Source organism: Serratia sp. LTN-2, assembly GCF_059740205.1.
Genome location: NZ_JCAXDO010000001.1, coordinates 284,941 through 342,611 on the forward strand (window position 1 = coordinate 284,941; position 57,671 = coordinate 342,611).

51 protein-coding genes are annotated in these 57,671 nt (G+C 59.3%); 34 read left to right on the forward strand and 17 right to left on the reverse strand.

The genetic code is table 11. The features are described from left to right. The first annotated feature begins 74 nt into the window (after positions 1-74). The gene (locus AC6BYQ_RS01300) at positions 75-599 is read left to right on the forward strand and encodes an NUDIX hydrolase (protein ID WP_063919533.1); all 525 of its coding nucleotides are present in this window, start codon (positions 75-77) and stop codon (positions 597-599) included. 100 nt (positions 600-699) lie between these two features. Here AC6BYQ_RS01300 and AC6BYQ_RS01305 read toward each other — a convergent pair whose 3' ends face one another. Continuing rightward, positions 700-972, reverse strand: a complete 273-nt coding sequence (locus tag AC6BYQ_RS01305) for a hypothetical protein (RefSeq protein ID WP_498056166.1) — start codon at positions 970-972, stop codon at positions 700-702. Positions 973-1,068: 96 nt separating this feature from the next. On the opposite strand from AC6BYQ_RS01305, the gene AC6BYQ_RS01310 reads away from it, so the two are divergent. The 8 genes from AC6BYQ_RS01310 (at position 1,069) to AC6BYQ_RS01345 (ending at position 14,528) form a co-directional block, all read left to right on the forward strand. Then, on the forward strand, positions 1,069-2,286 hold the full coding sequence (locus AC6BYQ_RS01310; protein ID WP_498056167.1) for a Hint domain-containing protein: 1,218 nt from the start codon (positions 1,069-1,071) through the stop codon (positions 2,284-2,286). Positions 2,287-2,323: 37 nt separating this feature from the next. Beyond that, positions 2,324-4,045, forward strand: coding sequence for a hypothetical protein (locus AC6BYQ_RS01315; protein ID WP_498056168.1), 1,722 nt, complete (start codon positions 2,324-2,326; stop codon positions 4,043-4,045). Beyond that, positions 4,042-5,472 (forward strand): hypothetical protein, encoded by a 1,431-nt coding sequence (locus tag AC6BYQ_RS01320; protein ID WP_498056169.1) that lies wholly within the window; start codon positions 4,042-4,044, stop codon positions 5,470-5,472. The genes AC6BYQ_RS01315 and AC6BYQ_RS01320 overlap by 4 nt, the downstream gene beginning before the upstream one ends. Before the next feature lie 21 nt (positions 5,473-5,493). Beyond that, positions 5,494-7,644, forward strand: a complete 2,151-nt coding sequence (locus AC6BYQ_RS01325; RefSeq protein WP_498056170.1) for a hypothetical protein — start codon at positions 5,494-5,496, stop codon at positions 7,642-7,644. Between the two features lie 67 nt (positions 7,645-7,711). After that, on the forward strand, positions 7,712-9,538 hold the full coding sequence (locus tag AC6BYQ_RS01330) for a hypothetical protein (RefSeq protein ID WP_498056171.1): 1,827 nt from the start codon (positions 7,712-7,714) through the stop codon (positions 9,536-9,538). A 12-nt stretch (positions 9,539-9,550) separates the two neighbouring features. Continuing rightward, entirely contained in the window at positions 9,551-11,209 is a 1,659-nt protein-coding gene (locus AC6BYQ_RS01335; protein WP_019452612.1) for a hypothetical protein, read from the forward strand. Between the two features lie 9 nt (positions 11,210-11,218). Beyond that, positions 11,219-13,120 carry a hypothetical protein gene (locus AC6BYQ_RS01340; RefSeq protein ID WP_498056172.1) on the forward strand — a complete coding sequence of 634 codons (1,902 nt, stop codon included), beginning with the start codon at positions 11,219-11,221 and terminating at the stop codon, positions 13,118-13,120. Next, the gene (locus AC6BYQ_RS01345; RefSeq protein WP_498056173.1) at positions 13,101-14,528 is read left to right on the forward strand and encodes a hypothetical protein; all 1,428 of its coding nucleotides are present in this window, start codon (positions 13,101-13,103) and stop codon (positions 14,526-14,528) included. The genes AC6BYQ_RS01340 and AC6BYQ_RS01345 overlap by 20 nt, the downstream gene beginning before the upstream one ends. A gap of 63 nt (positions 14,529-14,591) precedes the next feature. On the opposite strand, the gene AC6BYQ_RS01350 is transcribed toward AC6BYQ_RS01345, so the two are convergent. From AC6BYQ_RS01350 to AC6BYQ_RS01365, 4 genes are all read right to left on the reverse strand, one after another. Beyond that, entirely contained in the window at positions 14,592-15,305 is a 714-nt protein-coding gene (locus AC6BYQ_RS01350) for a flagellar brake protein (RefSeq protein ID WP_019452615.1), read from the reverse strand. A 76-nt stretch (positions 15,306-15,381) separates the two neighbouring features. Next, a complete protein-coding gene (locus tag AC6BYQ_RS01355; RefSeq protein ID WP_498056174.1) occupies positions 15,382-16,164 on the reverse strand; it encodes an N-formylglutamate amidohydrolase in 783 nt (260 codons plus the stop codon). 101 nt (positions 16,165-16,265) lie between these two features. Continuing rightward, on the reverse strand, positions 16,266-17,987 hold the full coding sequence (olsF, locus tag AC6BYQ_RS01360) for a bifunctional ornithine lipid synthase OlsF (RefSeq protein ID WP_019452617.1): 1,722 nt from the start codon (positions 17,985-17,987) through the stop codon (positions 16,266-16,268). Between the two features lie 155 nt (positions 17,988-18,142). Next, positions 18,143-19,813 carry a DUF4091 domain-containing protein gene (locus tag AC6BYQ_RS01365; protein WP_498056175.1) on the reverse strand — a complete coding sequence of 557 codons (1,671 nt, stop codon included), beginning with the start codon at positions 19,811-19,813 and terminating at the stop codon, positions 18,143-18,145. A 465-nt stretch (positions 19,814-20,278) separates the two neighbouring features. On the opposite strand from AC6BYQ_RS01365, the gene AC6BYQ_RS01370 reads away from it, so the two are divergent. The 11 genes from AC6BYQ_RS01370 to ogt all read left to right on the forward strand — a co-directional run bounded on the left by AC6BYQ_RS01370 (position 20,279) and on the right by ogt (position 31,269). Further along, positions 20,279-21,532 (forward strand): ABC transporter substrate-binding protein, encoded by a 1,254-nt coding sequence (locus tag AC6BYQ_RS01370; protein ID WP_197667981.1) that lies wholly within the window; start codon positions 20,279-20,281, stop codon positions 21,530-21,532. Positions 21,533-21,610: 78 nt separating this feature from the next. Next, a complete protein-coding gene (locus AC6BYQ_RS01375) occupies positions 21,611-22,552 on the forward strand; it encodes a carbohydrate ABC transporter permease (protein ID WP_498056176.1) in 942 nt (313 codons plus the stop codon). Between the two features lie 10 nt (positions 22,553-22,562). Further along, complete coding sequence (locus AC6BYQ_RS01380; protein WP_019452621.1) at positions 22,563-23,381, forward strand: carbohydrate ABC transporter permease; 819 nt, start codon at positions 22,563-22,565, stop codon at positions 23,379-23,381. Positions 23,382-23,402: 21 nt separating this feature from the next. After that, positions 23,403-24,515: an ABC transporter ATP-binding protein gene (locus tag AC6BYQ_RS01385; RefSeq protein ID WP_019452622.1), complete on the forward strand. Its 1,113-nt coding sequence runs from the start codon at positions 23,403-23,405 to the stop codon at positions 24,513-24,515. 20 nt (positions 24,516-24,535) lie between these two features. Then, complete coding sequence (locus tag AC6BYQ_RS01390; RefSeq protein ID WP_154746271.1) at positions 24,536-25,819, forward strand: Gfo/Idh/MocA family protein; 1,284 nt, start codon at positions 24,536-24,538, stop codon at positions 25,817-25,819. Between the two features lie 18 nt (positions 25,820-25,837). Then, positions 25,838-26,743, forward strand: coding sequence for an ROK family protein (locus AC6BYQ_RS01395; RefSeq protein ID WP_019452624.1), 906 nt, complete (start codon positions 25,838-25,840; stop codon positions 26,741-26,743). A 332-nt stretch (positions 26,744-27,075) separates the two neighbouring features. After that, a complete protein-coding gene (gene agaR, locus AC6BYQ_RS01400) occupies positions 27,076-27,846 on the forward strand; it encodes a transcriptional repressor AgaR (protein WP_019452625.1) in 771 nt (256 codons plus the stop codon). 25 nt (positions 27,847-27,871) lie between these two features. Next, a complete protein-coding gene (locus AC6BYQ_RS01405; protein WP_211130231.1) occupies positions 27,872-29,038 on the forward strand; it encodes an SIS domain-containing protein in 1,167 nt (388 codons plus the stop codon). Between the two features lie 9 nt (positions 29,039-29,047). Further along, positions 29,048-29,902 (forward strand): tagatose bisphosphate family class II aldolase, encoded by an 855-nt coding sequence (locus AC6BYQ_RS01410; RefSeq protein ID WP_063919547.1) that lies wholly within the window; start codon positions 29,048-29,050, stop codon positions 29,900-29,902. 305 nt (positions 29,903-30,207) lie between these two features. Then, entirely contained in the window at positions 30,208-30,519 is a 312-nt protein-coding gene (locus tag AC6BYQ_RS01415; protein ID WP_019452628.1) for a YmdA family protein, read from the forward strand. Between the two features lie 219 nt (positions 30,520-30,738). After that, complete coding sequence (gene ogt / locus AC6BYQ_RS01420) at positions 30,739-31,269, forward strand: methylated-DNA--[protein]-cysteine S-methyltransferase (RefSeq protein ID WP_063919548.1); 531 nt, start codon at positions 30,739-30,741, stop codon at positions 31,267-31,269. Here ogt and AC6BYQ_RS01425 read toward each other — a convergent pair. Together AC6BYQ_RS01425 and AC6BYQ_RS01430 are read right to left on the reverse strand one after the other, a co-directional pair. Then, positions 31,266-31,793 carry a glycine zipper family protein gene (locus AC6BYQ_RS01425; RefSeq protein WP_019452630.1) on the reverse strand — a complete coding sequence of 176 codons (528 nt, stop codon included), beginning with the start codon at positions 31,791-31,793 and terminating at the stop codon, positions 31,266-31,268. The genes ogt and AC6BYQ_RS01425 overlap by 4 nt on opposite strands. Positions 31,794-31,809: 16 nt before the next feature. After that, positions 31,810-32,145 carry a hypothetical protein gene (locus AC6BYQ_RS01430; protein ID WP_019452631.1) on the reverse strand — a complete coding sequence of 112 codons (336 nt, stop codon included), beginning with the start codon at positions 32,143-32,145 and terminating at the stop codon, positions 31,810-31,812. 393 nt (positions 32,146-32,538) lie between these two features. Here AC6BYQ_RS01430 and fnr point away from each other — a divergent pair, with 393 nt between their 5' ends. Further along, entirely contained in the window at positions 32,539-33,303 is a 765-nt protein-coding gene (gene fnr, locus AC6BYQ_RS01435) for a fumarate/nitrate reduction transcriptional regulator Fnr (RefSeq protein WP_004938278.1), read from the forward strand. Between the two features lie 126 nt (positions 33,304-33,429). Further along, on the forward strand, positions 33,430-34,392 hold the full coding sequence (gene uspE, locus AC6BYQ_RS01440; protein ID WP_019452632.1) for a universal stress protein UspE: 963 nt from the start codon (positions 33,430-33,432) through the stop codon (positions 34,390-34,392). A 52-nt stretch (positions 34,393-34,444) separates the two neighbouring features. On the opposite strand, the gene pntB is transcribed toward uspE, so the two are convergent. The 3 genes from pntB to AC6BYQ_RS01455 all read right to left on the reverse strand — a co-directional run bounded on the left by pntB (position 34,445) and on the right by AC6BYQ_RS01455 (position 37,798). Further along, the gene (gene pntB, locus AC6BYQ_RS01445; protein WP_025159771.1) at positions 34,445-35,839 is read right to left on the reverse strand and encodes a Re/Si-specific NAD(P)(+) transhydrogenase subunit beta; all 1,395 of its coding nucleotides are present in this window, start codon (positions 35,837-35,839) and stop codon (positions 34,445-34,447) included. Positions 35,840-35,849: 10 nt separating this feature from the next. Next, the gene (gene pntA / locus AC6BYQ_RS01450) at positions 35,850-37,379 is read right to left on the reverse strand and encodes a Re/Si-specific NAD(P)(+) transhydrogenase subunit alpha (protein WP_141968606.1); all 1,530 of its coding nucleotides are present in this window, start codon (positions 37,377-37,379) and stop codon (positions 35,850-35,852) included. A 149-nt stretch (positions 37,380-37,528) separates the two neighbouring features. Then, positions 37,529-37,798 carry a hypothetical protein gene (locus AC6BYQ_RS01455; protein ID WP_498056177.1) on the reverse strand — a complete coding sequence of 90 codons (270 nt, stop codon included), beginning with the start codon at positions 37,796-37,798 and terminating at the stop codon, positions 37,529-37,531. 118 nt (positions 37,799-37,916) lie between these two features. Here AC6BYQ_RS01455 and ydgH point away from each other — a divergent pair, with 118 nt between their 5' ends. Further along, positions 37,917-38,867: a DUF1471 family protein YdgH gene (ydgH, locus tag AC6BYQ_RS01460; RefSeq protein ID WP_019452635.1), complete on the forward strand. Its 951-nt coding sequence runs from the start codon at positions 37,917-37,919 to the stop codon at positions 38,865-38,867. Here ydgH and AC6BYQ_RS01465 read toward each other — a convergent pair. Next, positions 38,860-39,054: a hypothetical protein gene (locus AC6BYQ_RS01465; RefSeq protein ID WP_139285520.1), complete on the reverse strand. Its 195-nt coding sequence runs from the start codon at positions 39,052-39,054 to the stop codon at positions 38,860-38,862. The genes ydgH and AC6BYQ_RS01465 overlap by 8 nt on opposite strands. A gap of 57 nt (positions 39,055-39,111) precedes the next feature. Between AC6BYQ_RS01465 and AC6BYQ_RS01470 the strand changes: the two genes are divergently transcribed. The 3 genes from AC6BYQ_RS01470 (at position 39,112) to AC6BYQ_RS01480 (ending at position 41,636) form a co-directional block, all read left to right on the forward strand. Next, positions 39,112-40,503 carry an amino acid permease gene (locus AC6BYQ_RS01470; RefSeq protein ID WP_063919549.1) on the forward strand — a complete coding sequence of 464 codons (1,392 nt, stop codon included), beginning with the start codon at positions 39,112-39,114 and terminating at the stop codon, positions 40,501-40,503. A 218-nt stretch (positions 40,504-40,721) separates the two neighbouring features. Continuing rightward, positions 40,722-41,207 (forward strand): DUF2753 family protein, encoded by a 486-nt coding sequence (locus tag AC6BYQ_RS01475; RefSeq protein WP_498056178.1) that lies wholly within the window; start codon positions 40,722-40,724, stop codon positions 41,205-41,207. A gap of 33 nt (positions 41,208-41,240) precedes the next feature. Next, entirely contained in the window at positions 41,241-41,636 is a 396-nt protein-coding gene (locus AC6BYQ_RS01480; RefSeq protein ID WP_019452639.1) for a pyridoxamine 5'-phosphate oxidase family protein, read from the forward strand. 104 nt (positions 41,637-41,740) lie between these two features. On the opposite strand, the gene AC6BYQ_RS01485 is transcribed toward AC6BYQ_RS01480, so the two are convergent. After that, positions 41,741-42,151 (reverse strand): hypothetical protein, encoded by a 411-nt coding sequence (locus AC6BYQ_RS01485; protein WP_074054123.1) that lies wholly within the window; start codon positions 42,149-42,151, stop codon positions 41,741-41,743. Between the two features lie 184 nt (positions 42,152-42,335). Between AC6BYQ_RS01485 and folM the strand changes: the two genes are divergently transcribed. From folM to AC6BYQ_RS01505, 4 genes are all read left to right on the forward strand, one after another. Beyond that, the gene (folM, locus tag AC6BYQ_RS01490) at positions 42,336-43,058 is read left to right on the forward strand and encodes a dihydromonapterin reductase (RefSeq protein WP_019452641.1); all 723 of its coding nucleotides are present in this window, start codon (positions 42,336-42,338) and stop codon (positions 43,056-43,058) included. Between the two features lie 70 nt (positions 43,059-43,128). Next, positions 43,129-43,854 carry a two-component system response regulator RstA gene (gene rstA, locus AC6BYQ_RS01495; protein WP_063919552.1) on the forward strand — a complete coding sequence of 242 codons (726 nt, stop codon included), beginning with the start codon at positions 43,129-43,131 and terminating at the stop codon, positions 43,852-43,854. After that, a complete protein-coding gene (gene rstB, locus AC6BYQ_RS01500) occupies positions 43,851-45,155 on the forward strand; it encodes a two-component system sensor histidine kinase RstB (RefSeq protein ID WP_019452643.1) in 1,305 nt (434 codons plus the stop codon). Before rstA ends, rstB begins: the two co-directional genes overlap by 4 nt. A gap of 37 nt (positions 45,156-45,192) precedes the next feature. Beyond that, positions 45,193-46,692, forward strand: coding sequence for a carboxypeptidase M32 (locus AC6BYQ_RS01505; RefSeq protein ID WP_498056179.1), 1,500 nt, complete (start codon positions 45,193-45,195; stop codon positions 46,690-46,692). 168 nt (positions 46,693-46,860) lie between these two features. Here the strand turns inward: AC6BYQ_RS01505 and AC6BYQ_RS01510 are convergent, their stop codons facing one another. After that, the gene (locus AC6BYQ_RS01510) at positions 46,861-47,766 is read right to left on the reverse strand and encodes an alpha/beta fold hydrolase (RefSeq protein WP_498056180.1); all 906 of its coding nucleotides are present in this window, start codon (positions 47,764-47,766) and stop codon (positions 46,861-46,863) included. Between the two features lie 185 nt (positions 47,767-47,951). Here AC6BYQ_RS01510 and asr point away from each other — a divergent pair, with 185 nt between their 5' ends. The 3 genes from asr (at position 47,952) to AC6BYQ_RS01525 (ending at position 49,334) form a co-directional block, all read left to right on the forward strand. Beyond that, the gene (gene asr / locus AC6BYQ_RS01515; RefSeq protein ID WP_025302975.1) at positions 47,952-48,227 is read left to right on the forward strand and encodes an acid resistance repetitive basic protein Asr; all 276 of its coding nucleotides are present in this window, start codon (positions 47,952-47,954) and stop codon (positions 48,225-48,227) included. Between the two features lie 86 nt (positions 48,228-48,313). Further along, complete coding sequence (gene ydgU / locus AC6BYQ_RS01520) at positions 48,314-48,394, forward strand: small membrane protein YdgU (RefSeq protein WP_456301727.1); 81 nt, start codon at positions 48,314-48,316, stop codon at positions 48,392-48,394. Between the two features lie 127 nt (positions 48,395-48,521). Next, positions 48,522-49,334, forward strand: a complete 813-nt coding sequence (locus AC6BYQ_RS01525) for a trypsin-like serine peptidase (protein ID WP_019452648.1) — start codon at positions 48,522-48,524, stop codon at positions 49,332-49,334. An 83-nt stretch (positions 49,335-49,417) separates the two neighbouring features. On the opposite strand, the gene hrpA is transcribed toward AC6BYQ_RS01525, so the two are convergent. Continuing rightward, the gene (gene hrpA, locus AC6BYQ_RS01530) at positions 49,418-53,305 is read right to left on the reverse strand and encodes an ATP-dependent RNA helicase HrpA (protein ID WP_498056181.1); all 3,888 of its coding nucleotides are present in this window, start codon (positions 53,303-53,305) and stop codon (positions 49,418-49,420) included. 269 nt (positions 53,306-53,574) lie between these two features. Between hrpA and azoR the strand changes: the two genes are divergently transcribed. Next, positions 53,575-54,180 carry an FMN-dependent NADH-azoreductase gene (azoR, locus tag AC6BYQ_RS01535; protein WP_019452650.1) on the forward strand — a complete coding sequence of 202 codons (606 nt, stop codon included), beginning with the start codon at positions 53,575-53,577 and terminating at the stop codon, positions 54,178-54,180. 119 nt (positions 54,181-54,299) lie between these two features. Here the strand turns inward: azoR and AC6BYQ_RS01540 are convergent, their stop codons facing one another. Genes AC6BYQ_RS01540 through AC6BYQ_RS01550 form a run of 3 tightly spaced genes read right to left on the reverse strand, consistent with a single transcriptional unit; the run spans position 54,300 to position 57,438 of the window. Beyond that, entirely contained in the window at positions 54,300-54,623 is a 324-nt protein-coding gene (locus AC6BYQ_RS01540) for a YdbL family probable chaperone protein (protein ID WP_015377995.1), read from the reverse strand. 8 nt (positions 54,624-54,631) lie between these two features. Beyond that, entirely contained in the window at positions 54,632-54,829 is a 198-nt protein-coding gene (locus AC6BYQ_RS01545) for a YnbE family lipoprotein (RefSeq protein WP_004930472.1), read from the reverse strand. Continuing rightward, complete coding sequence (locus tag AC6BYQ_RS01550) at positions 54,826-57,438, reverse strand: YdbH family protein (RefSeq protein ID WP_498056182.1); 2,613 nt, start codon at positions 57,436-57,438, stop codon at positions 54,826-54,828. Before AC6BYQ_RS01550 ends, AC6BYQ_RS01545 begins: the two co-directional genes overlap by 4 nt. Positions 57,439-57,671 lie beyond the last annotated feature (233 nt).

The following is a 57,671-nucleotide window of genomic DNA, read 5'->3' on the forward strand; positions in this document are numbered from 1 at the left end:
AATGTGAGTAAAACGCGGCGACAAAGCGATTCACCATCTCCTTTTTATACCATCCAGCGTATAAGGATCTGACTATGCCTATTAAAAAATACGTCATTCTTGATAGCGCGCCAAAAGCTGTCGGCAATTCCGATTTTATTTTATTAGGCCTAAAGAATGAAGGTTTTGCCAGAGGATGTCCGATGTTATTTGGCGGTACTGCCGATGCTAAAGACGGCCCGGTCGATGGAAAAAACTTTGCGTTAAATGTAATAAAAAGAGAAACCTGGGAAGAAACCAATCAGAATATCGGCGTGGAACAGGTGGTAAGATATCAGGTTTACCCCAATGACATCAGCGTTTATACCAGTAAAGACTTCACCTTCACCGGGAAAGTAGCCATTGGCGGTGAGTTCGCCTGGATTAGGAAAGTCAGCAAAGGTAAAATCAAAGCTTATTTTAAAAACAAACCCACTGCCACCAAAGACATGTTCGCCCAGGAACTTTACGCAATGACGTTGGATGTCGATATTGAACCCACCGATGCGGAATTCGAACAGTATTTATCTTCAGATTGCCTAAGCGCTATTTACGCTTACTGCAAAGAAACCTGCAAATAATCCCTAATGAAAGCGATGCGCACGCCATAAAAGTGGCGTGCCCCCCTGGCAATGCCATTAATTTATTGGTGCCGACATTATGCTCACAAAAGATTATACGTCAGATGAGAAACGCATCGTAAAAAACGTTATCGACCGGTATGAAAACAGCGGCGTATTTCTGATTGAGCCTGGTGATCCGACTCTCGTTCAATTTTATGATATCCAACTCAAGCTGGCCGGCGTTACCCCAGCGGCGGCGCCGCAGTTCACCCGCCTCTGGCAGCAAACAAAAAGCGCCAGGCAGGTGTCCGGCCGGCTGGGCGAGGCCGACAGCAACGGCGTCCAACCGGTCTACAGCATTGTCAGGCTGGACTCCACTGACGGCAGGCATTACCAAACCGACGCCATCGGTTCGCTGCCGGTCAAGGCGACCAATGTCACCCAGACGCTTGGCCTGTTTAACGGCAGCGCCGATAACGTCGGCAATGTGTCCTATAAAAGCGACTATGTTTACACCTCGGACTGCACCATCGGCGCCAGCGGCGATTACCCACAGAGCCAAACCAGCGGCGATTTTCCGGTCACGGTAATCTACACCTTTGCGCAAACGGTCGGTCAGCAAACCGTTTACGGCGCTGAAATCGTCACGACGCAAAGCTATCCCAAAGAAATACGCAATGACTCCCCCAGAAATCTGTATAACCAGCAGATGATAAAGATCTGCCTGACCCGCGACGACGGCGATTGCGATTATCGCACCAGTTACGATCAGGACGGCACGGTTAAAGTGCCCATCAAGGGCAACATCACTTATTTTGGCAAGATAGACCTCAATAACGGCCAGGCGGTCAATGCCACCAACACCATATATCTGATTCGCACCCGCGCCGGCGGCGATCCCATTACCCCACTCGGCGGTTATAATATCTTCAACTCACCGGCGACCAGAATCAATGGCGATAACATCTCCTGGGATCTCAATTGGCTAAAATTCAATCGCGTAGATTTTGAATCCGGCGAACAGGTTTATTATGTTTTTAAAATCACGCTCAATGTGGAAGGCCGCAGCATCGCCGCATTTATTACCAATGCGCCCAAGGATATCGATCCCGATCGCCGCATGCTCAACACGGTGCAAATCAAGCCGATGCAGATTATTTACGGCTGCCTGGCGGCAGACACATTAATTACCCTGCAGGACGGCACAGAAAAAACCATCGATGCCATCGAACCCAACGACTTTGTGCTATGCGGCAACCATCACCCGAGAAGGGTTGAAAATATCACCACCGGGCAAGAGCAGAATTATATCGAGATAACGGCGCAGGGCGACGACGGACAACTATTTGGCATCACGGCCAGTATGGGGCACCCTTTCGTCACGGCAAACGGCATACTGACAGCCCGTGAGTTAACGACGGGCATGCGCCTGAAAACATTACACGGGGAGTGTGAAATCACCGCCGTTTTAAATAAATCCGGTGAACTGCAGGTTTATAACCTGCAATTGAGCGCCGACCTGCCCTTGCAAAAAATACAGTGCAGCGTCAATACCTTTTACGCTAACGGCGTGCTGGTCGGCGACGCACTGGTGCAGCATCTTTATGAGGATGAATATCATCAACGCCCTCAGAATATCCTGCAGGCGCTGCCGGCCGAATGGCATACGGATTTCCACAATATGAACAGCAGAACGGGAAAATAAAATTATGTATGAGGGCCGTCCTGACTTTCAACACATTATGATTTTTGATAATCACCGCTTCGTCGCCGCCTATTTGCAAGACGACGCATATTATTTATACCCGGATGCGCTCAGCATTTTGGCCGCCGATCCCTTGGCCTTTTCGTTGGATATTGTCCGCAGCTACAGCACCGAAAGCCTGTATGGCTGGCTGAATTTCACCACGCAGCTGCAGTTCGCCGGCGAACAGAGCCTGAACGCCTTCAAACAGCAGTACCCGGATTGTGCGGTGAAAGCCCTGCCCGTTTTGCCAGGCAGCCTGGGGTTTGACGTGCCTATCGATTATCACAGCGACCTGTACGGGCAGCATTACGACGCCACCTGGTATACGGCGCAGGATATTCAATTTATCATTTTACTCAATGCGCAGAGCACGCAGCTGATCGAACGTACCCTGCTCGACGACACGCTGGGCTTCAACGCGCGCATGGATGGCTTCGTCGAAGGCGTATCACCGCGCCTGGCCTATATGGCGGAGTGCGATGCGCGCGCCCTTATCCTGGCGCTGGCGGCCGGAGTGGACGGCGCACACCCGACGGATGACGGCGGGATCGCGTTTCCCTACGACGGGTTGACGATTTACCTGAGCCGCAATCTCTCCCGCCTGCCGCTGGAAATCAGTCCGCCGCTGCCGGTGAACGATCCCGCCGGCGATCTGCTGTTCAGCCAGACGTTGCTCGACCGGCTATACAATCTGTACGGTGCGCCTTATGCCGGCCCTGCCGCCAGTAACGTCGCGCAAATCCGTCTGACACCGCCACCGAGCAGCGGGCGGACTCGTGTTGACCTGGCCGCAATCGCGCTGGCCCAGCGGCCGCTTTGTTTTATTTTGGATCCGTTTGCCGCCGCGCAGCAGATTGCCAAAGTGTCACCCGACACCATCATCCACCGTACCACCACTCCGCCGCTGCCGTCGGGAGAGCGAGAGATCAACGTCTTTTACGCTTATCCGCTGGGCTTGCAGGCCGGTGTCTCGATCGATATACAGCTGACCGTGCCGCCCGGCAATCTCTATCCTATCGAACAAACGCAAACCCAGGCGCTGCAGCCCGACCGCTCCTGGCTCACGTTCAAGTTCCGCAACAGCGCGCTGAACGCGCAGCCCTTTTTTTACCAGCTGCGCGTGAACTACCCGCATGACGGCGTCTATCGCACGCTGCCGGGCGAACGTCAGCCAAGCGAAGAAGACCAACTGCTGTTGGACTATACCGCCTTACCCTGCCGATTCCTGACGCTCAATATCGACCCGGGGTTCGCGCAGCAAAGCCGGCTTGGCGGCATTTACCACTCCGCCGACTGGCGTCAGACGCTGGCGTTAACCGCCTCGGCACCCTATTTCAGCGCGCCAGTCCTGGATGAAAATACCTTTGCTGAGGTGACGGCCTATTCGCTGTCAGGCACCGGCGCCGTCTCACTGCCTGCGCCGATCGCGCAAAGCGCCACCATCGGCGCCTACAGCTTCCCGCAGTTTGGCGCGCAGCAGGCGACGATCACCGTTCAGCTACCGCCGCAGTCGCTGAGCGCCACGCTGACCTTCCAGCCGCAAGATAGCGAGCGCACCAGCGAGCGCACTTTCACGCATTCGCAGCCGAGCTTCGTCTACAAATGGAACGTCACCTCCATTTACGCCGCCGGCTTTCGTTATAAACCCCCCGCAGGCTCCTGGTCGCCCTATGTGACCGGCGACCAAACGATCGATATTAAGGGTGATACACCATGACCGATGAATTGGATCCACAACGTACGTTGCAAGACTTCTTTCTCCTCGATCGCGCGCTGGCGTTTCACGATCAAACGCGCCCCAGCGGCTATTACACCTACGGCAGCTATACGCCGCAGGTGGTGCAGGAGACGCCGGCCGGCAAGATCAGCTCGCTGCATCTGCTGACCAGCCCCGGCGGTGGTCTGGCGACCTTCATTGCGCCGAATCTGCCGGTCGACAGGGCGGCGATCGAGGACTATATCCGCCGCCATTTCGTCCCAGTGCCGCAAACCATCACCCTGGAGCAGGAAGAGATTCAGCAATCGCTGTGGCTGCACTTCGCACAGCGGCCTGCCGCCGCCGCTTACAGCGTCGAATTCGAGCAGTCCAAAATGGCGCTGACCCATGAAGAGGCAGCCCGGTTGGCCAGCGCCATCCAGGGCACCCAAGATCAGGTCTATTTTCTCACCCGCAGCCGCTTCAGCGTCGGCAGCCGCGTCAGCGCCAGTTTGCAGGCCGATTGGGTGGCGTTTGTCACTCTGGCCTTCAACGAGCAGGCGCGCCAACCTGAAGCGATCGCCAAACTGCTGAACCAGCAGATCGACGCCGGCGTCGTCATTCTGCAAGCGGAGTACGACAACGCCCCTTCGCTGCAGACGCAAGAACGCGTTCGCCAGGCGCTGGTGAATACCGCCTCGCTGCTGATCGCCAACACGCTGCGCAATATCTCCTCGCCGGAGCAGATCCCCAACAAACTGAATTACCAAATCGAATACGACGACACCGTGCCACAGCGCTACCTGTTGGAACAGCAACGAGACATCGCCGGGCTGCTGAGCCAACTGCCGGTCGACGGCATCATCTCCTTTACCGCCACGCCCCTGCCGGAGCCCAGCAGACCGGACAAGCCCATCGAGCCTCAACGCTGCACCGTCAGCCTGGGGTTTGAGCCGAAAGGCTTCAATATCATGGCGATCGAGCTGCGCTGGGCGGATCAGCTGACCCCGATGGCGTGGCCCAATTTTCCGCCGGTGACGCTGGAAACCACAACGGCGGCGAGCGACATCGCGCTCAAGGTGACATTCGCCGATTACACCAGTTTCGAGAGCCGGCTGGCGTGGCAGGACGCCATCGCGCTGACGCCGCAAGATTTGGGTTTCTACAGCCTGCTGTTCGACGCCGAGCATCTCAGAACCGAATTCAAGACGATCTCCGGCAGCGCCAGCTATATCCCGGCGGGCCAGGGCAAAAAACAGAATTTCACCTTCGCCTTTCCCGCCGCGCAATGGCAAGCCAACTGGTGGATCAACGCCCACGCCGCCGGCCTCAACGGCCGGGTGGACTATCGCTGGCAAGGGAAAACGGCGGCGCTATTCCCCAAAAACTACGACTCCGGCCCGCTACAGGCCACCACCGGCCCGATCAAACTGCAATACACCAAGTGATACCAACAAGAGGACCGCCCTATGTTAACCACCGCTTTGCAGCAATCGATAAAGATCGACGTCACCGAATATTTGGGCATCAAGGAATACGCATACACCTGCTACGGCGACAGCGAGAGCAAGGATATCTTCTACGTGGTGCCGGAAATCCCGGTGTTTGCCAAACGGGACGCCGACACCCCCAGCTTCATGTTCTACAAATACCGCAGTGAAGATACGCAAGGCGGTTACGCGCAATTCACCGTGCAGCTGCCGCAGCCGAATGCGGAAATGAAAGACCGCATCCGCCTGCAGCTGTATGACGGCCTCGGCAAGCAAAACGGGCCATTGGATAAAAAATCCCAGCTGATTGTCGCCTACATCAAGGCGAAACAGGCCTATGAAGCCGACCCGGAAAACAACGCCAAGAAGACCGCGATGGACCAGGCGCAGAAGAATACCGGGTTGAGCGACGAACAGCTCAACCGGTTTGTCGCGCTCTACGACAGCAGCAAAGGCGACGATCAGTTCCTCAGAGAGCTGATGCCGGCGGACGCCGCGAAAATCGAACTGATGCAACCGCGCTACACCTCGGCGCAGGCCATGCTGATCCTCGACGGCAACGATAAATTCTATCGCCAGATCCCAACGCCGCTGTCCCCCTCCGGCCTCGGCGACAACAATACCGTGTTCAGCCTGTCGCTGACCGGGGAAGGCGCCACGCTGTTTGAGCAGGTGCTGAAAGGCACCGATAAAAACTCCAGCGTCGGCGTGCGCTTCGACCTCTCACTGGATGCCTCCATGTCGGCAGCCAAGGTGATCGTCACCTACAACAGCGAGCAGGCCAAGTCCGTAGCGCAAACCATCAACCGTCACACCTGGTCAGCCGACGAGAAAAAAATCGAGCAGGAGTTTTACTCCAAAGAGGCGATCAAGGTAGATGTGCAGATCGGGCTGACGGCGGCGGAGATGGGCATGGAACCCGCCGCCTATGATAAATGGAAGGAGAGTCTGCGGAACTGGGGGCAACAGCAGGTCGAACAGATCCTGAGCAGCCAAACCGGCATCGACATGAGTCTCAATTTGCTGAACGACGCCGACGGTTTCGACAAATTCGAGTCCAAAATCTCGCAAACGCAGAGCTTCACCCGCGAGTATGAAGAGAACGCCGTGGTGTCCTCCACCATTTACCCGCAAACGCAGCTGCCGTCGATACGCTCAATCGTCGGCGAAGCCGATTTGGATCAGTACTTCAAAGAGTACGACCTCCACGACCCGTTCTATCAGTACATTCAACCGGAATTCTTCGTCACCGAAGACCTGGCGAAGTATGACATCGCCAATATCGTGGTCACCGCGATATACGATAACGATCTCAAGAGCACGCTGACCTTTACCCCGACAGATTCGGGGCCGAAAAAAACCGACAAGTGGTTTATCAAACCCGAGCTCGGCCGCGCCTACCATTACCATTACACCGTCAACTTCACCGGCATGCAGGCCAGGCCTTACCAGTCTGGCGAGATCCAGGTCAAAGACGACCTGGTGGTCACCATCAACGCGGCGCAAAGCGGCATCGTTTATGCCGATATCTCCACCCTGCTCGATCCGCTGGGCTGGGCGGTCTTCAGCCAGGTGGTCATCAAAACCCAATATGAAGACAAAGAGCACAGTGTGCCGCTCAAGCAATACACCCAGGTGGTCAGCGACAAAAACCCACCGGTGCCGTTTATTTATCCGATCGGCACCAACGTGGACAAGCCGCTCTATTACTCAGCCGACTACTATGCGCTGGACGGCGACAGCCTGACCTATCTGCCGCCGGGGGTGGAAACCAACCCGCAGCTGCCCGGCTATGGCGAAACGCGCGCCAATCAGATCCTGATCGCCAACGCCCTGCCGAAACAGCAGAAATACACCATCATCTTCAAACCGTCGCAAAAAGACGTCTCGCTGATCACCTTCGAGATGACGGTGAACTACCCGAAATGGGACTTCTCGCAAACGCTGCCTATTGCGTTAACCGAGTTCGATACCAAGTCGCTCACCCAATACCTGACATTCAACATGATGCAGCAAGGCAACGAGGTGGAGATCAGCTACACCGCCACGGTCTATTACGGTGATAACCAGGAGAAAACCGTCGGCAAACCGGTCACCGGTGCCAGCACCATCGTGGTCGTGACCTTCTGACGGCCGATTCCGCCGGGGCAAGCCCGCCTTGCTCCGGCCCCCTCTCCGATGACGTGGGATTGCCGCCATGAACGATCAGGTAATCATGCAGGACATCTGTTTTATTCGGGCGGATCCGGATAGACCCGTCTATTACTACTGTGCCGCCGCGCCGAGCGTGCAGGTCGCCGAGGGCGATCGGCCCGACGTTCAACTGCAAATTTTCAGAAACCTCAACCAACCGGACGATCTCTACTACGCCACGTTGTCGCTGCAGACTCAGCTGGCCAGTACGCCCGCGGCGGCGCAGCGCGCCGCCAACGCCAGCCCGGACATCCCGCGCGATGCGATCTTATTGCCGCTGCAGGCGATCGCCTGCAGCGCGACGCTGAATATTCCCGGTCTGATCCCCGGGCAGACCAACAAAACCTCGCTGAGCGACCAGCAATACTGTTATCTGTCCGCCAAATTGAACGACGACGATGACATCCTGCTGCTGGCAAGCCTGATGCGCACGCCGGCCTCGACGCCGATCGCCGTCAGTTACAAAATCGACTATCTGCAGCAGCTGCCGCCGGCCACCTTCGAACTGGAAGCCAACTGGGACCAGGTGTATCGATATCTGCAGCGCGCTATCGGCTTTAACCTGCTGATTTTTTCCGTCGGCATCGAGCAGACCTCGGCCCAGTTGATCAGCGAAAAAATCGTCACCGTCAAGGTCAAGGATACCGATCCCGACGGCCATCTGGCGCAGGCCGCCGCCGAGCTGACGCAGATCCTCACCAGCCAGTTCTTCACGCCGGTTATCGCCAACGAACCGCAGCAGACCAGCCCCAAAGCCGGTTTCTATCTGCAACAAGTCTCGATTGAGAACATCGACCAGCGCCGCCTCAGCGGCAAGATCAGCGAAACCACCGTCGTGCAGCGCTCGCTCTATCCGCAGGCCCTGTTCGCCCAGCTGGTCGCTGGCACGGACTATCAGGCCGACAGCGCGATCGTCAAACGCGACCTGCAGGATGACTTTTTCGCCTACCGCGAGGTACAAGTCAGCCTGCTGTCGGAGACGCTGGATGCCAATATCCTGCTGGTGACGGCACGGTTGCGCTATGGCTTAAACAGCCGCCAGCTGAAATTTACCCGCGACGATCTCGGCCCCAAACGCTTTAAGGAGCCCAGCCTGATCGACCCGAAAACGGGAAAAATGCTGTGGCCGGTCGAGTATGACTTCACCGTGTATTTCAACCAGTCGATAGGCGGCGTGACTTCGGTCAGCTCCGGCAGCCTGCAGACGGAGATGAGCGAGGTCTTTCTCGACATCGAGTCGCTCTATGGCCGTTATGATTTCGCGATCGAAGCGGCGCAGCAGTTCGACTGGCAGCGCTATCAATCCGTGCTGGTCACGCTGCGCTACCGCCACCGCCAACAGCCGAACAGCAGCGTGTCACGCAGCTTCCAGCTTGACCCTGCCACCCCGCGGGCCCACTGCCCGGTCATGCTGCCGGAGCCCGGCGAGTATCAGTTCGAGGTGAACAAAGCTTACAGCGCCGCCGTCAACTCGCCACATCTCTCCGCCGATCTGCAAGAGCCGACCGGCCAGGACGTGTACCTGTTCTCCACCCTCTATCACCAGCGCGAGCTGACGCTGTCGGCCGACATGGACTGGCGCCAGGTGGAAATGGTCATCGTGTCCGCCAGCTACGCCTGCACGCCGACGGAGACCTTACAGCAGGTGTTTCAATTTACCGAATCCGACGCCGCCCCCCAACGTTTCAGCGCCGATCAGCTCGATCCGGCGCAGCTGACCGTCGATCTGGATATCTGGTTTACCTATCAGCCGGGCGCGGGCGGCGATCGGCCCGAAAACGTGCAGTGTTCGACCGACACCAACGCGATTGACCTCGCCAACCTCAGTTAATAAGGAAACGTCATGTTATTACTCAGAGCCAAAACCGCCACCATCAACAACATCACCTTCTTCGCCGACGATTCAGACGAAAACCAGTTCTGGTATCTGCCCGGGGACATTCATATCGCGCAGAAGTCGGGCGAACCGGTATTCTCGCTGATCAAATACACCGGCGACGCCAGCGACCCGCAAGGGGGTTACATCAACTTCGAGGTCAATACGGCGATCGACGAAGCGGTGCTCAACAGCGCCTTCAACGACTACCTGCGTAAACTGAAAGTTGATCCCAAAAACGCCCGCAAGGCCCAGGTGCCGTACGATAAAGGCACGGTGAACTTCTTCGTGCTCGACGCGGGCGCCACCAACGGCGAGCTGATCAGCGCCCCTTGCCCAAGCCTGTTCGGTAACAACAGCGCCATCTTCAGCGCCAAACTGACGCCGTCTCAGGCGGTGATCCTCGAGGCCGCATTCACTCAGGCCAAGGCGCCGGCCGCCGTCGCCTATAACCTCAGTTTCACCGGCATCACGCCGGCGCTGAAGGTCGAGGTCACCGCACAGTTCGAAAGCATCTACAAAGAGTTCGATCTGAAATTCGGCGCCAACATCCCCATCCCGGTGGAGACGCCCGCCAGTTTCTGGCTGGGCTTCGACAGCGTCATTAAAAAACTGCAGCAGGATCAGAAACTGGTGATCAAGGTCACCGAAAGCATGCCGGGCGACGAAGAGGCCAAAGAAAAAGAGTGGGCGCTGCAGTTCGTCAAGGAGGAGATCCTGAAAAGCTTCTTCAGCGCCACGCTCAAACCGAACGATGACAGCAACCCGCAGGCGAAATCCGCCAGTGACGCCATCCTGGACTCGCTGATCGCCAGCGACAAGAAAGAAGGCGAAGAAGCCGGCAAAGGCGGCCTGTTCCCCAGCGCTTCGCTGGAGATCAAGCTGGTGCGCATCGAAGAAACCAAGAGCCTGAACTTCAACTACACCTCGTCGAAAGCGCTTAGCCAGTCTGCGGTGCCGCAAAACTTTATCGGCAGCGATATCCTGCATGCCCAGAAGACCGCGCCTTACTTCATTCAGGTCAATGTCAACGATCCGTTCTTCCAACAGCTCGACCTGAGCGTATTGGGGCCGGACAGCTTCGAAGAGTACGGCATCAAGGCGGCCACGTTCAGCATCCGTTACAACGGCCAGGTTTACACCGGCGCGCCGTTCACCAACGATGACGGCACCTGGACCAAGCGCATCGCCCGCAGCAGCGACAAGAACGAGCTGTTCCAAATCACCAGCGAATTCGCCTTCAAGTCCGCCGCCGCCTCCGGCTGGGAAGGCAGCAGCAGCTACCAGCCGCAATCCAGATCGGCCTCGACCCTGCTGAATATGGATCCCGGCTCTGTACTGACGTTCAACGAAATCAGCATTTTCCTCGATCGCACGTTCTCGTGGGACAACTGTAATCAGGTGCTGGTAGAGCTGAGTTATCAGGATGACAAAGGCAGCCGCAAGAGCAAGAAATACCCCTTCACCTACGATAAGCACGATAGCCAAACCTTCAAGTACCGTTGCCTGACGGAGAAACCTTGGACGATCGCTTACAAGCTCATTTACTTCCTGGTCGGGGGCGAAACCGTCGAACGCGAAGGCAGCGAGAACCCGCCGGCCATCGTCATCTCCAATCTGGTTTAGGTGAACGCCATGGCCGAACGCAACGCCGTGTTACCTGCGACATGGAACGCCCTGGTCAGCGCTTTGTGCAAGGAAGCCCCTTACCTTGAAACCACGCTGGCCCCTGACATCGCACGCTTCGGCCAGGCGAAGATGGCGTCCGGTTTTTTATCCGCCGCGTTTACCTCCAGCCTGCTCGGTTATAACGGCAGCCCGCTGGAGTTCACCATCTCGTCAGCCAGGCCGCGGGCGATTTCCTGCACGTTGGATCCTTTTTTGCCGCGTTATGCGGAACAGCGCGGCACCGAGGCATTTGCGCAACGCTGTCAGGAGATCATCGCCGCGCCGCTCGCCGATCCCGCTCGGCGGCTGGCCGCCGTACAGCGCGACGGCCAGCCGCTGCGTTTCGGCTCCTGGCTGGGGCGCAAATACACGCCGGATGGGGTTAAGACCAAGGTGTACTCCGAAATCCCTGCCGGCGCAGCCGATCTGCCCGGCGATTTGCAAGGGCCGCTAACCGCCGAGGCCTGTCGCGCGGCGGGGCTGACGTTACTGATGGTCGGTTATTACCCGGAGCAAGCCGACTCGCCGCAGGAATACTATTACCAGTGGCACAGCGCGCGGATAACGCATGACGATATCCGCACCGTCATGCGCCTTTTCTCCAGCGAAAACGAATTCTGCGCGCTGCTTCCGCTGTTGGATCGCGCGCTGGGACAAACCTCTGCCCAGCGGGGCTTTCCCGCGACCACCTACGGATTCAGCCTGGCGTATGCGCCGAACGGCCGCCTGGAAAACGTCACGCTGTTCACCATGGCGGCCAGCTTCTTTGGCGATAACCGCCGCGTCTACGACGGTGTCAGCGCCTTGTTGGCCTCTGGCGACCAAACGCTGCCGTTGCTGCACCGGGCGGTGGCCGAACGGATCCCGCTGCAGTATAACGTCGTCGGTTTCTCCAGCGACCGGCTCGGCAACGAAAGCATCAGCTGCACTTTCAGCCCGCAAAACACCCATTTCGAGACCGTGCCCACTACCTTGCCCCCGCCTGCGGGCGTCACGCCGTGGCGATTGGCGGATCTGCTCGCGCAGCAATCCGCCAGCGGCGCTTTTCCGGCGCAGGTCAGAACGCCGGACGGCCGTTGGCACCGGGATGAAAACGCGTTTGTCACCGCTCAGGTATTACGCACGCTGGACTACACCGCCCAGACTGCGCCGCATATCGAGAAGGCGCTCGATTTTCTGCTTGAGTGCGAAACGCGGCCCCATCATTTCAGCTTTTGGCCTGCTGCGGCGCACCCCGGCTGGATGGCGGGCCAGCGGATCGATGCTGACATCGACGACACCGCCATCATCACCGAATTGCTGTACCGATTTGGACGCCGCTCATTAGCGCACGCGCGACAAACGCTGGCGCACATGCAGGCCTACCAGGTACAGCGCGTCGAACGGCGGTTAACGACGACGCAGCACCAATGGGCGGAATGTTATGCCTTTCACAGCTGGATGAAAGACGATGGCGATATCACCCAGCTGGACTGCTGCGTCAATACCAACGCGCTGATTTTGATCCATATGCTCAACGCCAGGCACGGCGGCCTTCCGCCGGCCTACCCGCGCATTATTCGCATGCTCAATCAGGCGATGCGCTGGAGCGGCGGCGATTACGATCGGCTCAATGCGTTAACGCCCTACTATGCCCATCCGCATGAGTGGCTCACCGCCCTGGAGTACGCCCAGCGGCAAGGGGTGCCGCAGCTGTCGCCGGCGATCGAGGCGTTGGCGGTTTGGCGGATGCCGCCGGCCAACGCGGAAACCCCGCTCTATCGCCGCCACGACGGTCATTTTCTTTGGACTTCCGCCTGCCTGAACCAGTTCAGACATCTGGCACGCCTTTCTTACCAAGAGGAACGCTATGAATATCTTTCTCAATGACCTGGTGACGCTGAACAAAGTCATTTTGGACAACGCGCGCGAACAGTTTCCCGACGCCGAATCTCCCCGCCTGCGTTACCGCGCAGCGCCCGCGCCACTGGCCAACGAATTGCAGGCCGATGTCTGCACCGAAATCGTCTCGGGAGAGACGCGCTATCGCATCGCCACCAGCAGCGACGGCAGCCATTGGCACATGATGGTAGATTTCGCGCTCAATCGCCCGGTCGCACAGGTGCCTTACGTGGTTCTGACCTTCAGCACGTTCGGCAAGGTCGAAGAAATGATTTTCGAACAGGTGTTGCTGGACGCGCCGCCAACCCGCTACCGCGCGCAACTCGATCTGGATCGTCTGGAACAGCGTGACGCGCTGCTGCGCGCGCTGTCGGATTATGACTCGCAAACCACGCTGGTGGTCGCCATCGTCACCGATAACGGGCTGCTCAACACCATCACTTCGCCGAAAGTCTTCTACTTCGCCGAGAACTACTACCCCTATATCTATCAGGGCATCCTGCCGCCGCCGCCGAGTCTGCAACTGATCCTGACTCCGCTGGCCTTCGGGCAAGTGTGGTACAACTATTACCAGGACTATGTGCGAAAAAACTATCTTTACTACCTGCCGGATAGCTTCCTGTTGGCAACCAACGCCGCCGAGGACGACAAACCGATGCTGTCGATCTCGTTTACGGCGGCGCCGAACGCGACCTCACTTAACGATGTAGAGGTGACCTTCGACTATTTCCTGTCACCAAAAGTCAATCAAGCGCGCATCAGCGACGCCACCGCCCAGTTCACGCAAATGGAGCCGGGCGGCAAACTGGCGCCGTTCGCCAACGCCGATACTCTGACGCTGCTATTGAGCCTGCCGGACGGCAAGACGGAGGAGAAAAACGCGCTGATCAACCTGCAAAGCGGCATCGTGGATTCATTTACGCTGCCCGCCAGCCAGTTCGGCCTGATCTGGGATGCTCTGTTTGATCGGTCACCGCAAAATCCGCTGCTCAAAGGCTACCTGTCCGTGCAGTTCACCGGCTTTAATCCGGACAATCTGCTGGTGATGCTGGCGCTGGACGCCAAATACCAGAACAGGTTGCCGGATTTCATCAAGCAATCCGCCCCGGCCGACATCAATAAAACCGTTGAGTTTCGCAGCGACAGCGGCGCCTACGATCCCACCGGGCCGCGGCCGATCAAACGCATGCTGGTCAGCATCGACAACCAGACCATTGAGCTGGATAAAGAACACCCTTCGCAATCGGTCAACGTAAAGATTTCCGTATTGGAACTGATCCTTCATCCGGACAAAAAGCTGGTCTACCGCTACGATTTGCAGGTTATTTATGTCGACGGCGGCAAAAAATTCTACAGCGATCTGACATCAAGCTTCGAGATCATTTACGTTCCCTGAAGGGAAAGAGAGTGGCGGCGCGCCAGGCGGGCTGGATACCGCCCGGCGCGCCGAAAGAGAGGGTCAGCGCTTTTTCTTCTTGTTGAAATCCAGCTCGAAAGCGAATACCGCGCTCTGGATTTTGCGCTCCATCGCCAGCCCCAGCTTGAGGAAGCGGCATGACAGGCGCGAGAAGCGTACCACCTGGTCGTTGTCGTCAGTTTCCTGATCGTCGTTGACCACCACCAGCTCCATGTTGACCTTGAAGCTGCCGTAGCTACCCAGATCCAGCTCCGCTTTTTTGAGCTGCAGGCCAGGCTGGAAGAAATCCGGCAGCGGGCCGTCGAAACGCAAACCGACGCCGCCGGCGGAGAGATCGTGGATCCGCAGCTCATAAGGCGTGCCGTCTGGGTACTCGCCGGTGCAGAAGAATTGGCGCCAGTGCGGCGTAGTGATGCGGAATTGGCGGCGGCGCTGGATATAGACCAGCTCCTGCGGCAGCCGGGTCGAACAGGCCTGTACGCCCTGATGTTCGGTCAGCTCCGCCTGGCCGACGGAAAACTCGATCTTGGCGTCGTTGCTTTCAATCACGATGGTGCAGGCGCCGTCGATGGCGCTTTCCGCTTCCTCACCGCTAAACACGATATTGTCCGGCCCGACGCTCAATAACAGACTTTGAAACCGGTGCTGCTGATTTTCTACGCGCAGCGGCGTGCGTTGTTTGCAAATTTCACGCAGAATCGCCAGAACTTCAAAACGCTCCCGTTTGATAAACAGTCCGTTATCGCTGTGCTCCACACGTCTCTCCTGACTTTTTTTCTAATGACGTCTTACGTATTCCTTACGGTTATCATCTCTGGGAATATTCCTAAAGTCAAATTTGCCAGCGTTGCCAGGCCTGCGGCAACAGGCGCGCGAAACGTTTCGCCCATGCCTGTTGCCCCTGTTCATCGGCGATCAGATCCTGACGAATTTCGATGCCGACATAAGGCAAGCCGCGGCGCTCCGCATGCACCGGCAAGGTGTAATCGGTGGCGTCCGTCATCGCATAGGGTTGGTTTATGCCCACCTGCAGATCCCCTTCTTCGCGCAGCAGTTCGGCCAGCAGATGCGCGAATTCCGGGTAGCGGTTAAACAGCAGCCCTACATGCCAGGGGCGCGACTCGCCCTTGAACACCGGCGTGAAGCTGTGCATGGCGATGACCGCCGTCGGCAGTTCGCGCAGCCGACGCTGCCCCAGATGATCGTCGATGGCGCGGTGATACGGCAGAAACACCTCGCGCTCACGCGCCAGCGCGTGCTCGGCGTCGATGCCGATGTTGCCGGGGATCGGCGTCAGTTCAGACAAATGCGGGATCGAGCTGGCGATGCCGGGCGCCCGGTTGCAGTCGATCACCAAACGTGAGTAACGCTGATGAATCAGCGTAGCGTCCAGTTGGCGGCTCAGGTGGCGCGACACGCTCAGCGCGCCGATATCCCAGCCGATATGGCGCTCGATCTCCCCCGGCGGCAAACCGAGATCGCCGAGAGATTGCGGTATCGCCTTGCCGGCGTGATCGCACAGCAGTAAAAAAGGCGCGCCGCCGCGCGGGGTTTCAATGGCGACGGCGGGCGGTTCATCGGCGGACAATAGCGACGGGATAAACGAGTGAGGCATGCAAGGCTCCGGCGGTGGAAAGCAAAACGTTTATCGTAGCGCTATCCCGTCGCCGGCCCCAAGGTCGTGCTTAGATCAAAAAGGCATGAGTCAGACGCCGATCATGCCGTCTCGGCTTCCTGCGGCTGATGCACCGCAATGTAACGTTGATAACGCGACGGCTTGAGCCGCGAGGTATCCACCAGCACCAGCCCGTCGATGCAGTTGTTGAAGGCCGGATCGGTGCCAAAGTCGATAAACTGCACCCCGCCAGGCTCGCACAGTTCGGTGTACTGTTTGTACAGCGTCGGGATCGAACAGCCGATGTTGCTGAGCAGGCTCTTCAGCCGCACCAGATCTTCCTGGTAGTTATCCCCGGCAAACTGCGCCAGCACCTGCGGCAGCGAGGCCGGATAAGGGCGACGCGACTGGGCGAAGGCGTGATCCGGCGAGAAATAGAGCCGATAAAAGGCGATCAGCAGATCGCGCGCCGCCAGCGGCATGCCGCCGGAGATAGACACCGGCCCGAACAGATAGCGGTACTGCGGGTATTTCGACAGATAGGCGCCGATGCCCAGCCACAAATAGTCCAGCCCGCGCTTGCCCCAATAGGCCGGCTGGATGAAGCTGCGCCCCAGTTCAATGCCCTGCGCCAGGATCGGTTCCATATCTCGGTCGTAATGGAACAGGCTGTTGCTGTAGATGCTTTCCAGTCCCTTGCGCGCGATTTGTTCGGCGGTGGGGATAAAGCGATAGGCGCCGACGATCTCCAGCTCTTCCTCATCCCACAGCACCAGGTGGTAGTAATCGTCATCGTAGCTGTCCAGATCGCGACGGCGGCCGGAACCTTCCCCCACCGCGCGAAAAGCGATCTCACGCAGACGCCCCAGCTCCCGCAGAATCGGCGTGCGCGCTTCATCATGGCGGCGATAGAGGTAGATGGTTTTACCGTCTGGCGTCACCCCCAGCCGTTCGCAGTTCGCCAGCGCCTTTTTCAGCTCCAGACGATCTTCCGGCAGCGCAATCGGCGATTCGCTGGCGAACAACCCCGGCTTGCCCTGGCCCAATCGGTACACATGGCGGCGAAAGCGCTCCGCCAGATCCTTGGCGCTGGTGTGGCCGTCGTGCCAGTTGGCGAACGGCACGCGGCCGCCGATGCGGATCCGGATGCGCCCGCCGCGCTGCTGGAACATTTCGCGCACCAGCAGCAGCGTCGACAGCGGCCGGTAGACCAGCGAAGTAAAGTAGAACAGGTTGCTGTTGCGCGCACTGATATGAATCGGCACGATCGGCGCGCGCGCCTTGGCGGCCAGACGCAGAAAACCGGTATGCCAGTGGCCGTCGCGGATGCCTTTCGGGCTCATGCGCGACACTTCGCCGGCCGGGAACAGGATCAGCGCGCCCTGATTGTCCAACTGCTGCTGCATGCCTTCAATCTGTTTGCGGCTGGTTTTATAGGCGACGTTATCCACCGGCACGAACAGGTTGCGCAGCGGTTCGATATAGGTCAGCAGCTGGCTGGCCACCACCTTCACATCCGGGCGCACCGCCGCAACGGCGCGCAGCAGCACCAGGCCGTCGAGCGAGCCGATCGGATGGTTGGCCACGAGCACCACCGGCCCCTGGCTCGGGATGTTTTCCAGATCGCCGTCCACCAGCTCGCAGCTGAGGTTGAAGTAGTCCACCACCTGCTCGATCAGATCCAATCCTTTCAGGTGGGGATAGTCGGCGGCGAACTGTTTGAATTCTTTTTCGAAGAGTAAGGTTCTTAGCAGGCTGCGCTGCCAGGCAGGGGTATTGCGGTGTGGAAATGCATCTTGCAACAAAGAATCCAGGCTGAACATCGCGTTATCTCCTGACGTAGTCGCTGCAAACTTAAGCCAGAGCCGTGACCCTGACATGTCAGTTACATGACAATAAAATGAATCCATCGACTATCAGGTATAGCAAAGTAATGGCGATTTGGGAGCGAAAGACGCATTTTCGCCCCCGTTTGCCTTCACATTGGCGCCAGCAGCGCTTCGATGCGGCGGTTCACCGCTTCGCGCAGGCGCAGCAGCGGCCCCGCCTGATGCGGATAACGCTTGAAGGTGATGCGCATGCCCAGCTCGCGTTCGATCAGCGCCTCCACCGCCGCCCGATCGCTCAAACTCTCCAACAGCTGCAGCGCGCGCATGTCCTGCAGCCCCTGATGCAGCACCCGCAGGCGCAGCGACTCCACCGGCTGCAGATCGTCGCCCGGATACACCACGAACGGGTCGCCGGAAGGAAATGCGTGGCCGCTGTCGGTCACCGCGTACGGATTGATGCGCTCGCGCGAATGGGCGCTGTTATAGAAGTTGAATCCCCAGTGCAGGAAGCCGGCGATGCGGTACAGATACAGCTGCACGCCCAATATGCGGTTGCGCGCCGAAGGCTGAGCGAAGAAGCGATTGGCGACCTCGGTCTTCTGCACGCAGCAATAATAGGCCCACAGCCCGGGCACCCGGTGTTCGATAAAGGGTTCGATATGGTCGGTCGCCGCCACTGGGGTCTCCACCAGGCCTTGCTGATAGAACGCGAAATCCGACAGCGCGTCGAAGGTGCGAAAACCGCCCAGCAACGGCCGCAGCGCGGTGCTGGCACGCTGGTAGGCCGTCAGGTTGTCCAGCGTCGGTTCATCGGAAATGTGGAACCACACCTGCCGTTCCAGCCCCCGTTCGCGAAACCAGGCGGTCAACGCCGGCAGCAGCGCGTGCAGGAAACGCTGATACGCTTCGCCCTGCGCATCGGTGTGCCAGCCGAACAGCGGCAGCGTCTCGCCCTGATCTTCTACCACTATCTTCGGCGCATGCGCCGCGCCCCACTGGGTAAACAGCGGCGCGATCTCGAAATGCTCGATGCCCTCTTCCTGTGCCAGCGCCACCCATTGCGCCAGACGGCTGAAATCGAAGCCGTACCCCTGCACCGAACGCGTCACTTTCACCAGCTGCACCGTGGTGCGTTCACCGCCGACGGCGGTATCCAGCGGCGGCGTAAACAGCGGCGTCAGCAGCATATTGACGCCGGCCTGCACCGCACAGCGCACAAAGTTGCGCACCGCGCGCCAGTACGCCGGGCTGAACACCGCCAGACGGTAGTAATCCGCCAGACAGTCGGTGTGCAACCACTCGGTATGCAACAGGGTTTGCGGCGGCAACGCCGCCGGCACCAAGTGCAGCGTCAGTGCGGCTTCGGCCAGTGTCTCGCCGCTTTGCGCATCCAGCAGGCGCAGGGTCAACGGGACATCGCCGGCCAGTGTCATGGCGGCCGGCGGCGTCAGGGTGAGCCATAAGCTGCCGTAATAACCGCAGGCGGCGAAAAAACGCCGTTGCGGCAGCGGCATCAGCGGATCGGGAAATAATCCCGGTTCGGTGGTCAGGTAATTTTCATCGCTCTCGCGATAACAGGGAAATCCGCTCGGCACCGATCGCACCTGACGCACGCTGATATAATCCGCCAGCGGCCCGTCAAGTTGATAACACAGCTCATGGCGGGTCTCGTTACCGGGCGTTTGCAAACAGTATACCGCCTGCCAGGAAAGCACCTCGTTATTCAGCCCGCTCAGCCGATTTTCTACGGAAATGGATGGCATGCTGCGGCGATGAAATACTTTTTCCAGACTATGGGTAAATACCAGAGACAGGCGCATAATAATCAGCCCTCTTTATCTCTCATGAATAATCGGTGTAAAAATCAGGCTAGCGCCTTTTATCGCCACAAACAATAGCCAGTAATAAAAAACGTTCCAGCCCTCTCTTCTGACGGCGGCGGGAAGATTTTTTTGTTTATTTGCATCACAAAAATGAAAGAAGCTGGAGCTTGCACAATAAAAATGTTTTTAATCCCCATTGTGGTGCAAGGGTTATCAGTTATTCCTATGCCTGCGAAGACCGCTAAATGCCGCACTACCGGGGAAAAAACCCGCCATAAGGTTAATGAAATGTGAACAGATCGACCTTTCACTTAGGCGTAAAAGCCTTTCGATTTTAACAACAATGAAACATACATGCCCCATTTTTGGGCGTTCGGGGGTGTATTGACACATTGAAAGTTAAGGGATAGAAAGAATTTACGTTGCGAAAAACGTTATTCGTCGCTCACCGAGGGGAAAGCAATGTCACCGATAAAAAATACCGGCCGCCTGCTGGCGCACTCCATTCTTGCCAGCGCATTATTATTACCCACCCTGCTCCATGCAGCAGATAAAATAACATTACGCTATGCCGTTTGGGACAGGAATCAATTACCCGCCGAACAGGAGATCGCCAAGCGATTTGAACAGGCCAACCCGGATATAAAAATAGAAATAGAATTAACCCCTTCGGCGCAATATTTCGTTAAATTAGATTCCGCTGCCGCCGGCGGCGTAGCGCCGGATATATTCTGGATTAATATGCCTTATTTTGTGCAGTACGCCAAAAACGGCATTATGGAGCCGCTGGCGCCTTATATTAAGGAGAGCGGCCTTAAGCTGGACGACGTGGTCGCCAGCTCGGTGAAAGCCTACCAGTACGACGGTCAACAGATGGCCATCCCGCGCGACGTCGATTCCATCGCCGTGTGGTACAACAAAAAACTGTTCGATCAGGCCGGCGTCAGCTACCCCACCAGCGACTGGAGCTGGGACGATCTGAAGAGCAAGGCCACCGCCCTGAAAAACGGGTTGAAAGGCGCCGCCTTCCCGCTGGTGATGGACCTCAGCATCGACGGCCAGGACAGCTACATGAACCTGCTGTTCCAAAACGGCAATCACATCGTGCCCAAGGACGGCCAGCCTACCGACATCGCCAACGACAAGTCCATCTGGGTCTATCAGCAGCTGCAGGGCATGATGAAAGACGGCCTGATGCCGAGCGCCCAGCAGATGAGCGAAGTCAAAACCGAGAACATCTTCCAGTCCAACCGCGCCGCGATGGTCTATGCCGGCTCCTGGCTGGCGGCGCCGTTCGCCAATAACCCGCTGATCAACGATCACATCGGCGTGGTAATGATGCCGAAAATTGAACGTCAGTCCGGCGTGGCACACAGCCTGGCCTTCGCCATGTCGGCCAAAAGCGCCCACAAACAGGCCGCCTGGAAATATATCGCCTTCATGAGCAGCGAAGCCTCGCAGGCGGAGCTGGCCAAGGTGGTGATCCCGGCCAACAAGACGGCGGCCAAAGTTTGGGCGCAGCAGATCCAAAAGGTCGACGTCACGCCTTACATCCAGACCCTGGAAGTGACCCAGGCTTATCCCACCGCCGGCACCAATACGCCGAAATGGCAGAACATGTGGATCGCCAGCCTGAAGAAGATCTTTATGGGCGCGGACGCCAAACAGGAAATGGACAAATCGGTCAAGAAGATCGCGCGCGTCATGGAGCAGTAATCGCCCCGCCGCGGCGCGCTGCCCCGAGCGCGCGCTGCGGTGGAACCCTGCTGAAAGTCATAGGTGAGGAATGGCAACATGTCGCTGGCAGAAACGGCTACGGTCACCCCGAAACCATCCCGGCGCACCGCCCGCCCCGCGCTCAATCGGCTCGAACGTGCCGAACGCTTCTGGGGATGGGTGATGATCCTGCCGCTGCTGATGGGGGTGACGGTGTTTTACCTGATCCCCTTTTTGCAAAACATCTTTTACAGCTTTACCGATCTCAACCAATTCATGCGCTGGAGCAGCATCAGCGTCGATAACTATCTCAACCTGTTCGAAGACGACGACTTTTACACCGCCGCCGCCAACACCCTGTTTTACGTGGTGGTCTGCGTGCCGATCAGCCTGAGTCTGTCGCTGCTGCTGGCGATTGGCCTCAACCAGAATATCCGCGGCAAAGGCCTGCTGCGCACCCTGCTGTTCCTGCCGGCGGTCACCATGCCCGCAGCGGTGGCCATGGTGTGGCAATGGCTGTTCAACAAGGATTTCGGCCTGATCAACCAGGCGCTGAGCCTGTTGCACATCGCGCCGGTCGCCTGGCTGTCCGATCCGGACGTGGTGCGCATCAGCGTGTCCATCATCATCATCTGGTCGTCGCTGGCACTGAAGATCATCATTTTGCTGGCCGGGCTGCAAAGCATTCCGCGCCAGCTGTACGAAGCGGCGGATCTCGACGGTATCGGCACCCTGCGCCGCTTCTTCTGCATCACGCTGCCGATGATGGTGCCGACGCTGTTCTTCGTGTCGGTGATGAGCTTTATCGAGATCCTGCAAATCTTTGACGTGGTGTTCCTGATGTTCGACCGCGCACTGGTGGAGAACGACGTGATGACCGTCACCAACCTGTTCTACAAGTACGCGTTTTACCTGCAGGAAAAAGGTTACGCCTCCGCCATCACCGTGGTGCTGTTCGCCGTCACGCTGGTGATCACCCTGATTCAAATGGCGATCGGCAAGCGCCTGAAAGTCAGCTGAGGAGCTGCACATGAACGCAAGCAAGAAAACGCTGGTGTACCTGTTTATGGGGCTGGCGGCGCTGGCCTCGGTGGTGCCTTTTATCTGGATGCTGGTGACCTCGCTGAAAACCCAGGCCGAGAGCATTCAGATCCCGCTGACGCTGCTGCCGGCGCATCCCAGCCTGCAGGCCTACGGTCGGGTGATGCACGAAATCCCGTTCGCCGGCTTTTATCTCAACTCGCTGCTGGCGACCTTCTTCACCGTCACCTTACAGATGGCGATCGCCACCATGGCTGCCTACGGCTTCTCACGCCTGCATTTTCGCGGCCGGGATGCGGTGTTTCTGGTGTGCGTATCGGTCCTGATGGTGCCTGGTCAGGCGTTTCTGATCCCGCAATTCCTGGTGGTGCAGAAGCTGGGGTTGGTCAACAGCATCACCGGGTTGGTGCTGCCGGGCATTTTCAGCGTTTACGCCACCTTTCTGCTGCGCCAGTTCTTTCTGGCGGTGCCGAAGGAAATGGAAGAAGCGGCCTTGATCGACGGTTACAGCTACTTCGCCATCTTCTGGCGCATCATGCTGCCGCTGATCCGGCCGGGCATTATCGCCTGCATCATCATCAACGGCCTGTGGAGCTGGAACAACCTGATGTGGCCGCTGATCGTCAATACCACCACCGAGAAGCTGACGCTGCCGGTTGGGCTGGCCTCGCTCTCCAGCCGCGCCGGGGTGGAATATCCGTTGCTGATGGCCGGGGCGCTGATGGCGGTGATCCCGATGCTGATGCTGTTCATTATTTTCCAACGCTATTTCATCCAGGGCATCGCCAGCGCCGGGGTGAAAGGCTAACGCGCAGACAAGGTAAACGACATGGCCGGAATTCAGTTAAACAGCGTTAAAAAAGTCTACCCCAACGGTTTCCACGCGCTGCACGGCGTTGATTTGGACATCGAGGACGGGGAATTTATGGTGTTCGTCGGCCCGTCAGGCTGCGCCAAATCCACCCTGCTACGGATGATCGCCGGGCTGGAGAGCGTCAGCGAGGGGCAGATCCTGATCCACGATCGCTGCGTCAACGACAGCATGCCGAAGGATCGCGGCATCGCCATGGTGTTCCAGAACTATGCGCTGTATCCGCACATGACGGTGTACAAGAACATGGCGTTCGGCCTGATCGGCAAAGAAAGCAAGGCCGAGATCGACCGCCGGGTGCGCGACGCGGCGGAAAAACTGGAGATCACCAACCTGCTGCAGCGCAAGCCGGGCCAGCTCTCCGGCGGCCAGTGTCAGCGGGTGGCAGTCGGCCGCGCCATCGTGCGTAAACCCAAGGTGTTTCTGTTTGACGAGCCGCTGTCCAACCTCGACGCCAAGCTGCGGGTGTCGATGCGCGTGCAGCTGATCGAACTGCACAATCAACTGAAGCAGGAAGGCGCCGCTGCCACCATGGTGTACGTCACCCACGATCAGGTCGAAGCGATGACCATGGGCGACCGCATTTGCGTGATGAACCGCGGCGCCATCATGCAGGTGGATAAACCGATCAACCTGTATCACCACCCCGCCAACCGTTTCGTCGCCGAGTTTATCGGCAGCCCGTCGATGAACCTGCACGATCTGGCGATCGTGCGCGACGGCCAAACGGTGCGGCTGCGCATCGGCCTGCAGCATCAGCTCGATCTGCCGCCCGCGCTGCAACGGCAATTGGCGGACTACCCGCATGCGCGGGTGTGCCTCGGCATCCGGCCGGAGTCCCTGCGGCTGTGCACGCCCGGCAGCGCCAACTGTTTCCCGGCGCAGATCGTCACTATCGAGCGCATGGGCAACGAAGAGCTGTTGCACTGCGAACTGGCCGACCTGCGCTTCGTGTTGCGCATGGCGTCGCTGCCGGATTGGGAACCGCGCCTCGGCGAAAACATTCATCTGGCATTCGATCTGACGCGCGCACATTTGTTCGACGAGCTCAGCGGCCAAAACCTCAAATAACAACAGCGGAGTATCCAGCAATGTCGTCAACACAACCCAACAGCTTTGCCCATCGCCCGGTGCGGGTGCTGGTGGTCGGCGCCGGGGCGCGCGGTGAGATCTACTCGCGCTATGCGCTGGCGCATCCCGATTTGATGCAGGTGGTGGCGGTAGCGGAACCGCGCGACGCCTACCGCGAGCAGTTCGTGGCGCAGCATGCCATCGCGCCGGAAAACGTCTTCACCGACTGGCGCCAGGCCGCCGACGCCGGCAAGCTGGCCGATGCGGTGCTGATCTGCACCCAGGATCAGATGCATCTGGAGCCGGCGCTGGCCTTCGCCCGCCAGGGCTACGCCATGCTGCTGGAAAAACCGCTGTCGCCGGACGCCGACGAGTGCCGCGCCATCGTCGCCGAGGTGGTGCGCCAAAAGCTGATCTTCTCGGTCGGCCACGTGCTGCGCTATACCCGCTATACCCAGAAGCTCAAGCAGCTGCTGCGCGACGGCGCGATCGGCGATATCGTCAGCCTGCAGCACTTGGAACCGGTCGGCTACTGGCACCAGGCGCACTCCTTCGTGCGCGGCAACTGGCGCAACGATCAACAGGCCGCTTTTATGCTGCTGCAGAAATCCTGCCACGATATCGACTGGATCCGCTACGTGATGGAGCAACCCTGTGAGCAAGTCAGCTCCTTCGGCAACCTGCGCCATTTCCGCCGGGAAAACCAACCGGCCGGCGCGGCGGACAACTGCCTGGATTGCGCGGTAGAGGCGTCCTGCCCCTATTCCGCCAAGCGGATCTATCTGGGCGACGACCACAAGGCCACGCCCGGTTTTCTGCGGGTGCTGACGCCGGAACCCGACCAGACGACGCTGCGGGCGGCACTGCGCGACGGCCCTTACGGCCGCTGCGTCTACCGCTGCGACAATAATGTGGTCGACCATCAGGTGGTCAACATGCAGTTCGCCGGCGGCCGCACCGCGTCGTTCACCATGACGGCCTTTACCCGCCACGAAGATCGCCATACCCGCATCTTCGGTAGCCGTGGCTGCCTGGAGGGCGACGGCCGCCATATTCGCATCACCTCGTTCCTCGACGACGGCGAAACGCATTACGACACCGACGCCGGCCAGGATCTGCACGCCATGGCCGGGCACGGCGGCGGCGACTACTACCTGATGCAGCACTTTATCGCGGCCATTCGCGCCAACGATCCGAGCCAGGTGCTGGCCGGCCCGACGGAAGCGCTGGAGAGCCATCTGATGGTGTTCGCCGCCGAACGCGCTCGTCGCGAAGCGGCGGTGATCGCCCTGAACGGAGCCTGAAGCATGGCGATGAGAGAGATGCATTACGGTTTCGACATCGGCGGCACCAAGATCGAAATGGCCGCCTACGATCGCCGGCTCAATCAGGTGATGATCCAACGGGTGCGCACCCCAACCGGCGATTACGGCGAGTTCGTGGCCTGTATCGCCGGGCTGGTTGACCAGGCGGATCGCGAACTGCATACGCGCGGCAGCATCGGCATCGGTTTACCGGGGATCACCGATCCCGTCAGCCGCCGCCAGTTAGCGGTCAACGTGCCCTGCCTGACCGGCCATTGCCTGGCGGATGACCTGACGCAGGCGTTGGCGCGACCTATCGCCATCGAGAACGACTGCCGCTGCTTCGCGCTGTCGGAAGCCAGCACGCCGCAAACCGCGCACCTGCCGTTGGTGTTCGGCGCCATCATCGGCACCGGCGCCGGCGGCGGCCTGGTGGTGAACCGGCAACTGCACAAAGGGCGTAACGGCGTGGCGGGCGAATGGGGCCATATGCCGATATCGGCCCAGCTGGCGCAACGTTACGATCTGCCGCTGTTCAGCTGCAACTGCGGGCTGACCGGCTGCTTTGAACGCTACGTCTCCGGCAGCGGGCTGCTGGCGCTGAGCCGCCATTTTGCCCATCCGGCCGCCGACGTGCCGTCGCTGGTCGCCAGCTACCGCGCCGGTGATCCGCTCGCGCAGCGGCTGATGGCCCTCTACGTCGATATTCTGGCCAGCGCGCTGGCCGGCTTACAGCTGCTGTTGGACGTCGATGCCTTCGTGCTTGGCGGCGGGCTGTCGAACGTCGGTGAGCTGTACCGGCTGCTGCCGCCGGCGATGCGGCGCTGGCTGCTGCCGGGCGTGGAACCCGCGGCGGTGTTCCCGCCGGTGCACGGTGACAGCAGCGGCGTGCGCGGCGCGGCGCTTTTGCACGCTGCAGCATAAAAAAACAGTGAAAGCCCGGCGGCTGCCGAACGATCGCTGCGGCTTTCGTCATCGGCGGAGCGAATGAATAACCGCCGAGAATTGTCGACTGAAAAATAACGAATTTGCCGTTTTCACTTTGCGTTAACCCCGCTTTCGGTTAGTGCTCAATCGAAAGCAAAATAAAATATAACCAACTGATAGATATAGATATTTTAAAATTAATCGATTGCATTTCAGTGTTTCGTTTGCTGTAATTCGCCACGAACAACTGAAAGCGCTCCGGTCGGCATCGCTGCGGCTTATTAAGCCGCGGACGGGCACGGCTACAGGTAAATCAGGAGTCTGCGTTAATGATCAATACCGCAAAACGCCGGGAATTAATTATCGACCAGCTGTGCCGCGAGGGCTCGGTGCGTGTGGAGCAGCTCAGCCAGCAGTTTTCGGTCTCCAGCGTCACCATCCGCAGCGATCTGCGTCAGCTGGAACAGCACGGCTGTGCGGTGCGCGCCTACGGCGGCGCCATGTTGAACAAACAGTTCGCCTTCGACCGCCCGCTGCAGGACAAGGGCCGCATCAACCGCGACGTGAAACACGCCATCGCCTGCGCGGCGGCGGCGCTGATCGAAGACGGCGACGCCGTCATCCTCGACTCCGGCTCCACCACCAGCCAGATGGCGCCGCAGCTGGCGGGGAAAAAGGATCTGGTGGTGATGACCAACGCGCTGAATATCGCCTTCGAACTGGCCAACAACGAGCAGATCGATCTGATGGTGGTCGGCGGCAGCGTACGCCGCAAAGCCTGGTCGTTGTACGGCCCCGCCGCTGAACAGCAGCTGCGCCAGTACCGCTTCGACAAACTGTTTCTCGGCGTCGACGGTTTCGATCTGGCGGGCGGCATCACTACGCCGGATCCGGGCGAAGCGCAGCTCAACCGGGTGATGTGTGAAGTGGCGCGCGAAGTGATCGCCATCGCCGACGCCAGCAAATTCGGCCGCACCAGCTTTTGCATGATCCGCGAAGTCGGCCAGATCCACCGCCTGGTCACCGACAGCCGTATTCCGGCGCACTACCTGCAGGCGCTGCACCATTTAGGGATCGACGTGATTATCGCCGACCGTTAACCGAGGCTTTTAAGGAGTTGTCATCATGAATGCGTATTTCTCTTACGAGGCGGATTGGCTGAAGCAGCGCAACGCCTGGCACACCGCCGCAGAGATTTGGCAGCAGCCGGACCTGTGGGCGGCGCTGCACCGGCAGCTGCAGGATCAACAGGCGCAGTGGCAGCCGTTCCTCGCGCCGCTGTTGGCCAATCCTCGGCTGCAAATCGTGCTGTGCGGCGCCGGCAGTTCGGCGTTCGCCGGCCGGGCTCTGGCGCCCTGGCTGCGCGAACGCACCGGCCGCGACGTAGTGGCCTACGGCACCACCGATATCGTCGCCAACCCGCTGCAGTTCCTCGACCCTGAACGGCCGACGCTGCTGGTGTCCTTCGCCCGCTCGGGCAACAGCCCGGAAAGCGTGGCGACGGTGGAACTGGCCGATCAGCTGCTGCCGGAAAGCTATCACCTGATGCTGGTGTGCAACCCGGACAGCCGGCTGGCGCAGTATGCGCATCAGCGCGATAACGTCTGTTCGCTGGTGATGCCGCAGGGCTCCAACGATCAGAGCTTCGCCATGACCTCCAGCTTCAGCTGCATGATGCTGAGCGCCGCGCTGCTGCTCGGCTCAATGTCGCTTGAGGCCGCCCAGGCGCCGCTGCACGCCATGGTGCAGCGCTGCCGTGAACTGCGCGAAACGCTGCAGCCGCAGGTAAAGGCACTGGCCGCCAGCGGCTTCCGCCGCTACATCACCCTCGGCGGCAGCTGTTTCACCGGCCTGGCCGAAGAGGCCTCGCTCAAGATGCTGGAGCTCACCGCCGGGCGAATCGTGACACGCTACGACTCGCCGCTCGGTCTGCGCCACGGCCCTAAATTTATGGTCGACGGCCAGACATTGGTGGTGCTGATGTTCTCGCACGACGACTACGCCCGTCAGTATGACCGCGACCTGTGGAACGAACTGCAGCGCGACGGGCTGGCGATGCAGTTGGTCGGATTGACCGGCGAACGTCAACCGCTGTCCGATGCCCTGCTGAATCTGCACAACGCGGCAGACGATATCTGGCTGCTGTTCCCGTATCTGCTGTTCACCCAGATGCTGGCCTTCGAGAGTTCGCTGGCGTTGGGGCTCACCCCGGACAACCCGTGCCCGACCGGTGAAGTCAACCGGGTGGTGAAAGGCGTGACGATTTACCGTTTTCCCTCCCCTGAGCTGTAAGGAGATCCCATGTATCTGATAGCCAACCGAGAAATGCTGCTCAAGGCGCAGCGCCAGGGTTACGCCGTGCCGGCGTTTAACGTCCACAATCTGGAAACCGTGCAGGTAGTGGCGGAGACCGCTGCCGAACTGCGCTCGCCGGTAATCATGGCCGGCACGCCCGGCACCTTCAGCTATGCCGGCACCGACTACCTGATCGGCATCTGCCAATCGGCCGCGCACCGCTACGATCTGCCGCTGGCGCTGCACCTGGATCATCATGAAGAGCTGGACGACATAGAGCACAAGGTAAAAAGCGGCATTCGCTCGGTGATGATCGACGGCTCCCACTTGCCGTTCGAACAGAACATCGCCAAGGTAGCCGCCGCGGTCGCCCTGTGCCACCGCTACGGCGCCAGCGTGGAGGCGGAGCTGGGCCGGCTGGGCGGGCAGGAAGACGATTTGATCGTCGATACGGCGGACAGCTTCTATACCGATCCGGCCGCCGCGCGCGAGTTTGTTGCCGCCACCGGCATCGACTCACTGGCGGTGGCGATCGGTTCCGCCCACGGCCTGTACCACGGCGAACCCAAGCTGGATTTTGAGCGCCTGGCGCGGATCCGCGAGCAGGTGGACGTGCCGTTGGTGCTGCACGGCGCCTCCGGCATTCCGGAAGCGATGGTCAAGCGAGCGATCTCGCTCGGCGTCTGTAAGGTCAACGTCGCCACCGAATTGAAAATTGCCTTCGCCGATGCGGTAAAAAGCTACTTTTCGCAGCACCCGGACGCCAACGATCCGCGCAAATACATCGTCCCTGGCAAACTGGCGATGAAAGAAGTGGTGGCGGAAAAGATCCGCATCTGCGGCAGCAGCGGCATGCTGTAATCCCGCTATCGCCCCCGGTTCATACGGCCGCAACGCGGGGGCGAACACGCCGCACGCTTCCCGCCTTTCCTGAGAGAACGATCACAGCCTTTTCACCCACTCGCGCCGGAAATCATTAACTGGCCTTCACTATGATCCAAATCATGGTTTTACTCATCCTACCTCCCTATTATCAAATTCATTGGATGCAGGCAGTAGGATTTTTGCCCATTCGTTTTTATTTCGCCAGGCGAAATAGCTTATTTGATAAAAACAAGCACGCTTGTTTTTAATTGGCAGTGTTTTTACTCTGAAAGGAACAGCGTATGAACCATTACTTAGCCGTATTAAGCGCATTGGTCATTCTGCCCTTCGCTCTGCACGCAAAAGCGCTCCCCGGAAGTCAGGTCGCTTCCGGCGTCGTACGCTTCACCGGCGCCATCACCACGCCGGCCTGCACCATCAAACATCAGGATGAACAACTCATCTCCAACTGTTTCGGCAAGGTGACGGAAAACCGCAACGGTTATATTTCCTCTTCGTTAAAAGAAATGCCAAAAGAATTAGTTTCCGCTGTCACCAGCGAGATAGTAAATAACGATCCACACTTGAAACGCGTGACCATCAGCTATAAATAACCCCAAAGAGTTAATGCTTGATTAAATAATCAACACGTCATGCCTCGCCCCAATGACTTGTAAATTTATTTTATAAATTTACTGAACAATGACTACCCGCCTTACCGTGAGCCGACTATTCGGGCAACTCCAGGGTTGCCCATCAGCATGTCCGAAATCCGCCATCGCTTCCTCCGCTTTCATGCAATAATCGCCTCACTAAACCGAGGAGTGATCCAGATGCAGACTTTTTTGATTGATCGTACCGCGACGCCGGTGGGAGAACTGGTGTTGATTGCCGATGAACAGGGGCGCCTGCGGGCGGTTGACTGGACCGATCACGAAGCGCGCCTGATGAAGCTGCTGAATACGCATTACCGCGCCGATCGCTTCACTCTGCGCGCCCAGCGCGATCCAAGCGGGTTGACCGACGCCATGCAGCGCTATTTCGCCGGGGAACTGAGCATTATCGATCGGCTGCCGGTGATGACCGCCGGCACCGAGTTCCAACGCACCGTGTGGCAACAGCTGCGCCAAATTCCCTGCGGCGAGATCCTGACCTACGGCCAGCTGGCGCAACGCATCGGTCGCCCGACCGCTTCGCGCGCGGTCGGCATGGCCAACGGTTCCAATCCGATCAGCATCGTCGTCCCCTGCCACCGGGTCATAGGCTCTCAGGGCGCATTGACCGGCTATGCCGGCGGCGTACAGCGCAAACAGTGGCTGCTGCAACACGAAGGTTACCTGCCGCAGGATCTGCTCTCGCGCTAACGCGGCACATAATCCGGCGGCACGCCATCCGCCGGGGCGGCGGGATAGTAGTCCGGCGGCACCGGCGATGAGCTGGCGTCACCGTAACCATAGGCCACCGGCACCTTGTTGCCTTTGGCGTACATGCATTGCGTATACACGGTGTCGTAGCTGTCTTGCAGATCGTCGCTGCTGCGCCAGGCCGAGTTGTTGGCCATCGCGCTGCCGACCAACAACCCACCGCCGGCGCCGACCAACGCGCCGGGGCCGGCATGACCGGATGCAGCGCCGATCAACGCCCCCGCCGCTGCACCAACGGCCGTGCCCGCCACTGCGGTGCCCGCCGCCGAATTGGCCGCCGTTTGCGCGCCGCCGCCGAGGCTGTTTTGCGCATAGCCGCGGCAAATCGCCTCATCGCGATTGAACTGTTCGTAGCTTTTTCCCGTGCCGGGCAATACCGTCACCTCCGGCCCGGAAGGCGCAGAGACGCAGCCGGCCAATAGCCCGGCCAGCGCCACTATCGGGAAAGCAAAAGAGTGTTTCATCACGCACCACCTGGGATCACCGGGATAACGAACCGTCTGGCACCACTTTCATCCAACCGTCGGGACAACGCGGCACCTGCGGGTAATAGCCCGCCGGCCGGCGGCAGTAGTAAGCGTAACTCGGCGGCTTTTCGATATAGGTCTGCGGCGGCGGCGGCGTGACATACACTACCGGCGGCGGCGGATAGTAGAGCGGCGGTGGCCCCCAGGGCACGCCAATCACCACGCGCGGCCCACCATAGTAGTAACCGTGCCGGTAGTAACCGTGGCCGTAATAGCCGTGGGCGAAGGCGGCGGCGCTGGCCGTCATCAACACCCCGGCGGCCGCCATCAACAGTATGCGCTTTTTCATCATCCGCTCCCGAACAGGATAGTTCACCTGCCTTTCTGACCTTCAGCTTAACGCCGATGTGGCGCGGCTTTGCGGTGGGGATTCAGATGAATGCGACAAGCTTTCGCCAGCAGATGTGTCAAACGATGATTGATTCACGCCGCTAAAATTCGCCGATGCGCGCAGCAGAACCGCCCCACGACGATCGCCACGCCTCGCGCCGCCGAAAAGGCAACCGCACGTTGGGCATAAGTGCCAAATAAATCTAGCGACGTCAGCGTGATACAGAATAATCGGCGGCATGTGTGCGCAAAATTCGCACACAATACCCCTATTCATGCTAATGCCACCCTTATCAGCTGCAGCAAAAGATGTTAAAATTGACTCATATCAATTATTGAATGAGCGTAATCTATGATCCCGGAAAAACGCGTGATTCGTCGTATCCAGTCTGGTGGTTGTGCGATCCATTGCCAGGACTGCAGCATCAGCCAGCTGTGCATTCCTTTCACCCTTAATGCCCACGAGCTGGACCAGCTCGACAACATTATCGAGAGAAAGAAGCCCATCCAGAAAGGCCAGACTTTGTTCAAGGCCGGCGACGAGCTGAAATCGCTGTACGCGATCCGTTCCGGGACCATCAAAAGCTACACCATCACCGAGCAAGGCGATGAGCAGATCACCGGTTTCCATCTGGCGGGTGACCTGGTCGGCTTCGACGCCATCGGCGGCCTGAAGCACCCGAGTTTCGCTCAGGCGCTGGAAACCTCGATGGTGTGCGAGATCCCGTTCGAGACCCTCGACGATCTGTCCGGCAAAATGCCTAACCTGCGTCAGCAGATCATGCGGCTGATGAGCGGTGAGATCAAAGGCGACCAGGACATGATCCTGCTGCTGTCGAAGAAAAACGCCGAAGAGCGCCTGGCGGCGTTCGTTTATAACCTGTCGCGCCGCTTCGCGGAGCGCGGCTTCTCACCGCGCGAGTTCCGTTTGACCATGACCCGCGGCGACATCGGCAACTACCTTGGCCTGACGGTGGAAACCATCAGCCGCCTGCTGGGCCGCTTCCAGAAAAGCGAAATCCTCAGCGTGAAAGGCAAATACATCACCATCGAAAACGCCGACGCGCTGTCGGTGCTGGCCGGCACGCCGCGCATCAACGTGACCGTCAACGCCTGATCCCCCTGCCGGATCAACATTTCACCGAAATTGTTGATCCGGCACGCTTCTGTTGTTGTTCTGTTTTTCAATGTTGGGTTACTCTGTAAATTAACAGACTGTTGATTTCAGCTGTAAGGAGGCCCTATGGCGAAGTATCAGAATCTTCTGGTGGCTATTGACCCCAATCAGGACGATCAGCCGGCATTGCGTCGCGCCGTGTACCTGGTGAAACGGAATGGTGGGCGCATCAAAGCCTTCCTGCCCATTTATGACTTCTCTTACGAAATGACGACCCTGCTCTCCCCGGACGAAAGAACGGCGATGCGGCAAGGTGTGATCAGCCAACGCGCCGCCTGGATCAACGAGCAGTGCCGTTTCTATCTCAACGACGGCGTGCCGATCGAAATCAAAGTGGTCTGGCATAACCGCCCCTTCGAAGCCATCATTCAGGAAGTGCTTTCCGGCCAACATGACCTGTTGCTGAAAATGGCGCACCAGCACGACCGGCTGGAGTCAGTGATCTTCACCCCCACCGATTGGCACCTGCTGCGCAAATGCCCTTGTCCGGTGTGGATGGTGAAAGACCAGCCCTGGCCGGAAGGCGGTAAAGCGCTGGTGGCGGTCAACCTGGCCAGCGAAGAGCCCTATCACGATCCGCTCAATATCAAACTGGTGCAAGAAACCGTCGAACTGGCGCAAAACGTCAACCAGACCGAAGTTCATCTGGTTGGCGCTTACCCCGTTACCCCGATCAACATCGCTATCGAGCTGCCCGATTTCGATCCCAGCGTCTACAACGACGCCATCCGCGGCCAGCATCTGATCGCCATGAAGGCGCTGCGGCAAAAATTCTGCATCAAGGAAGAGTTCACCCACGTGGAGAAAGGCCTGCCGGAAGAGGTCATTCCCGATCTGGCCGAGCACCTGCAGGCCGGCGTGGTGGTTCTGGGCACCCTGGGCCGCACCGGCATTTCGGCCGCCTTTATCGGCAACACGGCGGAACATGTGATCGACCATCTGAAATGCGATCTGCTGGTGATTAAACCGGAAAACTTCACCTGCCCGATCGAGGCGGATGAAGACGATGAACACGACGACGAAGATTAAGCTTCGCGCATAAAAAATGGGCCGCTAAGCGGCCCATTTTTTTGTTGCCCAATTACTTCTGCAGCGCCCGTAGAATCGCTTCCACGCTGTCTTTGGCGTCGCCGAACAGCATTTGGGTGTTCTCCTTGAAGAACAGCGGGTTCTGCACGCCGGCATAGCCGGTGTTCATCGAGCGTTTAAACGCGATCACGTTCTGCGCTTTCCACACTTCCAATACCGGCATACCGGCGATCGGGCTGCGCGGATCTTCCAGCGCCGCCGGGTTCACCGTGTCGTTGGCGCCGATCACCAGCACGGTATCGGTATCCGGGAAGTCGTCGTTGATCTCATCCATCTCCAACACCACGTCGTACGGCACCTTGGCTTCCGCCAGCAGCACGTTCATGTGGCCCGGCAAACGCCCCGCGACCGGGTGAATGCCGAAACGCACCTTCACGCCGCGCGCGCGCAGTTTCTCGGTGATTTCCGCCACCGGATATTGCGCCTGCGCCACCGCCATGCCGTAGCCTGGGGTGATGATCACCGACGTGGAGTTCTTCAACTGCTCGGCCACCTCTTCCGCCGTGGTTTCGCGGTATTCGCCCATCTCTTCGGCATCGCCGGTAGACGAACCATCGCTACCGAAACCGCCGGCGATCACGCTGATAAACGAGCGGTTCATCGCCTTACACATGATGTAAGACAGGATGGCCCCCGAAGAACCCACCAGTGCGCCGGTGACGATCAGCAGATCGTTGCTCAGCATGAAGCCCGCCGCGGCGGCGGCCCACCCCGAGTAGGAGTTGAGCATCGAGACCACCACCGGCATGTCGGCACCGCCGATCGACGCCACCAGATGCCAACCGAACGCCAGCGCGATCGCCGTCATCAGCAGCAGCGTCACTACCTGCCAGCCCACGCTGTCGGTACGCACAAATGCCACCAGCAACAGGAACGAGATCACCAGCGCCGCCAGGTTCAGTTTGTGGCGATTCGGCAGCATCAGCGGCTTGGAAGAGATGATGCCGCGCAGCTTGCCGAAAGCGACGATCGAACCGGTAAAGGTCACGGCGCCGATAAAGATGCCGAGAAACACTTCGGTCAGATGGATATTCGCCATCACCGGCTCCATCGGCGCGCCGTGATCCAGGTAGCTGTTGAAGCCGACCAGCACCGCGGCCAGGCCGACGAAGCTGTGCAGCACCGCCACCAGTTCCGGCATTTCGGTCATCTCGACCTTTTTCGCCAGATAGACGCCGATCGAGCCGCCGATGATCATGGCGATGATGATCCAGCCGACGTTGCCGGAATCCGGCCCGAGAATGGTGGCGATCAGCGCAATCGCCATACCGGCGACGCCGAACAGGTTGCCCTGTTTCGACGTTTCGTGGCGCGACAGGCCCGCCAGGCTGAAAATAAACAAAATAGCGGCAACAATGTATGCAGCTGTAACCAATCCTCCAGACATTTGCTACCCCTTAGTTCTTGCGGAACATCTTCAGCATGCGCTGAGTGACGGTGAACCCACCGAAAATATTGATGCTGGCGATCAGCACGGCGATAAAGGAGAGGAAACTCACCCAGCCGCCATGCCCGATCTGCAGCAGCGCACCGACCACGATAATCCCCGAGATCGCGTTGGTGACCGACATCAGCGGGGTATGCAGCGCATGGCTGACGTTCCAGACCACGTAGTAACCGACCACGCAGGCCAGCGCAAACACGGTAAAGTGCGACAGGAACTCTTTCGGCGCCGCGTCCGCCAGCCAGCCGAACAGCAGGATCGCCAGAGCCATCAGGCCGTACTTCAGCCACGGCGAGGTCGGTTTGGCTTCGGGTTTGGCCACCGGTGCGGCGGCAGGCGCCGCTTTCGGCTGGGCGGAGACCTGGATCGGCGGCGCCGGCCAGGTGACTTCACCGCTGCGCACCACGGTAACGCCGCGGATCACCGTATCGTCGAAATCGATGTCGATCTCACCGTTCTTCTCTTTCGACAGCAGCTTCAGCAGGTTGACCAGGTTGGTGCCGTAAAGCTGTGAAGATTGCGTCGGCAGGCGGCTCGGCAGGTCGGTATAGCCGATGATTTTCACGCCGTTGTCGGTCACGGTAATGGTGTCGGCCACCGTCAGTTCGCAGTTGCCGCCGGTTTGCGCCGCCAGATCGACGATCACGCTGCCCGGTTTCATCGACGCCACCATCTCTTTGGTGATCAGCTTCGGCGCCGGTTTGCCCGGGATCAGCGCGGTAGTGACGATGATATCGACCTCCGCGGCCTGCGCGGCGAACAGCGCCATCTCGGCCTTGATGAAGGCTTCGGACATCACTTTGGCGTAACCGTCACCGCTGCCCGCTTCCTCTTCAAAATCCAGCTCGAGGAATTCCGCCCCCATGCTCTGCACCTGCTCTTTCACTTCCGGGCGGGTGTCGAAGGCGCGCACGATGGCGCCGAGGCTGCCCGCGGCACCGATCGCCGCCAGGCCGGCCACGCCGGCGCCGATGATCATCACCTTGGCCGGCGGCACTTTGCCGGCGGCGGTGATCTGACCGGTGAAGAAGCGGCCGAACTCATGCGCCGCTTCGACAATCGCGCGGTAACCGGCGATGTTGGCCATCGAGCTCAGCGCATCCATCGACTGGGCGCGCGAGATGCGCGGTACCGAGTCCATCGCCAGCGCGGTGACGTTGCGCGCCGCCAGCTTGGCCATCAGCTCGGGATTTTGCGCCGGCCAGATAAAGCTGACCAGCGTGCTGCCTTCACGCATCAAGGCGATCTCGTCGTCTTGCGGCGCGTTGACTTTCAGGATCAGATCCGACTGCCACACTTCGCTTTCGTCGACCAGCGCCGCGCCGGCGGCTTCATAGGCGACGTCCTCAAAACTGGCCAGTTTGCCCGCCCCGCGTTCAATCGCGACGGTAAAACCCAGCTTCAGCAGTTGTTCCACCGTTTTCGGCGTGGCTGCGACCCGGGCTTCATTGGCCAACCGCTCTCTTGGTACACCAATACGCATAATGTTCCCTTCTCACCTGTCTTGGATGATGTTTATTATTTTCCTGCCCATAGCACGGCGCCGTCGGCGAGCGTTGCGTTAACTTGCCCGCACTGATTTCAGGCGCCAACTATAACCTACTGAAAATAAGGTCGATGATCCATAATTGCTTACGCATTCAGCCCTGTTTTTACATAAAAACGCCGCGCGCGATATGACAAATCGCAATTTACAGTGAAAAAACCCATACAGAACAGCACATTCTGCGTGACAAGAGGTTTACGCCCGGCGTAACGATTTATGGCCGTGCGCGGCGCAAAAGCATAAAAGTTATCATTTTGTGAATAATTAACATTAATGACACCAAAGCCGTTATTATGGAAACTTATGACGGCGGCGCCATCCGTGCGACCCGCGTCACCTTCGGCGATTTGTCGCACGGGATAACATAAAATGCTGAGACAGTTTTCAGAATTACATGTAATAATCGACGGCTGAATTACACTTAAACAGTTCAGTACGTTATAAACGTTAATGCGCTAGGCGAAAGGATTTTTTATGAAGCTGAAGACCACGATCATCGCGTCAGCCTTGTTATCACTCACCGCGCTGTCTGCTCAAGCTGCGCAAGAGTTAACTCCTGAGAAAGCAGCGGCGCTGAAGCCGTTTGATCGCATCACGATTACCGGCCGCTTCAATGCCATCAATGAAGCCGTCGACGCCGTATCCCGCCGTGCAGACAAACTGGGTGCCGATTCCTTCTATATCCAGGACACCAACAACAGCAACAACGGCGGCAACTGGCGCGTCACCGCAGACCTTTATCATAAAGATGCGCCAGAAGTGAGCAAAACACCAAAATACCGCGTATTTAACGGCGTGAATGAACTGCCTAAAGATGAAGCCTACCTGCTGGAGCCTTACGATACCGTGAGCGTCAGCGGCTTCTACCGCAGCCAGCCGGACATCAACGACGCCATCTCCAAAGAAGCGAAGAAAAAAGGCGCCGCCTCGTTCTTTATCGTGCGCCAGGTTGACGCCAACTCCGGCGGCAACCAGTTCGTCACCGCGTACATCTATAAGGCCGATGCGCCGAAACGCCGTGTGCAGAGCCCGGACGCCATCCCGGCCGACTCTGACGCCGGCCGCGCCGCCCTGGCCGCCGGTGGCGCCGAAGCCGCGAAAGTCGAAATTCCTGGCGTCGCGTCTTCCGGTTCGCCAAGCCGCGACGTGGGCCGTTTCTTCGAAACCCAGTCCTCTACCGGCCAGCGCTATACCGTCACGCTGCCTAACGGCACCAAGATCCAGGAAGTGAACAACGTGACCGCCGCGCAGATGGTGCCGTTCGATTCCGTCACCTTCACCGGCCACTTCAACAGCATGACCGACGTGTCTACCGAAGTGGCGAAACGCGCGGCCGAGAAAGGCGCCAAGTACTACCACGTCACTCGCCAGTGGCAGAACAAGAGCGGCGGCAACCTGACCGTCAGCGCCGATCTGTTCAAATAAAACCCGCTTTTCGGTTTACCATCGGGCAGCCCTTGAGCTGCCCGTTTTTATTGCCGCTCTTTTCGCCCACCGTTGAATAGTTTTTTGTAAATTCCGCATATTCAATCATTGCATCTCTAATCATCCCTCCGTAGAATTTGCGCCAATTTTTAGGGCTATTGTCTATTCGCGCAGTGGTTGTTAACACATTGTTGCCGCCAAGCAGTTCCCTTCCAGTTGTTTATTCTGCGTTCAGGATCCGTCATTGGAAAAAAAACTCGGTCTTACCGCGCTAACCGCTTTGGTGCTCAGCTCAATGCTGGGCGCCGGCGTGTTCAGTCTGCCGCAAAATATGGCGCAGGTCGCCAGCCCCGCCGCACTGTTGCTGGGTTGGGGGATCACCGGCGTCGGCATTCTGTTTTTGGCCTTCGCCATGCTGCTGCTTACGCGTCTGCGTCCGGATCTGGACGGCGGCATCTTCACCTATGCTAAAGAAGGGTTCGGCGAGCTGATGGGCTTCTGCTCCGCCTGGGGCTACTGGCTGTGCGCCGTGATCGCCAACGTTTCGTATCTGGTGATCGTGTTCGCGGCGCTGAGTATTTTCACCGATCGCGGCGGCGACGTTATTCTCGGTGACGGCAATACCTGGCAGGCGCTGATCGCCGAATCCGCCCTGCTGTGGATCGTGCACGCGCTGGTGCTGCGCGGCGTGCAAACCGCCGCCAGCATCAACCTGGCGGCCACCCTCGCCAAGCTGCTGCCGCTGGGCATGTTCGCCGTTCTGGCGGCGATCGCCTTCAAAATGGACGTGTTTACGCTGGATTTCAAGGGTGTCGCCCTCGGCAAGCCGGTATGGGAACAGGTCAAGGACACCATGCTGATCACCCTGTGGGTGTTTATCGGCGTGGAAGGCGCCGTGGTGGTTTCCGCCCGCGCCCGCAATAAAAAAGACGTGGGCCGCGCCACCATGCTGGCGGTACTGTCGGCGCTGGCGGTGTATCTGATGGTCACGCTGCTGTCGCTGGGCGTGGTGCCGCGCAGCGAACTGGCCGAAATGCGCAACCCGTCGATGGCGGTGCTGATGGTGGAACTGATCGGCCCATGGGGAGACGTGCTCATTGCCGCCGGTCTGATCATTTCCGTTTGCGGCGCCTACCTGAGCTGGACCATCATGGCGGCGGAAGTGCCGCTGCTGGCCGCGCAGCACGGTGCGTTTCCACGCGTATTCGGCAAGCAGAACCGCCATCACGCCCCGTCCTCGTCGCTGTGGCTGACCAACATCGCCGTACAGCTGGCGCTGGTGCTGATCTGGCTGACCGGCAGCAACTACAACTCGCTGTTGACCATCGCTTCGGAAATGATCCTGGTGCCTTATTTCCTGGTCGGCGCGTTTCTGTTTAAGGTGGCGTACCGCCGCCGCGACAAACGCTTGATCTTTGCCGCCACCGGCGCCTGCATCTATGGTTTGTGGCTGCTGTACGCTTCGGGGCTGATGCACCTGCTGATGTCGGTGCTGCTGTATGCGCCGGGTCTGCTGGTGTTCATGTATGCCCGCCGCGGCCACCGCGATATCAATCTGCTGAACCGCCTGGAAAAAGGCAGCATCCTCTTGCTGCTGGTGGCCACGCTGCCTGCCGGCTGGTTTATGCTGCACTAAGATGACCTGCCAATGCGGCTGCCCGTCAGCCGCATTATTGCCTCTTTCCCTTCGACCTCTTTCCTTCGGCCTTTACATCATCAGCCATGCGTCGCGCTTGCGATCTTAAATGCAATTAATTATCATTATCATCTAAACGTTAACGGCAAAGACGCGAGTGCCCCCTGCCGAGAGGCATCGGAGGCGGGTTAGGACAGGCTGAAAATGGAAGGTATTTCATGGCTGAAAAACTGCTGCACGCATTACCTTTGTTTACCACCTGGGAAGCGCTGATCGCCGAGGGCAACACGGCGTTTAATCAGCAACACGATCGCCAGGCGATGGCGAGCTACCAACAGGCGCTCGAGGTCGCTCAGGCCATCATCGCCGAAAAACCCTGGCTGAATGCGGAATATACCGCCAGATTTGAAGCGCCCAATATTTTCGAATCTGCCCTTGCCGCGCTGATCGTCACATTCAACAACATCACCCATCTGCGCCTGCGGCAAAAGCCCCTTCGCGGCGTCGAACTGCACGTGCATCAGGCCCGAGTCGCCGTCGAAGGGCTGCTGGGCGATACCTCGCTGTGCGAACAGATGCAGCAGATCGCCGAACGGCACCTGCTGCGCTTCAGGATTGAAACCCTGCACTTACTGCGCGAACACCGGCTGCCGGAAACCAGCGTCTGTGCGTCTGCCGCCAGCCATTCCGCCACCGTGCATTAAAAACGTCACGCTGACATGAGGAGCGATCGGCAAATGAATGAATTGAATGACGAGATGAAGAAGATGCTGGCTAAGCAGCTGCCTGTGCAGGCGACCAGCAGCCCAAACGGCGTGCCGGATATCGGCCCCAAGCGCTCTTTGCGCCTCTATGATGACCGTACGCTGATTTATAACGAAAATACCGGCGGCCAAACGCTGCAAAACATCAAGGAAGGCTCGAAAATGGCCGTGGTGGTCATCGATCGCGAGGCGCTGGACGGTTACCGCTTCGTTGGCACGCCCGAACTGTGCCAGACGGGCAAGCCGTTTGACGATGCGCTGACGTTTGCAGAAAAAAACGGGATGAAACCGCCGAAATACGCGGTGTTAATTCATATAGACAGTATTTATACCCTGCGCTCCGGCCCCAATGCCGGAACCCGGCTCTAGAAGCCGCCGGGTATCACGCCGCGTGAAACTTCACGCTAATGGTCAGGGCATCGCGGTGTGCCAATGGCCTGACCATGAGCGAGCGGCCGGGCCGATGTGCCCGGTCAGCTTTTAGGAGGAAGGGTAACGGTCATGCGCTCACCCACCAGGGCGATCGCAACGCCTTGCGCACACTCTTTCTGAATCGCCGCCAGCTGTTGCGTTTCCAGCGCATAAGGCAACTGAATGTCAAATACCGCCAGGCCCTGCTGCTGCGCCAGGTCAATCAGGCGAACGATGTTGGTTTCATCGCTGACCTGGGTCGACACCACCTGCAGCGCCAACTCTTTCAACTGCTCTTTGCGCGTTTGTGACGTGGTCACGCGCGATTTCAACACCATGCCGAAGATCGGCATCACACCATAAATAGCATCAACAAAGCGCCAGTGCTTCCTGCACGATGCGGACAGAAAATCCATGTAGTCGAAACAGATTTTCTCACTGCGCGCGATGGATGCAAGGTGATTGCTGTTCATCCCCTCATTCCTCTCATGGCCAGTGTTAACCCGTGGTCTTTCAAGCCGCCGCCGGACGGCAACCTGAAATGCATTGGGGATCTTACATCCAGAAATGGATAATCATGCGAAGCTTTAACGACTTTCCGCCGTATGATGGCATAATTCCCCTATTGTTTGCCAGTCTGTCCAGGAGCTTTAATCAATGGAACACCCCAACTCCGCCCCGGTGCTGATTACCGGCGGCGCGCGGCGCATAGGGCTGGCGCTCGCCAGAGCGTTTCTTCAGCGCGGCGTTCCCGTCATCATCGCCTATCGCAGTGAATATCCGGCGATGACCGAGTTGCAAGCCTTGGGCGCCTGCTGCATTCAGGGCGACTTTTCCACCCATGAAGGCATCTACCGTTTCGCCGACCAAGTGCGGCAGGTCGCGCCCAAGCTGCGCGCGGTGATCCACAACGCCAGCGCCTGGCAAGCCGAATCGCCGGAAGTGCCGCCGGAACAGGTGATGGCGGCGATGCTGCAAATTCACGTCTACACGCCCTATTTGCTCAACCAGCTGCTCGAACCCTGCCTGACCGGCCAGGGCCAGGCCGGTGCCGACATTATCCATCTGACCGACTACGTGGTGGAAAAAGGCAGCGACAAGCACATCGCCTACGCCGCCAGCAAGGCCGCGCTGGACAATATGACCCGCTCGTTCGCCCGCAAGCTGGCGCCGGAGGTCAAGGTCAACGCCATCGCCCCGGCGCTGATCATTTTCAATCCGGGCGACGATGAAGCCTACCGCCAACAGGCGCTGGCGAAATCGCTGATGAAGGTGGCGCCGGGCGAGAGCGAAGTGGTCAATCTGGTGAACTACCTGCTGGAAAGCCGCTACGTTACCGGCCGCACTCACGGCGTCGACGGCGGCCGTCCGCTGCGCTAAAGATCCGCATGGCGCATCTTCACGGGCCGCGCTATGCTGAAATCCGCTTTTCTTATTAAAACACGGGCATATGCATAAAATTGTTTTTGTGGAAGACGATCCGGAAGTCGGCAAACTGATTGCCGCCTATCTGGGCAAACACGATATCGAGGTGCTGATCGAACCGCGCGGCGACAGCGCGCAGGCGTGCATCGAGCGCGAGCAACCCGATCTGGTGCTGCTGGACATCATGCTGCCCGGCAAAGACGGCATGACGCTGTGCCGCGATCTGCGCCCCACTTTCCCCGGCCCAATCGTGCTGCTCACCTCGCTCGACAGCGACATGAACCATATCCTGTCGCTGGAGATGGGCGCCAACGACTACATCCTGAAAACCACGCCGCCGGCGGTATTGCTGGCGCGCCTGCGTTTGCACCTGCGCCAACACAGCCAGCAGCCGAAAGAAGAGTCGGTTCAGCCGCTCACGCAGCACAACGCGCTGCATTTCGGATTGCTGTGCATCGATCCGGTCAACCGCCAGGTCTCACTCGGGGAAGAGACCGTCACCCTGTCCACCTCCGACTTCGATTTGCTGTGGGAGCTGGCGACCCATGCCGGGCAGATCATGGATCGCGAGGCGCTGCTGAAAAACCTGCGCGGCGTGAGCTACGACGGCATGGACCGCAGCATCGACGTGGCGATCTCCCGCCTGCGCCGCAAACTGTACGACAACGCGCTGGAGCCGTTCCGCATCAAAACGGTGCGCAACAAGGGTTATCTGTTCGCCCCTAACGCCTGGGCATCGGTGCAACAATGAGAAAACTTTTCGTCCAGTTCTTCCTGTTGCTGTTCGTTTGTTTTCTGGTGATGGCGATGCTGGTCGGCCTGGTGTATAAAGTGACCGCCGAGCGCGCCGGCCGCCAGTCGATGGACGATCTGATGAAAAGCTCGCTGTACCTGATGCGCAGCGAGCTGCGCGAAATCCCGCTGAAGGACTGGAACAAAACCATCGCCACGCTGGATCTCAACCTGTCGTTCAAACTGCATATCGAACCGCTCGGCAAACAGGAACTGAGCGAAGATCTGAAAAAACGGCTGCGGCTGGGGGAGATCATCGCCCTCGACGATCAATACACCTTCATGCAGCGCATCCCGCGCAGCCACTATGTCTTGGTCGTCGGCCCGATTCCTTATCTGTTCTACCTGCATCAGATGCGCCTGCTGGATCTGGTGTTGCTGGTGTTTATCGGCATGTCGCTGGCGCTGCCGGTGTTCCTGTGGATGCGGCCGCACTGGCAAGATCTGCTCAAGCTGGAAAACGCCGCCCAACGCCTCGGCGCCGGGCATCTGGATGAGCGCACCCATTTCGATCCTACCTCCAGCCTGAGCCGGCTCGGGGTTGCATTCAACCAGATGGCGGACAACGTCAACACCCTGATCGCCAGCAAGAAACAGTTGATCGACGGTATCGCTCACGAGCTGCGCACGCCGCTGGTGCGCCTGCGCTACCGGCTCGAGATGAGCGATAACCTGTCCGAAAGCGAACAGCAAGCGCTGAACCGCGATATCGGCCAGCTGGAATCGCTGATCGACGAACTGCTGACCTATGCCCGTCTGGACCGCCCGCAAGTTGCGTTAAACATCGAGCCCATCGATCTGCCAAAGTGGCTCGAGGACAAGGTCGATGATATCCGTCTTATTCATCAGGAACGCGACATCCAGCTCGATATTCCGCACGTCGGCGACTTCGGCGGCGTCGATCTGCGCCTGATGGAACGCGTGCTCGACAACCTGGTCAACAATGCGCTGCGCTATTCCGAGCAGCGCCTGCGCGTTGGCCTGTGGTTTGACGGCGATCTCGCCTGTTTGCAAGTCGAAGACGACGGGCCGGGCATTCCGCCGGAAGAGCGCGAACGGGTGTTCGAGCCTTTCGTCCGCCTCGATCCCAGCCGCGATCGCGCCACCGGCGGCTGCGGGCTGGGGTTGGCCATCGTCCATTCCATCGCTGTCGCCTACCAGGGACAGGTGTTCGTTGAAGGCAGTTCGCTCGGCGGCGCCAGCTTCCGCTTCTGCTGGCCGGTGAAGCCGACATTCAGTTTAAAAGCCGATCTGGCGTAATACCGCCGGACCATTATCAATTGGGAGCCGAATAATAATGACATCTGCACATTCCAACACGTCTGCTTACGATCAACTGCGCGCGCTTTTTAGCCGGCTGTCGCGTTTCGGCCACCTGTCCGCCATCGCCGGTTGGGACATGCAAACCATGATGCCGCCAGGCGGCAGCAAGGCGCGTTCAGAAGCGTTGGCCGAACTGAGCGTACTGCAACACCAGATTTTAACCGCGGAAAGCACCGGCGCGCTGTTGGATCGCGCGCAGCAAGAGACGCTGGACGAGCTCGACCGCGCCAATCTGCGCGAGATGCGCCGCCAATATGAGGACGCCGTGTTGCTGCCGGCCTCCCTGGTCGAAGCCAAATCGCTGGCCGGCGCGCGCTGCGAACACGCCTGGCGCGCCCAGCGCCCGGCCAACGACTGGGATGGCTTCGCCGAGAATCTGCGCGAAGTGGTCAAGCTTAGCCGCGAAGAAGCGCAAATCCGCGCGCAGGCGGCCGGCACCAGCCGTTACGACGCCCTGCTCAATCTGTATGAGCCGGGCATGCGCAGCAGCGATCTTGACCGTATCTTCGGCGATTTGAAAACCTGGCTGCCGGATCTGCTGCAGCGCGTGGTGGCCAAACAGGCCAACGAACCCTGCCAGGCGCCGCAGGGCCCGTTCAATGTGGACACCCAACGCCAGCTGAGCCTGAGCGTGATGAAACTGCTCGGCTTCAACTTCGACAATGGCCGCGTCGACGTCAGCGCGCACCCGTTCTGCGGCGGCGTGCCGGAAGATGTGCGCATCACCACGCGTTACAATGACAAAGAGTTTCTGACCGCGCTGCTCGGCATCGTGCACGAGACCGGCCACGCCCGTTACGAACAGAATCTGCCGCGCGATCTGCTCGGCCAGCCGGTCGCTCTGGCCCGCTCCACCGCCATTCACGAATCGCAGAGCCTGCTGTTTGAAATGCAGCTGGCGCGTGGCAATGAGTTCCTGCAAATCTTGCGTCCGTTGGTCACCGCGCAGTTTGGCGAGCAGCCGGCGCTGGAAGAAGCCAACTTCATTCGCCTCAATCAGCGGGTTAAACCGGGCCTGATCCGCGTCGACGCCGACGAGGTGAGCTATCCCGCTCACGTCATCCTGCGCTACGAAATTGAAAAGGCGCTGATCGAAGGCGACATTGAAGTGGAGGACATTCCGGCGCTGTGGAATGAGAAGATGCACGCGTATCTGGGCCTCGACACCATCGGCAACTATCGCAACGGCTGCATGCAGGATATCCATTGGACCGACGGCGCCTTCGGCTACTTCCCGACCTACACGCTCGGCGCGATGTACGCTGCGCAGCTGTTCCACAGCGTGCGTCAGGCGCTGCCATCGCTGAGTGAAGATATCGCCGCCGGCAATCTGCAGCCGCTTTTCCATTGGTTGCAGCATAACATCTGGCGCCACGGCAGCCGTTTCCCGACCGAAACGCTGATCGCCAACGCAACCGGCGAAGCGCTCAACCCGCGCTACTTCCGTCAACATTTGGAAAACCGCTACCTGTAATCCCCCCTGGCGCGGCCACGGTCGCGCCATTTTCCCCCTGCTAGACCTGATGGTGTTTCATAGCGCACGACTCTTGCCGACAACACCTTGGCTGCAGAGTGTCGGGTGGCTACTCTCCTAGAGTATGTTGTAACTAAAATAGTAAAAAGCACCAAACCGCTCCGCCTTTCATCCCAGCGCATGACGGGCGATCATCGCCGCCAGTTGCGGCCTCAACGACGCGGGCAGATCATGCCCCATGCCCGGCATAATATGTAATTCGGCGTTGGCGACTGCGCGGGCGATCGCCACCCCGCCCGCCTTGCGCACCAGCCGATCGCGGTCGCCGTGAATGACCAGCGTCGGCGCGGCGATGCGTCGGCTGTAACGACGCAGATCGCCGCTGCCGAGCAGCGCGGAAAGCTGCCGCTGCATGCCTTCCGGATCCACACCCCGCTTCAACAACCGCTTCACCAGCGCATCCAGCTCCGCCTCCTCCGGCGGATACATCGCGGTGCCAAGCGCGCGTAAAAAGGCTTTCATCCCCTCATGGCGCTGCTGCAGCGTCATCTCCGCCGCGGGCCGGCGCACCAATAGCCACAGCAGCGAAGGCGCCGGCGGCGGCAACAGCGGCTGGTTGGTGCTGGAGAACAAGATACACAACGAGGCGACGCGCTGCGGGTAGTCGGCGGCCAGCACCTGGGCGATCATTCCCCCCATCGAAGCGCCCAGCACGTGAGCCTGCGGAATACGCAAATGATCGAGCAGATGCGCCGCGTCCGCCGCCATATCCGCCAGGGTATAAGGCACCGGCGTTTGCCAACCGAGCTGGGCGCGCAACATCAGCAGCCACAACGGCTGCGTGCGCTGCCCCTGCGTCTTGCCGGAAAGCCCGACGTCGCGGTTGTCGTAACGGATCACCCGAAATCCCTTGGCCACCAGGGCGCGGCAGAAATCGTCAGGCCACAGCAAAAGCTGCGCGCCGATGCCCATGATGAGCAGCAACGGCGGATGCGTCTCATCGCCCCAGTCCTCATAGGCCAGCGGCACCTCACCCTGTTCAGTTACGCCACAACGAACCGTTATCTCGTTCATTTTAAATCCCTTTTATCGCGCCTGACGGTCATTATAGCAGCAATCCCCCCTGCCGCCGCTGCCCTGTACATTAGGTTACAAGCCGAAACCAATCACTCACGGAAAGCCGCGCGCCGTTTGCCTACTATCATCTCAACGGCCCCGCAGTGGGGTTGATACCCAAAAGTCATATTGAGGATTTTACGATGAAAAAAGTATTAGCTCTGGTTGTTGCCGCTGCAATGGGTCTGTCTTCTGTAGCTTTCGCTGCCGAGGCGGCCACCACCGCACCTGCGGCTACCGCAACCACCGCCACCGCTGCGCCGGCTAAAGCTCAGGTGAAACATCACGGCAAGAAAGCCCCGGTACAGAAAGCTCAGGCGGCCAAAAAGCATCACAAGAAAGCCGGCAAGAAAGCCCCAGCGCAAAAAGCCCAGGCGGCTAAAAAGCACCACAAGAAAGCCAGCCACAAAAAAGCGTAATGACGTGAGGGTCCCCTCACCGCTTCAGGCTTGACGTGTACGACACCCGGTTCGCCGGGTGTTTTTTCATCGGGGGGTTCTCATTGATGCTGCGCCGCTACCTGTTCGAGATCATTCTGACCGCCCTGATCCTTTGTGGACTGATCGCCGTCTTTTTTTATCTGTAGCCTGCCGCGCCGCCGGCGGGAAATTATTGAAAAATCAATTATTGCCCATCCACATGGCTGCTAAATCAGTCTATAGTTAGCATTCAGTGTGTTTATGGATGATCCGTATTTGTCAGGCAAGAGATCTATGCGCATATCCGTTTTACTGTTGCTGTGTTCACTCCCGTTCGTTGCCTCCCAGGCGGCACGCGCCGACGGCCCGTCCAAGGCCGAGCAAACGCGCCTGTTTTTTGGCAAAGATGAACGAATCAAGGTCACGGATACCGCCGCCCAGCCGTGGCAGGCCATCGGCCAGGTCGAAACCGCCAGCGGCAATCTGTGTACCGCCACGCTGATCTCCCCGCATCTGGCGTTGACCGCCGGTCACTGCGTGCTGGCGCCGCCGGGGCAATTGGATAAGGCCGTCGCTCTGCGCTTCGTGGCGGGCGATAAATCGTGGCAGTATCAAACCGACAATATCGAGACCCTGGTCGACAGCAAGCTGGGCAAAAAGCTGAAGCCGGACGGTGACGGCTGGATCGTGCCGCCCGCCGCCGCCGCCTATGACTTTGCGCTGATCCGGCTGAAAGACAAGAAGCCGCTGCCGATCGCGCCGCTGCCGCTGTGGCAAGGCGACAGCAAAGCGCTGACCCAGGCGCTGAAACAGGCCAAAAGGCTGATAACCCAGGCAGGCTACCCGGAAGATCATCTGGATGATCTCTACAGCCACCAAAACTGCAAGGTGACCGGCTGGGCTCAACAAGGCGTGCTGTCGCACCAGTGCGATACCCTGCCGGGCGACAGCGGTTCGCCGCTGCTGCTGAAAACCGCCGACGGCTGGCAACTTATCGCCATCCAAAGCTCGGCGCCGGCGGCGAAAGATCGCTATCGCGCCGATAACCGAGCCCTGGCGGTACCCGGCATCCGCGAAGCCCTGGACGCCTTGGCGGCAGGCAAATAATCCCTACTCGGCGGCGCGTAAAGCGCCGTTTTTCTTGCACGGCAGATAACGCGCCGGCCGCTCGCCGACCGGCGCGCCAGCGTTTAGCCCGAAAGCTGCTCGATAGTTTGCAGAATGCGTTTGTCGGAGATCGGGTAAGGCGTGCCCAGCTGCTGCGCGAACAGGCTGACGCGCAGTTCCTCGATCATCCAGCGCACCGCTTTCACCTCTTCTTCCTGCTGCCGCTTCGGCGGCAGCTTGTTCAGCCACTGCTGCCACGCCTGCTGCACCTGCTCCACCCGCAGCATCTGCGCGCGATCGCGGTGCGGATCGATAGCCAGTTTCTCCAGCCGGCGCTCAATAGCCTGCAGGTAACGCAGCGTGTCCGGCAGGCGTTTCCATCCGTTGCCGGTGACGAAGCCGCGGTAGATCAGGCCGCCGAGCTGAGTCTTGATGTCCGACAGCGCCAGCGCCAACGACATGTCCACCCGGCCTTTCAGCCGCTTGTTGATGTTGAAGACCGCCGTCAGGATCTGCTCAACCTGCTTGGCCACCTCAACCACCGTGTCGTTCAGCTCGGCGCGGATCTGCTCTTGCAAACGCGCAAAGCCTTCTTCCTGCCAGACCGGGCCGCCGTGTTCGGCGATCAGCTTGTCGATGCCGCACGAAATGCAGTCGTCGATCAGCTCCAGCACCTTGCCGTACGGGTTGAAATAAAGCCCCAGCTTGGCCTTGTTCGGCAGCTTTTCATGCAGGTACTTAATCGGCGAAGGAATATTCAGCAGCAGCAGACGGCGCGTACCTTGCCACATCGCCTGTTGCTGCTCGCTTTCGCTGTCGAACAGACGGATCGCCACGCTGTCCTTCTCATCCACCAGCGCCGGGTAGGCCTTCATCGAATAGCCGCCGCGCTTCTGCTCGTAGAACGCCGGCAGTTGGCCAAAGCTCCAGACATGCAGATTGCTCTGCTCCAGCCCGTCATCGGCCACCGCCGACAGCGTCTCCTGCACCTTCTCTTTCAGCTGCAGGCGCAGAGCGGCCAAATCTTTGCCTTCACGCAGCGTCTGGTTCTTCTCGCCCACCACGCGGAAAGTCATTTTCAGGTGATCGGGCACCTGATCCCACTGCCAGTCATCACGTGACACGGTCACGCCAGTCATGCGCCGCAGCTCGCGCTCCAACGCGTCCAGCAGCGGCAATTCCAGCGCCGTAACCCGGCCGAGGAACGCTTCGGCGTAGTTTGGCGCCGGCACGAAGTTGCGGCGCACCGGTTTCGGCAGCGACTTGATCAGCGCGATCACCAGCTCACGGCGGATGCCGGGGATCTGCCACTCGAAGCCCTGCTCCTCCACCTGATTGAGGATCGGCAACGGAATGTGCACCGTCACGCCATCGGCATCGGTGCCCGGTTCGAACTGGTAGCTCAGCCGCAGCTTGAGATTGCCCTGATGCCAGAAGTTCGGGTAGTCCAGCGCGCTGATCTTGTTGGCGCCATCCTTGATCAGCATCTCTTTTTCAAAGTTCAGCAGATCCGGCTGCTGTTTGGCCGCGCTCTTCCACCAGCTGTCGAAATGACGGCCGGAGACCACATCGTTGGGGATACGGCGATCGTAGAAGCCGAACAGCGTTTCGTCGTCCACCAGAATGTCGCGGCGGCGCGATTTATGCTCCAGCTCTTCCACTTCGGCGCGCAGCTTTTGGTTTTCACGGAAGAAGGCATGGCGCGTCTGCCAGTCGCCCTCCACCAGCGCATGGCGGATAAACAGCTCACGGCACAGCAATGGATCGATGGAGCCATAGTTGACCTGGCGCGCCGCGACGATCGGCAGACCGAACAGCGTGACCTTTTCGCTGGCCATCACCGCCCCTTGCGACTTCGACCAATGCGGCTCGCTGTAGCTGTGCTTCACCAAATGCTGAGCCAGCGGCTCGATCCATTCCGGTTCGATGCGCGCGGCGATGCGCCCCCACAGGCGGCTGGTTTCCACCAATTCGGCCACCATGGTCCACTTCGGCGGCTTCTTGAACAGGCCGGAGCCGGGGAAGATCGAGAAGCGGGCGTTGCGCGCGCCGGTGTATTCCTGCTTGTCGGCATCCTTCTGACCGATGTGCGACAGCAGGCCGGTCAGCAACGCGGTATGCACGCTGCGGTAGTCGGAAGGCGTGCTGTTGATCGGCAGCCCCAGCTCTTTCACCACCTGACGCAGCTGGGTATAGATATCCTGCCACTCGCGCACCCGCAGATAGTTGAGGAAATCGTTGCGGCACAGCCGGCGGAACTGGCTGGAAGAGTTCGCTTTTTGCTGCTCCTGCAGATAATCCCACAGATTGACGAACGCCAGGAAATCCGAGTCTTTGTCGGCAAAGCGACGGTGTTTTTCATCCGAAGCCTGCTGCTTGTCCATCGGACGCTCACGCGGATCCTGAATCGACAGCGCGGCGGTGATGATCATCACCTCGCGCACGCTGCCGCTCTTCTGCGCTTCCAGCACCATGCGCGCCAGACGCGGGTCGATAGGCAACTGCGCCAGCTGCCGGCCCTGCGGCGTCAGCTGGTAATGGCCGTTGTCGGCGGTGGTGATCGCCCCCAGCTCTTCCAGCAGGCGCACGCCATCCTGAATGTTGCGCTTGTCCGGCGCTTCGACGAACGGAAACGCGGCGATGTCGCCCAGCCCCAGCGAGGTCATCTGCAGAATGACCGACGCCAGGTTGGTGCGCAGGATCTCCGGATCGGTAAACGCCGGCCGCGACAGGAAGTCCTGTTCGGAATACAAGCGGATGCACACCCCTTCCGACACGCGGCCGCAACGCCCTTTACGCTGGTTGGCGGAAGCCTGCGACACCGGCTCGATCGGCAGGCGCTGCACCTTGGTACGGAAACTGTAGCGGCTGATGCGCGCGGTGCCCGGATCGATGACGTACTTGATGCCCGGCACCGTCAGCGAAGTTTCCGCCACGTTGGTGGCCAGCACGATGCGGCGGCCGTGGTGCGACTGGAACACCCGGTTCTGCTCGCTGTTCGACAGGCGCGCATACAGCGGCAGCACCTCGGTGTGCGGCAGATTGAGGCGGTTCAGGGCATCGGCAGTGTCGCGAATTTCACGCTCACCGCTCATGAAGATCAGAATGTCGCCCGGCCCTTCGCGCCCAAGCTCGTCCACCGCATCGAAAATCGCCTGCAGCTGGTCGCGATCGGTATCGTCGCCGTCGTCGACCACCGGGCGGTAACGCACCTCCACCGGGTAAGTGCGGCCGGAAACCTCAATGATCGGCGCATTGTTGAAGTGGCGCGAGAAGCGCTGCGGATCGATGGTCGCCGAAGTGATGATCACCTTGAGATCCGGACGCTTCGGCAGCAGTTCACGCAGATAGCCGAGAATAAAGTCGATGTTAAGACTGCGCTCGTGCGCTTCATCGATGATCAGCGTGTCGTACTGCATCAGCAGGCGATCCTGCTGAATCTCCGCCAGCAAGATGCCGTCGGTCATCAGCTTGACCAGGGTGTTTTCCCCCACCTGATCGTTGAAGCGCACCTTGTAACCGACGCTGCCGCCGAGCGGGGTTTCCAGCTCGTCGGCGATGCGGTTGGCGACGGTGCGCGCCGCCAGGCGGCGCGGCTGGGTGTGGCCGATCAGCCCTTTCACCCCACGCCCCAGCTCCAGACAGATCTTCGGCAACTGGGTGGTTTTCCCCGAGCCGGTCTCCCCGGCGACGATCACCACCTGGTGATCGCGGATAGCGTTTAAAATGTCCTGCTTTTTCTGACTGACCGGCAGGCTTTCCGGGTAGGAAATGCGCGGGCAAGACGCGGCGCGAGCCTGCACTTTCTGCCGCGCCGCCGCGATGTCGCTTTCGACTTCGGCGGCGACCGCCAGCTGGGCATCGGGATTTTTGATTTTTCGTGCGCCCTGCAGGCGACGACGCAGGCGTTGTTGATCGCGGAGCATCAGCTCGCCCAGTTGGGCCGGCAGTGCCTCGAGCGGAGATTTCACGTTCGGTGTTCCTTGTTTCATCGCGGCCAAGACCAGGCTTAGCAACGGTTTAATGTTTTTTTAGCGATTTTTTTGCTTTAGCCGCACAGCGTATCACAAACGGCTTTTTCGCCCTACTTCCGCGAGCAAAGCCTCGGCATGTCATTCAATAAAATCGAACGAAGATCTCGAAATATTGCGCTATCACTGTCGGAGGAATGTGAATAGCATGTACTTCATGCAAGGGACGCTGAGTCCTGATGTCACTGTCACAACGTAAGGAATTATCGATGAGCAAAGTATTGGTTCTGAAATCAAGCATCCTGGCGACCTACTCTCAGTCTAACCAACTGGCCGATTTCTTCGTAGAGCAATGGAGCAACGCCCACAGCGGCGACACCATCACCGTACGCGATCTGGCCGCACAGCCAATCCCGGTGCTGGACGGCGAACTGGTTGGCGCGCTGCGTCCTTCCGATGCTCCGTTGACCCCGCGTCAACAAGAAGCGCTGGCGCTGTCGGACGAACTGATCGCCGAGCTGCAGGCCAATGACGTCATCGTGATTGCCGCCCCGATGTACAACTTCAACATCCCGACCCAGCTGAAAAACTATTTCGATCTGGTTGCCCGCGCCGGCGTAACCTTCCGCTACACCGAAAACGGTCCGGAAGGCCTGGTGAAAAACAAACGCGCCGTGATCCTGACCAGCCGCGGTGGTATCCATAAAGGCACCCCAACCGACCTGGTAGAACCTTACCTGCGTCTGTTCCTGGGCTTCATCGGCATCACCGACGTGGAGTTCGTCTTCGCGGAAGGCATCGCCTACGGCCCGGAAGTGGCCACCAAAGCCCAGGAAGACGCCAAAGCGGCCCTGTCTCAGGTGGTTGCCGCCTAAGATCCTGCGCAGGGGCGCCATGCCCCTGCCGGACAAGACGTCAGTCCTGTCAAACCTGCACTACCCTCATAATAATCATCTATCCGTATCTCTTGGCGCGCCAGACGGCGCGCTTTTTTTTATTTCTTCAGCCACTGGCCGTTGATGCCGCGCACATACTCGCCGCTCTGCGCACGCGTCACCAGCTTCTGCCCGGCCATGCGCGCCACTTCGTCGACGGCGATATGGTTGCCGTCCGCCACTTCCTGATACTTCTCGGCGCGGCCGGCGTTGATGCGCTTCACCAGCGCCAGCGTTTCCGCATCCTGTTTCACCGGCGCAATATAGCCGCTCAGGGTTTCGCCCACCCGCCCTTGCTGCTTCGCCTCATCCAGCGTCAGCGCCATCGCCACGCTGCTGAACAGCCAGGCGGCGCCGGCCAGCCACACATAACGTTTTTTCATGTCGGCTCCTAGAACAGACCGCTTTGGGTTTTCAGCAGGTTTTCGACGTCCTTATCCACCTTGATATGAATCTCATGCTCGATCTTGACGTTCATATTGATGGTGATCGGATCCTTCGGCGTCGCCACCTCGATGCGCGGCACGCAGCCGCTAAGCAGCGAAACGCACAGCACCGCTGCCAGCGCCGACACACTCATGATTTTCATTGTTGTTCCCCAGGTTGTGAGAGGGCCTGCTCCAGCCACTCCTGTAAATTGTCGCCGAAGCGCAAACTGCGCCACAGCTGAAACACGTTTTCCTGATGGCGATAGTTCAGGATCACCTCGCGCTTGGCGCTCTTCTGCGGGTTGATGCCGTCGATGCGCGCGCTCAGCGTCAGCTCGCCCAGGTTATCGAGATCGACCCGGGCGTGCGAACGGTTGATTTCCATGTAGCGCAGCCAGTCGATCGCGGCGCCGGTCGCCAGGTTATTGCTGCCGATGGCGTCGGCCATGTCTTTGTCCAGCCGCAGCGTCAGGGTGCCGGCGTTGGCGATCCAGCCGTTTTGCACCAGCCATTTCGGGTGGTTCAGGAACAGCGGCAACTCGCCGTCGACCCGGCCGGACATCGCGAACTGCTTGGGTTTCAGGGCGGTGAACAACGCGCTGAGATCGACCTTGTCCAGCTTCAGCACCGCAGCGTCATGCTGCGGCAACCGCAGCGCCGACAGGCTGATATGGCCGTTGAGCATGTCCACGCCGACGTTGCTCAACGTCAGCGGCCGTCCTTCGCTGTAAGGATAGGTGCCCTGCAGATCGGCGGAAATGTTCTGCATCTCGAACAGGTTGGTGAAAGACTTGATGCGCAGCGACACCGGTTGTTTAGCCCCCAATTGCCACTGATGCTGCTTGAACCGGTATGACAGGATGAAGTCCAGGCCGCTCATTTCCCCGTCTTTCAGCCACATGCCGCCGTTTTTCACCACCCAGTGGCCACCGGCCTCGAACCCTTGTTCGCGGGCGGCGGAGAACGCCGACTGGGCGTAAAATTCGCCGTCGCGCAGCGTGAGATTAAGATCCGGCGCCAGCAGCGGCTGGAAGACCTTCAGCGACTGTTTCGGCCACCAGCCCTCACCGCGCAGGCGTTCGCCGTCCCAACGGCCGCGCAGCGCGATCGGCCCGATCTGCTGCGCCTGCAGTTTGCCCTGCAGCTGGAAACTGTCCGGCGAACGGCCGTTCAGCTGCAGCGCCAGCACCGGTGCCGGCAGATGGCCGCCGTCGCTGAAGCTGACCTTATCCGCCGCCAGTTGTAATTCGCCGTTGAACTGCGGGTTTTGTTCATCACGCTGCCAGCGCAGCGGCTGATTGAGGCTCAAGCGCGGCGCGGCGACCGTCACCAGGCCGTACTTCAATTTATCGAAGCCGGTGGAAAGCTTGTCGAGCACCAGCTCGCTGTCCTGCCAGCGGCCGCTGCCGGCCACGTCCCAGGCGGCCTGCAGCGGCGGCAAACGGCCATTACCCCAGTAACGCCATTGCCAGTCGCCCTTGTCTGGCCAGAAATCCTGCGCCTGGCCATCCAGATGCAGCTTGAAACGCCCCCAGTAACTGTCGCTGGCGCTCAAAATCGCCTGCAGACGGCCGGTGATACCGGCGGCGGTCACTTTCACCCCCGCCAGCGGCAAGCGCGCCTCGTCCAGCTTCATTTCCGGGGACACTTTGCCCCACAGGCGCAGCAGCGAGCCCGGCTGCAGCACCAGCGTCGGGTTGAGAATGCTGCCGCCGATCACACCCGGGATCGACGCCGTGGTGGAGAAGTCGGCCAGATTGGCCTGGCCGGTCAGTTGGAAACGCAGATCGCTGTCGGTCAAACCTACCTTACCCGGCCCGAGGGTCAGCACCGCATTGCCCTTGCCATTATGGCCGGCGGTGATCACGTTCAGCCGCGCGCTGATCTCTGTTTCATCCAGCCCTTTGCTCCAATCGTGCAGCGCGACGCTCAGGCCGCCGTTCAACGGTTGCCCGCTGTACGGCCAGCGCCACTCGCCCTGCTTGATGCTGACGCGCTGCGGCGTCACTTCCCACGGCAACACCGCCAGCGGCCGATCGTCGCCTTTTTCGCTCACCGTCAACACGCCCTGCTGCTGTTGCCAGCGCATGTCCAGCAACACCGGTTTTTCCAGATAGGCGGTCTGCATTTCCCCCTGCAGCGCGCCCTGCGCCGGCAGGCTGGCCAGATCCAGCGGAATGGTTATCTTGCCGGCGAGGTGCAGCGGTTGCGCGCTGTTGGGCGGGAGGACGGTCAGGCTCTGCAACGTCAACTGCTGTTTTTCATCCAGCTGCGCCTCGGCGCTGAGATTCGGCCCCTGATAATGCAGGCGTTGCCCGTCAGTGCCGGAGGTAAGCTGCAGCTTGCCGGCATAGCGCTGCCAGGGAATGAGCGTCAGATCGTTAATCGTGAGATCCAGCGGCGGCAACTGCCGCTGCAGCTGGTCGAGCGCCAGCGGCGCGCTGTTTTCGTCGCCGCCCGGCAGTTTTGACAAACAGGCGCTATCGACGCTGACCTTATCGCTCGACAGCTGCCAGCGGCCTTGCCGGTAAGCCAGTCGCGTCGGTCCGACGTTGGCCAGCAGGCAATCTTGCGCGCTGAAACGCGCCCCCGCCAACGCCAGACCGCCCTGGCGCCAATGCAATCCGCCCTGCAATTCCAGTCGGCTTCCCGCCGGCAACCAATGCGATAACACCCCCGGCAGCCAGCGCGGCAAGGTTTGCCACAACGCCAGCACCAGGATTGCGCCACCCGCCACCGTCCCTATGAATACTTTCAATCGCCTGGTCATTAAATGATTGCTTCGTTCCTGAGTTAGGCATTCGTTAAGTCTATGCCTGAATTGACAATAATGATGGCACGAATTTGACATAGGGTGAAGCTGAGCGCGGTCGCAGAGGCGATTTGCACCCTTTTGGCGCAAACGTATGCGGGATTGTAGATTTTCGTTACATATACATCACATGAATGAGACAGTTTTCAGACTTTTGTTATTGTCGTTACCGTTGATGATTAATAGTCTTG

Excerpts from the sequence above, each read along its gene's own strand:
- AC6BYQ_RS01300 (WP_063919533.1), top strand. The coding sequence starts at position 75 with ATGCCTATTAAAAAATACGTCATTCTTGATAGCGCGCCAAAAGCTGTC.
- AC6BYQ_RS01305 (WP_498056166.1), bottom strand. The coding sequence starts at position 972 with ATGCCTGCCGTCAGTGGAGTCCAGCCTGACAATGCTGTAGACCGGTTG.
- AC6BYQ_RS01315 (WP_498056168.1), top strand. The coding sequence starts at position 2,324 with ATGATTTTTGATAATCACCGCTTCGTCGCCGCCTATTTGCAAGACGAC.
- AC6BYQ_RS01320 (WP_498056169.1), top strand. The coding sequence starts at position 4,042 with ATGACCGATGAATTGGATCCACAACGTACGTTGCAAGACTTCTTTCTC.
- AC6BYQ_RS01325 (WP_498056170.1), top strand. The coding sequence starts at position 5,494 with ATGTTAACCACCGCTTTGCAGCAATCGATAAAGATCGACGTCACCGAA.
- AC6BYQ_RS01330 (WP_498056171.1), top strand. The coding sequence starts at position 7,712 with ATGAACGATCAGGTAATCATGCAGGACATCTGTTTTATTCGGGCGGAT.
- AC6BYQ_RS01335 (WP_019452612.1), top strand. The coding sequence starts at position 9,551 with ATGTTATTACTCAGAGCCAAAACCGCCACCATCAACAACATCACCTTC.
- AC6BYQ_RS01340 (WP_498056172.1), top strand. The coding sequence starts at position 11,219 with ATGGCCGAACGCAACGCCGTGTTACCTGCGACATGGAACGCCCTGGTC.
- AC6BYQ_RS01345 (WP_498056173.1), top strand. The coding sequence starts at position 13,101 with ATGAATATCTTTCTCAATGACCTGGTGACGCTGAACAAAGTCATTTTG.
- AC6BYQ_RS01355 (WP_498056174.1), bottom strand. The coding sequence starts at position 16,164 with ATGCCTCACTCGTTTATCCCGTCGCTATTGTCCGCCGATGAACCGCCC.
- olsF (WP_019452617.1), bottom strand. The coding sequence starts at position 17,987 with ATGTTCAGCCTGGATTCTTTGTTGCAAGATGCATTTCCACACCGCAAT.
- AC6BYQ_RS01365 (WP_498056175.1), bottom strand. The coding sequence starts at position 19,813 with ATGCGCCTGTCTCTGGTATTTACCCATAGTCTGGAAAAAGTATTTCAT.
- AC6BYQ_RS01370 (WP_197667981.1), top strand. The coding sequence starts at position 20,279 with ATGTCACCGATAAAAAATACCGGCCGCCTGCTGGCGCACTCCATTCTT.
- AC6BYQ_RS01375 (WP_498056176.1), top strand. The coding sequence starts at position 21,611 with ATGTCGCTGGCAGAAACGGCTACGGTCACCCCGAAACCATCCCGGCGC.
- AC6BYQ_RS01380 (WP_019452621.1), top strand. The coding sequence starts at position 22,563 with ATGAACGCAAGCAAGAAAACGCTGGTGTACCTGTTTATGGGGCTGGCG.
- AC6BYQ_RS01385 (WP_019452622.1), top strand. The coding sequence starts at position 23,403 with ATGGCCGGAATTCAGTTAAACAGCGTTAAAAAAGTCTACCCCAACGGT.
- AC6BYQ_RS01390 (WP_154746271.1), top strand. The coding sequence starts at position 24,536 with ATGTCGTCAACACAACCCAACAGCTTTGCCCATCGCCCGGTGCGGGTG.
- AC6BYQ_RS01395 (WP_019452624.1), top strand. The coding sequence starts at position 25,838 with ATGCATTACGGTTTCGACATCGGCGGCACCAAGATCGAAATGGCCGCC.
- agaR (WP_019452625.1), top strand. The coding sequence starts at position 27,076 with ATGATCAATACCGCAAAACGCCGGGAATTAATTATCGACCAGCTGTGC.
- AC6BYQ_RS01405 (WP_211130231.1), top strand. The coding sequence starts at position 27,872 with ATGAATGCGTATTTCTCTTACGAGGCGGATTGGCTGAAGCAGCGCAAC.
- AC6BYQ_RS01410 (WP_063919547.1), top strand. The coding sequence starts at position 29,048 with ATGTATCTGATAGCCAACCGAGAAATGCTGCTCAAGGCGCAGCGCCAG.
- AC6BYQ_RS01415 (WP_019452628.1), top strand. The coding sequence starts at position 30,208 with ATGAACCATTACTTAGCCGTATTAAGCGCATTGGTCATTCTGCCCTTC.
- ogt (WP_063919548.1), top strand. The coding sequence starts at position 30,739 with ATGCAGACTTTTTTGATTGATCGTACCGCGACGCCGGTGGGAGAACTG.
- AC6BYQ_RS01425 (WP_019452630.1), bottom strand. The coding sequence starts at position 31,793 with ATGAAACACTCTTTTGCTTTCCCGATAGTGGCGCTGGCCGGGCTATTG.
- AC6BYQ_RS01430 (WP_019452631.1), bottom strand. The coding sequence starts at position 32,145 with ATGAAAAAGCGCATACTGTTGATGGCGGCCGCCGGGGTGTTGATGACG.
- fnr (WP_004938278.1), top strand. The coding sequence starts at position 32,539 with ATGATCCCGGAAAAACGCGTGATTCGTCGTATCCAGTCTGGTGGTTGT.
- uspE (WP_019452632.1), top strand. The coding sequence starts at position 33,430 with ATGGCGAAGTATCAGAATCTTCTGGTGGCTATTGACCCCAATCAGGAC.
- pntB (WP_025159771.1), bottom strand. The coding sequence starts at position 35,839 with ATGTCTGGAGGATTGGTTACAGCTGCATACATTGTTGCCGCTATTTTG.
- pntA (WP_141968606.1), bottom strand. The coding sequence starts at position 37,379 with ATGCGTATTGGTGTACCAAGAGAGCGGTTGGCCAATGAAGCCCGGGTC.
- ydgH (WP_019452635.1), top strand. The coding sequence starts at position 37,917 with ATGAAGCTGAAGACCACGATCATCGCGTCAGCCTTGTTATCACTCACC.
- AC6BYQ_RS01475 (WP_498056178.1), top strand. The coding sequence starts at position 40,722 with ATGGCTGAAAAACTGCTGCACGCATTACCTTTGTTTACCACCTGGGAA.
- AC6BYQ_RS01480 (WP_019452639.1), top strand. The coding sequence starts at position 41,241 with ATGAATGAATTGAATGACGAGATGAAGAAGATGCTGGCTAAGCAGCTG.
- AC6BYQ_RS01485 (WP_074054123.1), bottom strand. The coding sequence starts at position 42,151 with ATGAACAGCAATCACCTTGCATCCATCGCGCGCAGTGAGAAAATCTGT.
- folM (WP_019452641.1), top strand. The coding sequence starts at position 42,336 with ATGGAACACCCCAACTCCGCCCCGGTGCTGATTACCGGCGGCGCGCGG.
- rstA (WP_063919552.1), top strand. The coding sequence starts at position 43,129 with ATGCATAAAATTGTTTTTGTGGAAGACGATCCGGAAGTCGGCAAACTG.
- rstB (WP_019452643.1), top strand. The coding sequence starts at position 43,851 with ATGAGAAAACTTTTCGTCCAGTTCTTCCTGTTGCTGTTCGTTTGTTTT.
- AC6BYQ_RS01505 (WP_498056179.1), top strand. The coding sequence starts at position 45,193 with ATGACATCTGCACATTCCAACACGTCTGCTTACGATCAACTGCGCGCG.
- AC6BYQ_RS01510 (WP_498056180.1), bottom strand. The coding sequence starts at position 47,766 with ATGAACGAGATAACGGTTCGTTGTGGCGTAACTGAACAGGGTGAGGTG.
- asr (WP_025302975.1), top strand. The coding sequence starts at position 47,952 with ATGAAAAAAGTATTAGCTCTGGTTGTTGCCGCTGCAATGGGTCTGTCT.
- ydgU (WP_456301727.1), top strand. The coding sequence starts at position 48,314 with ATGCTGCGCCGCTACCTGTTCGAGATCATTCTGACCGCCCTGATCCTT.
- AC6BYQ_RS01525 (WP_019452648.1), top strand. The coding sequence starts at position 48,522 with ATGCGCATATCCGTTTTACTGTTGCTGTGTTCACTCCCGTTCGTTGCC.
- azoR (WP_019452650.1), top strand. The coding sequence starts at position 53,575 with ATGAGCAAAGTATTGGTTCTGAAATCAAGCATCCTGGCGACCTACTCT.
- AC6BYQ_RS01540 (WP_015377995.1), bottom strand. The coding sequence starts at position 54,623 with ATGAAAAAACGTTATGTGTGGCTGGCCGGCGCCGCCTGGCTGTTCAGC.
- AC6BYQ_RS01545 (WP_004930472.1), bottom strand. The coding sequence starts at position 54,829 with ATGAAAATCATGAGTGTGTCGGCGCTGGCAGCGGTGCTGTGCGTTTCG.
- AC6BYQ_RS01550 (WP_498056182.1), bottom strand. The coding sequence starts at position 57,438 with ATGACCAGGCGATTGAAAGTATTCATAGGGACGGTGGCGGGTGGCGCA.